General features: G+C 42.6%; 40 protein-coding genes and 1 pseudogene (1 of these 41 only partly in view). 22 read left to right on the forward strand and 19 right to left on the reverse strand.

Annotated features, from left to right (window positions below; translation table 11 throughout):
* The first annotated feature begins 71 nt into the window (after positions 1-71).
* The 13 genes and pseudogenes from ACFPVY_RS02180 to ACFPVY_RS02240 all read left to right on the forward strand — a co-directional run.
* Entirely contained in the window at positions 72-3836 is a 3765-nt protein-coding gene (locus tag ACFPVY_RS02180; RefSeq protein ID WP_465254357.1) for a DUF7507 domain-containing protein, read from the forward strand.
* Positions 3833-5686, forward strand: a complete 1854-nt coding sequence (locus ACFPVY_RS02185; RefSeq protein WP_379790063.1) for a DUF7507 domain-containing protein — start codon at positions 3833-3835, stop codon at positions 5684-5686. Before ACFPVY_RS02180 ends, ACFPVY_RS02185 begins: the two co-directional genes overlap by 4 nt.
* Before the next feature lie 48 nt (positions 5687-5734).
* Positions 5735-6646, forward strand: coding sequence for a PorP/SprF family type IX secretion system membrane protein (locus ACFPVY_RS02190; protein WP_379790065.1), 912 nt, complete (start codon positions 5735-5737; stop codon positions 6644-6646).
* A gap of 11 nt (positions 6647-6657) precedes the next feature.
* Complete coding sequence (locus ACFPVY_RS02195; RefSeq protein WP_379790066.1) at positions 6658-8589, forward strand: OmpA family protein; 1932 nt, start codon at positions 6658-6660, stop codon at positions 8587-8589.
* On the forward strand, positions 8589-8759 hold the full coding sequence (locus ACFPVY_RS02200; RefSeq protein WP_379790067.1) for a hypothetical protein: 171 nt from the start codon (positions 8589-8591) through the stop codon (positions 8757-8759). The genes ACFPVY_RS02195 and ACFPVY_RS02200 overlap by 1 nt, the downstream gene beginning before the upstream one ends.
* 121 nt (positions 8760-8880) lie before the next feature.
* Positions 8881-10764, forward strand: coding sequence for a sensor histidine kinase (locus tag ACFPVY_RS02205; RefSeq protein ID WP_379790068.1), 1884 nt, complete (start codon positions 8881-8883; stop codon positions 10762-10764).
* Between the two features lie 248 nt (positions 10765-11012).
* The gene (mobC, locus tag ACFPVY_RS02210; RefSeq protein ID WP_379790069.1) at positions 11013-13013 is read left to right on the forward strand and encodes a conjugal transfer protein MobC; all 2001 of its coding nucleotides are present in this window, start codon (positions 11013-11015) and stop codon (positions 13011-13013) included.
* Between the two features lie 314 nt (positions 13014-13327).
* Positions 13328-13906 carry a TetR/AcrR family transcriptional regulator gene (locus ACFPVY_RS02215; protein ID WP_379790070.1) on the forward strand — a complete coding sequence of 193 codons (579 nt, stop codon included), beginning with the start codon at positions 13328-13330 and terminating at the stop codon, positions 13904-13906.
* A gap of 35 nt (positions 13907-13941) precedes the next feature.
* Positions 13942-14556, forward strand: coding sequence for a hypothetical protein (locus ACFPVY_RS02220; RefSeq protein ID WP_379790071.1), 615 nt, complete (start codon positions 13942-13944; stop codon positions 14554-14556).
* 49 nt (positions 14557-14605) lie between these two features.
* On the forward strand, positions 14606-15388 hold the full coding sequence (locus tag ACFPVY_RS02225) for an SDR family oxidoreductase (protein ID WP_379790072.1): 783 nt from the start codon (positions 14606-14608) through the stop codon (positions 15386-15388).
* 330 nt (positions 15389-15718) lie between these two features.
* Complete coding sequence (locus ACFPVY_RS02230; protein ID WP_379790073.1) at positions 15719-16714, forward strand: SDR family NAD(P)-dependent oxidoreductase; 996 nt, start codon at positions 15719-15721, stop codon at positions 16712-16714.
* Between the two features lie 20 nt (positions 16715-16734).
* Positions 16735-17553: a helix-turn-helix domain-containing protein gene (locus ACFPVY_RS02235; RefSeq protein ID WP_379790267.1), complete on the forward strand. Its 819-nt coding sequence runs from the start codon at positions 16735-16737 to the stop codon at positions 17551-17553.
* A 68-nt stretch (positions 17554-17621) separates the two neighbouring features.
* Positions 17622-18054: pseudogene (locus tag ACFPVY_RS02240) on the forward strand (conjugal transfer protein TraG); the annotation flags it as partial.
* Between the two features lie 47 nt (positions 18055-18101).
* Here ACFPVY_RS02240 and ACFPVY_RS02245 read toward each other — a convergent pair.
* From ACFPVY_RS02245 to ACFPVY_RS02255, 3 genes are all read right to left on the reverse strand, one after another.
* Positions 18102-19313 (reverse strand): aspartyl protease family protein, encoded by a 1212-nt coding sequence (locus ACFPVY_RS02245; RefSeq protein ID WP_379790074.1) that lies wholly within the window; start codon positions 19311-19313, stop codon positions 18102-18104.
* 612 nt (positions 19314-19925) lie between these two features.
* Complete coding sequence (locus tag ACFPVY_RS02250) at positions 19926-20363, reverse strand: DUF1896 domain-containing protein (protein ID WP_379790075.1); 438 nt, start codon at positions 20361-20363, stop codon at positions 19926-19928.
* A gap of 242 nt (positions 20364-20605) precedes the next feature.
* Positions 20606-20758 carry a hypothetical protein gene (locus ACFPVY_RS02255; protein WP_379790077.1) on the reverse strand — a complete coding sequence of 51 codons (153 nt, stop codon included), beginning with the start codon at positions 20756-20758 and terminating at the stop codon, positions 20606-20608.
* A gap of 285 nt (positions 20759-21043) precedes the next feature.
* Here ACFPVY_RS02255 and ACFPVY_RS02260 point away from each other — a divergent pair, with 285 nt between their 5' ends.
* Both ACFPVY_RS02260 and ACFPVY_RS02265 read left to right on the forward strand, forming a co-directional pair.
* The gene (locus ACFPVY_RS02260) at positions 21044-21793 is read left to right on the forward strand and encodes a DUF6597 domain-containing transcriptional factor (RefSeq protein ID WP_379790078.1); all 750 of its coding nucleotides are present in this window, start codon (positions 21044-21046) and stop codon (positions 21791-21793) included.
* A gap of 21 nt (positions 21794-21814) precedes the next feature.
* Positions 21815-22987: an FAD-dependent oxidoreductase gene (locus ACFPVY_RS02265; protein ID WP_379790079.1), complete on the forward strand. Its 1173-nt coding sequence runs from the start codon at positions 21815-21817 to the stop codon at positions 22985-22987.
* A gap of 1193 nt (positions 22988-24180) precedes the next feature.
* Here ACFPVY_RS02265 and ACFPVY_RS02270 read toward each other — a convergent pair.
* On the reverse strand, positions 24181-24936 hold the full coding sequence (locus ACFPVY_RS02270) for a S1/P1 nuclease (protein WP_379790080.1): 756 nt from the start codon (positions 24934-24936) through the stop codon (positions 24181-24183).
* Positions 24937-25660: 724 nt separating this feature from the next.
* On the opposite strand from ACFPVY_RS02270, the gene ACFPVY_RS02275 reads away from it, so the two are divergent.
* The gene (locus ACFPVY_RS02275) at positions 25661-25957 is read left to right on the forward strand and encodes a hypothetical protein (protein ID WP_379790081.1); all 297 of its coding nucleotides are present in this window, start codon (positions 25661-25663) and stop codon (positions 25955-25957) included.
* Between the two features lie 292 nt (positions 25958-26249).
* Here ACFPVY_RS02275 and ACFPVY_RS02280 read toward each other — a convergent pair whose 3' ends face one another.
* From ACFPVY_RS02280 to ACFPVY_RS02295, 4 genes are all read right to left on the reverse strand, one after another.
* On the reverse strand, positions 26250-27254 hold the full coding sequence (locus tag ACFPVY_RS02280; protein ID WP_379790082.1) for a hypothetical protein: 1005 nt from the start codon (positions 27252-27254) through the stop codon (positions 26250-26252).
* A 597-nt stretch (positions 27255-27851) separates the two neighbouring features.
* Positions 27852-29933, reverse strand: coding sequence for a type IA DNA topoisomerase (locus tag ACFPVY_RS02285; protein ID WP_379790083.1), 2082 nt, complete (start codon positions 29931-29933; stop codon positions 27852-27854).
* A gap of 6 nt (positions 29934-29939) precedes the next feature.
* Complete coding sequence (locus ACFPVY_RS02290) at positions 29940-31409, reverse strand: DUF3945 domain-containing protein (protein WP_379790084.1); 1470 nt, start codon at positions 31407-31409, stop codon at positions 29940-29942.
* Positions 31410-31491: 82 nt separating this feature from the next.
* Positions 31492-31797 carry a helix-turn-helix domain-containing protein gene (locus ACFPVY_RS02295; protein ID WP_379790085.1) on the reverse strand — a complete coding sequence of 102 codons (306 nt, stop codon included), beginning with the start codon at positions 31795-31797 and terminating at the stop codon, positions 31492-31494.
* 656 nt (positions 31798-32453) lie between these two features.
* Between ACFPVY_RS02295 and ACFPVY_RS02300 the strand changes: the two genes are divergently transcribed.
* Positions 32454-33941 (forward strand): DoxX family protein, encoded by a 1488-nt coding sequence (locus ACFPVY_RS02300; RefSeq protein ID WP_379790086.1) that lies wholly within the window; start codon positions 32454-32456, stop codon positions 33939-33941.
* A gap of 383 nt (positions 33942-34324) precedes the next feature.
* Here the strand turns inward: ACFPVY_RS02300 and ACFPVY_RS02305 are convergent, their stop codons facing one another.
* Genes ACFPVY_RS02305 through ACFPVY_RS02315 form a run of 3 tightly spaced genes read right to left on the reverse strand, consistent with a single transcriptional unit; the run spans position 34325 to position 41333 of the window.
* The gene (locus ACFPVY_RS02305; RefSeq protein WP_379790087.1) at positions 34325-36904 is read right to left on the reverse strand and encodes an alpha/beta hydrolase family protein; all 2580 of its coding nucleotides are present in this window, start codon (positions 36902-36904) and stop codon (positions 34325-34327) included.
* A gap of 1 nt (position 36905) precedes the next feature.
* Positions 36906-38288, reverse strand: a complete 1383-nt coding sequence (locus ACFPVY_RS02310; RefSeq protein ID WP_379790088.1) for a RagB/SusD family nutrient uptake outer membrane protein — start codon at positions 38286-38288, stop codon at positions 36906-36908.
* An 18-nt stretch (positions 38289-38306) separates the two neighbouring features.
* On the reverse strand, positions 38307-41333 hold the full coding sequence (locus tag ACFPVY_RS02315) for a SusC/RagA family TonB-linked outer membrane protein (RefSeq protein ID WP_379790089.1): 3027 nt from the start codon (positions 41331-41333) through the stop codon (positions 38307-38309).
* A 541-nt stretch (positions 41334-41874) separates the two neighbouring features.
* Here ACFPVY_RS02315 and ACFPVY_RS02320 point away from each other — a divergent pair.
* The 3 genes from ACFPVY_RS02320 to ACFPVY_RS02330 all read left to right on the forward strand — a co-directional run bounded on the left by ACFPVY_RS02320 (position 41875) and on the right by ACFPVY_RS02330 (position 43399).
* Complete coding sequence (locus tag ACFPVY_RS02320; protein ID WP_379790090.1) at positions 41875-42141, forward strand: helix-turn-helix domain-containing protein; 267 nt, start codon at positions 41875-41877, stop codon at positions 42139-42141.
* A gap of 544 nt (positions 42142-42685) precedes the next feature.
* On the forward strand, positions 42686-43021 hold the full coding sequence (locus tag ACFPVY_RS02325; protein WP_379790091.1) for a DUF2188 domain-containing protein: 336 nt from the start codon (positions 42686-42688) through the stop codon (positions 43019-43021).
* A 3-nt stretch (positions 43022-43024) separates the two neighbouring features.
* On the forward strand, positions 43025-43399 hold the full coding sequence (locus tag ACFPVY_RS02330) for a hypothetical protein (RefSeq protein WP_379790092.1): 375 nt from the start codon (positions 43025-43027) through the stop codon (positions 43397-43399).
* A 7-nt stretch (positions 43400-43406) separates the two neighbouring features.
* Here ACFPVY_RS02330 and ACFPVY_RS02335 read toward each other — a convergent pair whose 3' ends face one another.
* From ACFPVY_RS02335 to ACFPVY_RS02370, 8 genes are all read right to left on the reverse strand, one after another.
* Positions 43407-44387: a hypothetical protein gene (locus ACFPVY_RS02335; protein WP_379790093.1), complete on the reverse strand. Its 981-nt coding sequence runs from the start codon at positions 44385-44387 to the stop codon at positions 43407-43409.
* Between the two features lie 812 nt (positions 44388-45199).
* Complete coding sequence (locus ACFPVY_RS02340; RefSeq protein WP_379790094.1) at positions 45200-47101, reverse strand: UvrD-helicase domain-containing protein; 1902 nt, start codon at positions 47099-47101, stop codon at positions 45200-45202.
* A 3-nt stretch (positions 47102-47104) separates the two neighbouring features.
* Positions 47105-49429 (reverse strand): ATP-dependent nuclease, encoded by a 2325-nt coding sequence (locus ACFPVY_RS02345; RefSeq protein WP_379790095.1) that lies wholly within the window; start codon positions 49427-49429, stop codon positions 47105-47107.
* A gap of 359 nt (positions 49430-49788) precedes the next feature.
* Positions 49789-50661, reverse strand: coding sequence for a GmrSD restriction endonuclease domain-containing protein (locus ACFPVY_RS02350; RefSeq protein WP_379790096.1), 873 nt, complete (start codon positions 50659-50661; stop codon positions 49789-49791).
* 186 nt (positions 50662-50847) lie between these two features.
* Entirely contained in the window at positions 50848-51849 is a 1002-nt protein-coding gene (locus ACFPVY_RS02355) for a DUF262 domain-containing protein (protein ID WP_379790098.1), read from the reverse strand.
* A 36-nt stretch (positions 51850-51885) separates the two neighbouring features.
* Positions 51886-53538 (reverse strand): N-6 DNA methylase, encoded by a 1653-nt coding sequence (locus tag ACFPVY_RS02360; RefSeq protein WP_379790100.1) that lies wholly within the window; start codon positions 53536-53538, stop codon positions 51886-51888.
* Between the two features lie 3 nt (positions 53539-53541).
* A complete protein-coding gene (locus ACFPVY_RS02365; protein WP_379790101.1) occupies positions 53542-56616 on the reverse strand; it encodes an Eco57I restriction-modification methylase domain-containing protein in 3075 nt (1024 codons plus the stop codon).
* 91 nt (positions 56617-56707) lie between these two features.
* Positions 56708-56899, reverse strand: coding sequence for a helix-turn-helix domain-containing protein (locus ACFPVY_RS02370; RefSeq protein WP_379790102.1), 192 nt, complete (start codon positions 56897-56899; stop codon positions 56708-56710).
* Between the two features lie 282 nt (positions 56900-57181).
* Between ACFPVY_RS02370 and ACFPVY_RS02375 the strand changes: the two genes are divergently transcribed.
* Both ACFPVY_RS02375 and ACFPVY_RS02380 read left to right on the forward strand, forming a co-directional pair.
* Positions 57182-57427, forward strand: a complete 246-nt coding sequence (locus tag ACFPVY_RS02375) for a DNA-binding protein (RefSeq protein WP_379790103.1) — start codon at positions 57182-57184, stop codon at positions 57425-57427.
* A 68-nt stretch (positions 57428-57495) separates the two neighbouring features.
* A protein-coding gene (locus ACFPVY_RS02380) for a hypothetical protein (RefSeq protein WP_379790104.1) crosses the window boundary here: on the forward strand, positions 57496-57671 show its 5' portion. Its footprint extends 67 nt past the window's final position; the window shows 176 of its 243 coding nt (coding positions 1-176); it begins with the start codon at positions 57496-57498; the stop codon falls past the right edge of the window.

Raw genomic sequence — 57671 nt, forward strand, 5'->3', positions numbered from 1 at the left:
CTCCTAATACTAATATTGGAGAGATCAGGGTACAGCTTTTTGGTGCCGAAGTCCATTTTCCTTTCATTGACATGGAGATTAATCCGGGAGGTATCATAATAGAGCAATTAGACGAAAATTATACCTTATATTCTCCAAATAGAGATTTGGTCTATTGGGATGATGCTAATGTTGCCGGTGGCAACGCAAATACAAAATCAAACCCGACCGCTTCTGGAAATTTAGGAATTTCAAGTAACAGCAACGGGCACAAATGGGGGCGAAATACTACAGGAAGTTCGGGTTCTGGAAATACAGGCGATGGAGGTTCAAGTTTTGGAAATGAAAAGTCGCTAGATACGTGGAGTTTTGTTCCGGGCGCAGTTATTATCAAAACTTTGAATATTGTAATCGCTTCTGCAGATCTAGAAGTAGAAAGCATCACGCCATCGACGACGACTGTGGGTGTTGGTCAAGCGATCAATTATGAGGTTGTTGTAAAAAACAATGGGCCAAGTGATGTAACTGGTGCTGGTTTTGCGTTTAACGTCCCAGCTGGATTCGCGATTACCAGTGTTACTTATGTAAATGACCAGGGAACGGTAGTCGTAGTTGATGGAACGATTGATCCAGTTACGGGCAATTATACTGCGGCTCTGGATATGACAAACGGTTCTGAAATTGTTTTCACAATCACGGGAACAGTTGGCGCATCATTAGCCGGGCAGCCGCTAATTGTGGAAGGCACCATTATTCGTCCGGCGGACGTAACGGATATTGATGCAACAAACCCCGGGGTAACGCCACCGACAGATCCTCACCTAGAATGCCGAAATGGAACAGCTGCCGAAAATTGTAATAATATTAAAGCTAATTCTTTAGCTGTTGATGCTGCGCCTCCCGTAGTAAATGTTGCGGATATTTCTGTTACTAAAATTGTAAATAATATGACTCCTTTTGGTTTTGATAATGTGACATTTACATTAACTGTCAAAAACAATGGGCCTGACGATGCTCAATCTCTTTTAGTTGCTGATCAACTGACAAGTGGCTACACTTACAAAGGAGATAATGGATCTGGAAGTTATAATGCTACAACGGGTATTTGGACAATTGGTACTTTAGCCAATCAAGCTTCTGTGACTTTAACAATTACTGCAGTAGTAAATACTACTGGTGATTATGAAAACACAGCCAGCGTTTCTTCCGATGCTACAACCGATCCAGTACTATTTAATAACACTTCAACAGTAACACTGACCCCGCAAATATTACCTCCTTTTGATTGTAGTGCCGGAACAGGTTTCATTTTAACGAACGCGGGTCCGAGCAGTAATTTTGTTACCAGTTTATATGGTTTTAATCTTGCAAGCGGAGATGAACAAATCATTAGGCAGCCTTTAATTGCATCTGGACCAAATCAATTTATTAATGGCGTAGGCTATAATCTAATAGACGATTATATCTATGGATTTCGTTATAATACGAACCAAATTGTTCGAATAGGAGCTAATGGAGACGTACAATTGCTTTCTATAAATGGCTTGACAGGTTCTTACCCTGCTGGAGATGTTAGTGATGACGGTGTTTTATATTTATATGGTAATAATAAATTTGTAACTATTAACTTGAATCCTCTAGCTTCTGATTATTTAGTTATGCATGATAAATTATCTTATACAAATTCAATAAACGATTTTGCTTTTAATCCAATTGATAAAAATATTTATGCAGTAACGAGTAATTCTCCGGTTAGTTTGCTAAAATATGATATCATATTGAATAGTGTTATAAACTTAGGTACGGTATCTGGTTTGACAAGTGCATCATACGGTACTTCATTTATGGACAGCGAAGGAAATTTATTTGTTGGTAACAATGGAACCGGCGTTATTTCCAGGATTGCAAAAACGCATGAAATAATTTCTGCTGGCACTATAAATACAACTGTATTTTCGTCTGCTTTAAGTGGCTTAAGTCCTGGTGATGGAGCCAGGTGTACAAGCGCTGCAGTTGCTCCGTTAGCAGTAGACGATGAGAGTTGTGCAATTGCGGGAGGAACTGAAATAAGCATTGATGTTTTAAATACTGATCAAGCGGGTACTTTAGCTATAGATATTACAAGTGTAAGACTTCTAAATGGTAGTGCACCGGTTACTGCTCTAACCGTTTCAGGTCAAGGTGAATTCATTGTGGATACAACTACTGGAGAAGTAAGATTTACGCCTGAGGCTACTTTCTCAGGAACCTCAGTAAATTATTTAATTTCAGATGTTAACGGAAATTTATCTGAAGAAGCTATAATTAGCGTTAATGTTTGTCCTCAGGTATCATTGATTATTGCCGAAGACGATGATAACAGTGCAACTCCATTAGTTGCAGGTGCGTCGATCCCTTCGGCAGTGACTTCTAATGATATTATCAATGGAACAGCTGTTGTTTTAGGATCATCTCCTGGACAAGTTTCAATAACAGGGGTTACAGGTGATACTAACAGTTTGAATCTTGATACCTCAAGCGGGACGGTTACTGTCAGTCCAAGTGCGCTATCAGGACTTTATAGTATAACTTATACTTTATGTGAAAATGGTGCTGTACCTCTAAATTGCGATACAGCCACTGTAACGGTACGTGTTCAAAATTCAATTTCTGGGGTTAGTAATTGTTTTGAAGAAACCGCAGGTGTTAGCTTTACAACTGCAGCGGATCCTAATCCGAGTATTTATTCTTATACTTTTAACGCGCCATCAGCAGATTACGGTTTTCAATTTGATATTTATACCTTAGATAATTCTTTTAACTTACAGGTAAACGGTGTAAATATTACTACTAAGGAAATACAGTTCCAAGCGGGAAATAGCACTTTGCCACAAAATGTCAGATTCGCAGATGGAAGTAATTATGGAACTGGGGGAATCTCCCAAATATATCAGATAACCGGCAGCGCTGCTACCAATCCAATAATTCGAGTAATTATCAATCCAAACGGTTCCATATCTCTATTAGGTTCCAAAACAAGCGGCGGTATCTTAGAACCTTTAGAATTGTTTAATGACAATAGTTTTAATCAAATTATCTGGGATCCTGTTAGTAACAATACGGTCAAAGCGACCCAATTTGTAATCGGACTTACGTATATGACTGGCTATGGATCGGGATTGAATGCTGTTACGTGTCCGATATTAGCAGTGGAAGATAACGATATTCCATATACGTCAGGTCAAACAACGCCATTGCCATTAGTAACTGATAATGATACATTAAATGGCAATCCGGCAATACCAGGATTGGGTGGCAATGTAGTTATTACAGATACCACGGTAGGTGGTAGTCCAATAACCATTAATCTTGACGGAACAATTACCGTGGCCGAGGATACCCCGCCAGGAGAATATCCGTTTTCTTATACTATTTGTGAAACAGCTGCTGTTGATAATTGCAGTTCCACGACAGGTTCAGTTATAATTGCAGGAGTACCTTCGATTGCCGTGACCAAAGACGGAACGTATGCAGATGTGAACGCCGACGGCATTGCCAATGTCGGGGACGTGGTCAACTATGCCTTCACGGTAGCCAATACGGGCAATACGACCCTGACCAATATAATCGTAACCGATGAGAACGCGGTTGTAACAGGCTCGCTGGCTTCATTGGCGGCAGGAGCGACTGACTCGACCAGCTTCACGGCGGTCCATGTCATCACTCAGGCGGATATCGATGCCGGCTATGTCTATAACCTGGCTCTGGCTTCNCGGATGAGTCTGAAGACCCGACGCCGTGCGCTACCTGTCCGGTTGATCCGGCATGTGCCACGTGCACGATCGTTGAGATTGTCCAGGCTCCTTCGATTGCCGTGACCAAAGACGGAACGTATGCAGATACGAACGCCGACGGCATCGCGAATGTAGGGGACGTGGTCAACTATACCTTCACGGTAACCAATACGGGCAATACGACACTGACAAATATCGCTGTAACGGATGATAATGCGGTTGTAACAGGCTCGCTGGCTTCATTGGCGGCAGGAGCGACTGACTCGACGAGCTTCACGGCGGTCCATGTCATCACTCAGGCGGATATCGATGCCGGCTATGTCTATAACCTGGCTCTGGCTTCAGGGAACGATCCAAAAGGAAATCCGATAGAGGATGAATCAAACGATCCGACGCCGTGCGCTACCTGTCCGGTTGATCCGGCGTGTGCCACTTGCACGATCGTTGAGATTGTCCAGGCTCCTTCGATTGCCGTGACCAAAGACGGAACGTATGCAGATACGAACGCCGACGGCATCGCGAATGTCGGGGACGTGGTCAACTATGCCTTCACGGTAGCCAATACGGGCAATACGACACTGACCAATATAATTGTAACCGATGAGAACGCGGTTGTAACAGGCTCGCTGGCTTCATTGGCGGCAGGAGCGACTGACTCGACCAGCTTCACGGCGGTCCATGTCATCACTCAGGCGGATATCGATGCCGGCTATGTCTATAACCTGGCTCTGGCTTCAGGGAATGACCCTCAGGGTGACCCTGTAACGCATGAGTCTGAAGATCCGACGCCGTGCGCTACCTGTCCGGTTGATCCGGCGTGTGCCACTTGCACGATCGTTGAGATTGTCCAGGCCCCTTCGATTGCCGTGACCAAAGACGGAACGTATGCAGATACGAATAGTGACGGCATCGTGAATGTCGGGGATGTGATCGAATATGAATTTACGGTAACGAACACCGGAAATGTTACCATCACGGATATTTCGCTAACCGATCCAATTGTTGCCGTTTCAGGTGGACCATTAGCTTCTTTAGCGCCACAAGCTTCTGATGCAGTTACATTCACGGCAACATATACGATAACTCAGGCAGATATTGAATTGGGAGCGGTTTACAATTTGGCTTTTGCCGAAGGAACTGATCCTAACGGAAATCCAGTAGACGACGAATCGCAAGATCCTTCGCCTCTTGATCCGACAGACCCATTGTATGAGCCGACTTGCCCGGATTGTACTGTTACCATCCTAGAGCAAAATCCAGGCATCGCCTTAATCAAGACAGCAACATTCAATGATGCAAACAGTAACGGAATCGCGGAAGCTGGAGAAACTATTACTTATAACTTTACCGTTACCAATACCGGAAACGTGAGCTTGAGTGATGTAACCATCAATGATCCGCTTCCAGGAGTGGTTGTAATTGGCGGGCCTATAAATCTAGCTGTCGGGCAAAACGACAGTACTACATTTACTGCAACGTACGCAATTACGCAAGCTGACATCAATGCAGGAAGTGTTTCTAACCAAGCGATCGTAACGGGTAGAAGCCCTCTTGGACAAGAAGTCTCTGATGAGTCTGATGATACGGATAATGCAGGTAACGAGCCGACGGTCGTAGCAATTGAAGGATGCACGATAAACGTTTTCAACGCTGTATCTCCAAACGATGACGGAAGCAATGAGATTTTCTACATAGGTGGTTTGGAATGCTATCCAGACAACCAAGTACAGATTTTCAACCGTTGGGGAGTTTTAGTCTACGAAGTAAATGGCTATAATAACAACGACAAGTCGTTCAGAGGTTATTCGGGAGGAAGGGTTACCGTAAACAAATCGGAAGGCTTGCCGGACGGTACCTATTTCTATTTCTTGAAATATAAAAGACCAGACGGTTCTGTCAGTGAGAAAAGCGGCTATTTATATTTAAGCAGGTAAAGTTAAATTTCCGGGAGTCGCAAGATTCCCGGAATAACAAAATTAATCATGAAAAAAATAATTATACTTTCGGTCTGGATCCTTGTGGCGGCGGATGCCTTCGCACAGCAGGATGCGCAGTACACGCAATATATGTACAATACCGTCAATGTAAATCCAGCCTATGCCGGAACCAGAGGGGTCTTGAGCGTCTTTGGGCTTCACAGGACGCAGTGGGTCGGCCTGGATGGGGCACCGGTAACCAATGCAGTATCTATAAGCACCCCGATCGAAGGCACCAATCTTGGAATCGGACTTTCATTTGTCAACGACAGGATAGGGCCGACCGATGAAAATGCAATCTCGACAGACATATCCTATACGGTAAGAACATCAGAAACCTTCAAGCTGTCCTTTGGAATCAAGGCCACCGCCAACCTATTCAATCTCGATGTCAGCAAGTTAAATCCTGCTGACCAGGGAGATCCCCGATTCCAGGACCTGAACAATAATTTTACCCCGAATATAGGGGCCGGCGTCTATCTCCATTCTGACAGAATGTATGTGGGGCTTTCTGTTCCCAGTTTCTTCGAGACGCACCGCTACGACGATAATTCAGTCTCGATAAATAAGGAACGGATGAATGCCTACCTGATCGGAGGCTATGTGTTTGACCTGACCCCGAGCGTAAAGTTCAAGCCGGCTTTTTTGGTAAAAGCCGTAGAGGGAGCGCCGCTCCAGGCAGATCTTTCAGGAAATTTTCTTTTCAACGAAAAGTTCACCCTTGGATTGGCATGGAGATGGGATGCTGCTGCTAGCGCTATGGCAGGATTTCAAATAACCGATGGCCTACTTATAGGATACGGATACGACATGGAAACGACAAAGCTCTCAAACTATAATTCAGGTTCGCATGAAGTCTTTCTTCGTTTCGAATTGTTCAGCAAATACAGCAGGGTAACGTCTCCAAGATTCTTTTAAAAGCAGCAATTATGAAAAAACAGTTATATACAGCCTGGGCCATCTTAAGCGTCCTGGCCGCCCAGGGCCAAGAAGCCAGACTTGCGTCGGCAGACAAGCAATATGAAAAATATGCGTATGTCGATGCCATAAAGACCTATGAAAGAGTTGCTGAAAAAGGATACCGGTCAATAGATTTATTTCAAAAAATAGGGAATGCCTATTATTTTAATGCCGAACTGGACAAAGCTAATAAATGGTATGCCGAGCTTTTCGCAATGAACCAGCCCGTTGATGCAGAATATTATTATCGCTATTCCCAGACACTGAAATCGGCAGGAGATTATGTGAAGGCAAATGAAATGCTGGCAGTTTTCAACAAGAAGAATGCCGATGACCTGAGAGCACAGCTTTATGCAAAACATAAAGATTATCTAGAAGACATCAAGGTAAATTCTGGCCGTTACAAAGTAGAGAACATCGCAATAAATTCTGAGTATTCGGATTACGGGACTGCTTTTTATGACAATAAGCTTGTCTTTGCCTCAGCAAGGGATACGGGCGGTATTTTCAACAGGAAGCACCAGTGGACCAACCAGTCGTTTACAAAAATTTACGCTTCTGAGATCACGCCCGACGGCGCTCTTCTCGAACCTGAGAAGTTCGATGCTTCGCTAAATTCAAAATTCAACGAAGCAACGCCGGTTTTCACAAGAGATGGAAAGACGGTGTACTTCACCAGAAACAATTATAACAATGGAAAAAGGGGAAAAAATAGTGACAGGACAACTCTTTTAAAGATCTATAGGGGCGTCCTTGAAAACGATAAATGGACAAATATCATCGAACTTCCATTTACCAGCAATGAGTTCAGCACTGCGCATCCGGCATTAAGCATTGATGAAAAAACATTATATTTTGCTTCTGACATGCCGGGAACCCTAGGTCAGTCTGATTTGTTCAAGGTAGCAATCCATTCTGACGGAACGTTCGGCACGCCTGAAAACTTGGGAAATAAAATCAATACCGAAGGCCGCGAAACGTTCCCGTACGTCACAGAAGAAGGTGAATTGTATTTCGCTTCCGATGGACAATTGGGACTGGGAGGACTGGATGTTTTCGTGACTCAAATCAGCAGTGACGGAAGTTATGGGGAAATCAGGAACGTTGGGGAACCGGTAAATGGTCCAAAAGATGATTTCGGCTTTATCATTGATGTGAAGACCCGTTTCGGATTTTTCTCTTCGAACAGAGACGGCGGGAAAGGCTATGACGATATTTACAAATTTCAAGAAACGAGAAAGCTGACCTGCGAGCAGCTGCTTTCGGGCTCAATTACAGACAAAGAATCTGGACTGCCCATTGCCAATGCGCGCGTGACCTTGTCTGATGCTTCTTTCAAGGTAATCAAGACAATTTATGCAGACCAAGAAGGGAAATATAGTTTTGAAGTAACGTGCGGCAATTCTTATTATGTAAAGGCAGAAAGCAAAGATTATACTCCAAACGAGCTGAAGGCAGCGATTCCAGAAAAATCGGGTGAGACAACGCTTTCACTGGAATTGGATAAGCCGGTAAAGCAAATTGCAGTGGGAACCGACCTGGCGAAGACTTTCGGAATCGAGATTATCTATTTCGACTTGGATAAGTCAGATATCCGTACAGATGCCGCGATCGACCTGGCTAAAATCGTTGACGTGATGAAAGAGTTTCCAAACATCAAGGTTGATGTCCGTTCGCATACGGACAGCCGCCAGAGCCAGACATACAATAAGCGGCTATCCGAGGCTAGGGCAAAATCGACCATTGCCTGGATGGTGCGCGAGGGAATAGATGCCTCGAGAATATCAGGAAAAGGATATGGGGAAACGCAACTGTTGAACAAATGTGCTGACGGAGTCCAATGTTCAGAAGAAGAACATCAGAAAAACCGAAGAAGCGAATTTATAATCAGCGGGATGTAATGAAAGAAGCAGCTGCTATTTGGCTTATGGGCGGAAGCCTGGTCCTGAACGTGGCCGCCGCCCGGCTGATCGTCAAGGCGTTGGTCGAGAAGAGGCGCAGGGGCTTCTGGCTTGGGTGGATCTTGTTTGCCATCTCGCTAGGTTTGATCCTGTTTGCAGTTTATCAATGACAAGGGGCAGTCCATCGGGCTGCCCCTTGTGTGTTTTAGCGGACTTACAGGCGCTTTAAAAAATGCTTGCCCTGACGCCTTCGATCTTTTTTCGCATATTTGCAACCCAAAACCTCTTATTATGAGAAACTTAAAATCCTGCAGCCGGACCGTCCTTGCGATCGTCCTCTTCATTGCTGCCACTGCGGCTGCACAGACCAGCGAAATCGTATCGCTCCAGAAGGGCCTTGCGCGCAGCAAGGACAGCGTGGCGTATGTCGACAGGCTTAACAGGATAGGGATGCTCATGCATCTCAAGAGTCCTGACAGCTGTGTATTCTATGGCATGCGTGCAAGAGCGGTTGCGGGACGGATCGGGTACCTAAAGGGAGGGACGGATTCAGACAACGTTATTGGGATCGCCTTGGCACTCAAGGGGCTGAATAATGAGGCGCTTCAGATGTTCGGAAGAGTCCTGCAGGACTACCGCAGGTACGGCGACAGCGCAAATGTAGCCCAGGTATATATGAATTTCGCGAGCACAAGCATGCAGCTGGGAAGGGAAAAAGACGCAATAGCTTACAGCCGGCACGCCTTAAGGGCAGGCGCGTCTATCCCAGGGGACAGCATAATGGGAAAGGTTTATACCAATTACTGCATTGCCAACCCGAGGCTGCAGGAAGACAGCGTTCGGTACTACATCGGAAGATCGAACCGGATTGCTGCGGCGCACGGCGACGAGGAGCTGCTGATCGGCAACAGCCAGGTTTTGGCGCTCTTCTACCTGTCCCGCGGCGAACGGGCGGCAGCCCTGCCGCTTTTGACCACGGCACTGGATCAGGCGCGCGCTGCCGGCCTCGAGCGCTTGCAGCTCATAGGGCTCAACCTGCTTGCCATTTACCACGAGCCGAAGAATCCGGCGCTGTCGTTGGAACTTACCGAGCGCCAGTACCGACTTGCCGAGGCGAAGGGTTACGACGAGCTCAAAGCCGAGGTGCTGTTCTCGATGAGGCGCTACGCGGCGCTCGCAGGCCAAAGCGCCAAGAGGCTCGAGATAAACGACGCGCTGGTCAGTGCCCTTTTGGAACGGCAGGCACGCCTTGGTAATTTCATAGGCGACTACGTCAGTTACGGACAGCTTCAGGAGGATTACGAGGGACTGGAGAAGTCAGAGAAGCTCACCAGAAGAACTGCCATAGTCCTAACGTGCCTGAGCGTGGCGGGGATTATCCTATCCCTCTTGCTGCTTAGGGCGCATCTCGCCACGAGACGGGAAGCCCGCCAGAAGGCAGCCATCAACAGCGTTGTCGAGCAGCAGAACAGGCAGCTCCGTACAGCGGACCAATTCAAGACCCGGCTGGTCTCCATCTTGGCCCACGATTTCAGGTCACCCCTCATATCGACACTCTACCTGATCCGCATACTCAAGGGCGGGGAAGCCCTCGAAGAAGAAATGAAGTTCGATTTTTTTGAGAAGCTCGACAGTGAAATTTCGGGGCTCTTGGGACAATTCGACACTACTTTACAATGGATCAGGCAACAGCTGCAAGGCGAGTCACTGCGGCTGGAGCAGCTTCCCTTGCGGGAGCTCTTCCAGGAAGCTATAAAATCGATGGAGGTGTTGCTTTCGGCGCGTGGGGTGTCTGTAGAAAACCTGATACCAGAGGACCTGCACGTCCACGCCGATCGTGAAATGCTGCAGTTTGTCAACCGTAACCTGCTGTCCAATGCCTTCAAGTTTTCGCCTGCGGGTGCTTTGATAACAGTAGGCGCCTTGCCAAAGGACGGATTTCTGGAGGTTTCAGTCTCGGACGGCGGACCGGGAATCGACGAGCACCTGGAGAGACGCCTTTTTCAAATCGGTACGGGAGATGGCTCCACTCACGCAGGGGCAGGCATCGCCCTTTCGCTCAGCCGCGAATTTATCGAGGCAATGGGAGGCACGATATACATCAAGGAGACTGGACCCCAGGGCAGCACATTCGCTTACTCGTTGCCTGTTTCTGGTTCGAGCATACACCAGTAATTTGCGCTTTGCTTTTGGCTGTGCTAGTGTAACCCGATTCGTATTGCCCTCGAGCCTGCGGATCGATTTGTGTCAGAATAGGTGATTTGTCTCGGTTGGCGCATGCGCGCTCCAAGACTCGATGCCTAAGGGCACGCGCGTCCTTTAGGTTTAGGCAGGCCCGAGCCATACCGTACCTCGAGTTGCCATATCTCTGGCTCGTGCTGCCTCGTGCCTAAATTCACGCCCGAACATTAGAGGATATTTGCATGCAGGGAGAAGACGACGTAAGGGGGCTTGCCAAAATTATGGCTTTTATTCGGGCAGTAAGCATCCTTTTGTTATTGATGCATCTGTATTGGTTCTGCTATGGCTTCTTTTTGGAGCGTGGCTGGACCTTGGAAGTCATCAATACAATTTTAGGAAATTTTGAACAGACTGCGGGCTTGTTCTCGCACGCATTGTATACCAAGATATTTGCCTTGGTCTTGCTCGCATTAAGCTGTTGGGGGACGAAAGGCGTGAAAAATGAAAAAATAAACTGGAGTAACATCCATATAGCATCGGCAATCGGGTTTATTTTCTTTTTTCTGAACTTTCCGTTGTTGAAACTGCCGTTATCAACTGCTGCATTTCTATATATTTTTAGCACTGTTTTTGGTTTTATTGCCTTTATGGTAGCAGGAGTTTGGATAAGCCGATTACTCCGCACCAATCTAATGGATGATGTTTTTAACAACGAAAACGAGAGCTTCCAGCAAGAAACCAAGCTTATGGAAAACGAATATTCTGTCAACCTTCCCACCAGGTTTTACTACAAGAAAAAATGGAATGATGGATGGATCAATATTGTCAATCCTTTTCGTGCGACGATTGTCTTGGGAACGCCAGGGTCGGGAAAATCGTACGCCATCGTCAATAGTTATATCAAACAGCAGATTGAAAAAGGTTTTTCGATGTACATCTACGATTTTAAGTTCGACGACCTTTCTACCATTGCCTACAACCATTTGTTAAAACATACGGATAAGTATAAAGTGCAGCCTAAATTCTATGTCATCAATTTTGATGATCCGCGCAAGAGCCACCGCTGCAATCCGCTGAATCCTGTTTTTATGACGGACATATCAGATGCCTATGAAGCTGCCTATACGATAATGCTGAACCTGAACAGGTCATGGATACAGAAACAGGGTGATTTCTTCGTGGAAAGCCCCATTATATTGCTGGCGGCCATCATCTGGTATCTGAAAATCTATGAGGACGGCAAGTATTGCACCTTTCCGCATGCGATTGAACTATTGAACAAAAAGTATTCGGATGTATTTACGATTCTGACGTCCTATCCGGATCTGGAAAATTACCTGTCGCCGTTTATGGATGCCTGGCAGGGCGGGGCGCAGGACCAGCTGCAGGGACAGATCGCATCGGCAAAAATTCCTTTGTCAAGAATGATTTCGCCACAGCTGTACTGGGTAATGACCGGCGATGATTTTTCGCTGGATATCAACAATCCGAAGGAACCCAAAATATTATGCGTCGGCAACAACCCCGACCGCCAGAACGTCTATTCAGCCGCGTTGGGTCTGTACAACTCGAGGATCGTAAAACTCATCAATAAAAAAGGGCAACTAAAAAGTTCGGTTATCATCGATGAGCTGCCGACAATTTACTTCAGGGGATTGGATAATTTGATTGCGACTGCCCGAAGCAATAAGGTAGCCGTCTGTCTGGGCTTTCAGGACTTCTCCCAATTGATACGAGATTATGGAGACAAAGAGGCCAAGGTTATCCAAAACACCGTGGGCAATATATTCAGTGGCCAGGTCGTGGGAGAGACGGCAAAAAGCCTTTCCGAGCGTTTCGGGAAAGTATTGCAAAAAAGGCAGAGCCTGAGCATCAATCGCAATGATACCTCTACTTCCATATCTACCCAATTGGACAGCTTGATACCGGCATCGAAAATTTCCAGCTTGACGCAAGGTTTTTTTGTCGGTTCCGTATCGGATAATTTTGAGGAACGCATCGGCCAGAAAATCTTTCATGCTGAAATCGTGGTGGACAATGAAAAAGTTGCCGCAGAAACTAAAGTATATCAAAAAATCCCTGATATTTTATCTTTTATAAATGAGTTGGGAGAGGAGACTATGAAGCAGCAAATTGAGGCCAATTACCGCCAGATAAAATTAGACATTGTTAAGATTGTCGAAAATGAAATGGAGCGTATCAAGAACGATCCTAATTTGCAACACCTGATACAAAAAGAATGAATGTAATTTAGGATCATTCGATAGCTGCCCTGCTTTTTTGCAGGGTCATTTCGGCTTACAATTTTCACTTGTCGCAAAACGCGACTTTAAACAGCTTGATTAAATAAACAAATTATGCAAGAGAAAATTTTCATTACGGGAGTCTCTCCAGGAGTGGGTAAGAAAACTGCTGGTTTATTTAATGCAAAGGGTTAACCTTTATTTTTTCTTTTTCTTCAGTTTAACATACAGAAATATTTAAATCAGCTGGCACAGCTAATTATTAAATTCTGAAATGGATGTTTCAGATATTTTTATATCTTTGCGTCTGAATTATGGCAAGAAATGTAGAATTTGACGAAAATCTGGCGGTTTCCAAGGCAATGGATGTCTTTTGGAGGAAAGGCTATAATGGCACCACAATGCGGGATCTGACGGAGGCTATGGGCATCAATAGCAGCAGCCTTTACAATACTATTGGCGACAAGCACGAACTTTTTATCCGCAGCATAAAGCATTATACCGAGACCAGAATGAATGAGGCTGTAAAGCAACTGGATCCCATCAAATCTCCCATAAAGGCGATCGAGAAATTTGTACAATCGTCGGTATATGTAATTACGAGCGAACCTAACAGTTGCTTGGCTATCAAAACGACTTTTGAGGTCGCTGTTACCGATGAGCAGGTACAAAAGATCATTAAGCGCGATAATGATTTTACGTATAATCTTTTGAACAGTTTGGTGCAAAAAGCGATCCAGAAAGGAGAAATAACGGTTACCGAAGATGCAGCGATGCTGACCGATTATATCATCAATCACTTTAGCGGGTGGCACGAATTTTTCATCATCCACAAGGACAAAAATCGCATCATGAATATGGCTGCTTTCTTGATCAGACAAATCAAACAATAATTTATTGCCAAAATCTGAAACAAACGTTTTAAATTATGAATATACTACAAGAGTACAAAGACTATTTCTCGGCAAATGAAAAGCCAGAAGTAGTGGAAATAAGCGAGGGAAACTATGTGTCTATCCTTGGGGAAGGAAGCCCAGGAACGGCTCTTTTCTATAAAAAGAAGGCTGCTATCAAAGAATTTGTTGCTGTACTGGAGCAACATTATGCTGCAATAGGTTTGGCATTTTCGAGCAGCGTGGTAGAAATATTCTACTGGTTTGATGAGGAAGAAGTGGGATATGTAGATATCGGTAATTTCTATACAACGGTAGATTTAGATTTACTGAAGTACCGTCTTGCGATCCGTATTCCAGAATTTGTGAAAGCTGCGGCCATCCAAGAGTTTGGGCTAACAAGTAATCTTCCTTTCGCAAAAGACTTTGAGCACTTTACGCACACAGCAGGGACTTGTGTACAGCTTTTGCACAAAGGGCCTTTTGCAGGAGAATTGCAAACACTGCCTTTACTCCAAAAATTTGCTACTGAGAATGGATTTAAGAAATCCGGAATGCACCACGAAATCCACTTGACCCACTTTGAACCAGGTCAGAGTCAGGAGCATCTGCAAACCATCCTGCGTGATACGGTAATTAAACAACATTAAATTTTTTTAAATAAATCTGAAACAAATGTTTCAATAACTGCAATCAATAATGGAAAAATCAAACAATGAATTATCAGGCAAGATAGCGCTGGTAACGGGCGGAACAAAAGGGATCGGAAAAGCCATAGCAGATAAGCTTGCATCCAATGGGGCAACAGTTGTGGTAACGGCACGAAAGCCATCCGAAGAAGAAGGCGGGCATCATTTTATAGCAGCCGATCTGACCGATAGTAGCAATATAACCGAGCTTACACGAAAAATCATCGAAAAATATGGAAAGCTGGATATCCTAATCAATAATGTGGGCGGTACTTCCTCTCCGGCAGGAGGTTTCCAGATGCTCGGCGACAGCGACTGGAACAGCGATATCGAACTCAATCTTTTGGCTTCCATCAGGCTGGATAGGGCACTGGTTCCAAAGATGATCGAAAATAGCTCGGGAGTAGTTATCCACATTTCCTCACTAAACGGCAAGATACCCTTGTACGAGTCCAATTTCTCCTACGGCGTAATAAAATCGGCTTTAAACGCGTACAGCAAGACACTGGCCAATGAAGTTGCCAAAAACGGTGTCCGGGTAAATACAGTATCCCCGGGCATGGTCAGAACGACAGCTATGGAAACTTTTCTGGAAAGCTATGCACAGACAATCGGCAAAACCGTAGCAGAAGCTTCAAAACAACTTATGGACAGCCTGGGCGGCGTGCCGTTGGACCGTTTGGCCGAGCCTGAAGAAATTGCCAATATGGTGGCTTTTCTGGTATCGGATGGTGCAAGTTACATCACAGGAGCTAATATGCTTGTTGACGGAGGTACATATCCGGCTGTTTAATTTCATATCAGTTTACAATAGCATGAAAAAACAACAAGATCTAGGAATCGGTCTTGACCGATCATTCAGGTTATAGAGATAAAAAGTTGGTCATCATTTTACGTGGAATTTAAAATTTCGGCGTATTGTCTCAAGGTAAAAGTTTGAGGGACGGGATTTTCCTATTGATAGGCGCAAGAAACGGAAACGAAATAAAAGACACCAAGGCTGTGCTGTAGAAAACAGCTTTCACCTTACGGACTTTTCAACAAAGTAACTTCGGACAGTTAAACAAAGTTCTCCATGCGATGAACTCTTAATTTTGTTTCATCAAACTATTAAAATTAAAAGATGGAACCGTACAATTATCAAGGTGCTTTGCAAAAGCCCGTCAATTCTGGATTTAATGCAAAGTCAACAACCAAGGAAGTCATCAAAGGAATTGATCTTTCGGGAAAAATCGCTATCGTTACAGGCGGCAACACCGGCATTGGTCTGGAAACCGTAAAAACGTTGTCAATGGCAGGGGCAACCGTGATCGTCCCGGCTCGCGACATCGAAAAAGCAAAAAAAAATCTTGCGGGAATTGCTCATGTGGAATTGGAAGAACTGGATTTAGCCAATCCTGGCTCCATCGATGCTTTCGCTGCAAAGTTTCTAGCTTCAGGACGTCCGCTCCATTTACTCATCAACAATGCAGGCATCATGTGGGTTCCGTTACGACGCGACCGTCGCGGTTTCGAATCGCAATTGGCAATCAATTATTTGGCGCATTTTCAACTGACGGCGAGAGTGTGGGCTGCCTTGAAAAAAGCAAACGGTGCAAGGGTGGTACATGTTTCTTCAGGCGGGCATCAGTTTTCTGATTTCGATTTCGAAGATCCAAATTTTATCCATCGCGAATATGAAACATTGCTCGGCTATGGACAATCTAAAACCGCTGTCAACCTTTTTTCGCTTGAGTTTGACAGCCGTGCAAGAACGTACGGTGTGAGAAGCTATGCCTTGTGTCCCGGAGCTGTCGGAGCAACGGAACTGTCAAGAGAGGCGCCCGCAGATTTGTTTCAAAAATTAGGCTACAGCGATTCGGAAGGAAACATTTTGCCAGAAGTTGCCGCTTCCTTAAAAACCATTCCCCAAGGCGCGGCAACCTCGGTCTGGTGCGCCACCAGTCCATTGCTGGATGGTGTAGGAGGTGTTTATTGCGAAAACGCTGAAATAGCAAACCTTAATTCGGATGTATCGGTTATTGGCGGGATCAAAGCTTATTCACTGGATGAAAAAAATGCCAAGCGCTTATGGAATTTGAGTGAAGAAATGACAGGCATTGCATTTGAACCAATTTGATAGTTGTACATTTGCAGGACATGGATTATCAAGTCAATTACATCAATCCGGAACTCAAACTTTCCTGTTACGAAGGAAAATTGTTCAAGACGGAAGCGGCATTTCAAGATCATCTGCTGGTCTGGCTGATTTCGGGTGAAACCAAAATCATTCAGGCTGATGAGCGTTTTGTCTTCGGTGCGGGCAGTACTTTTTTGATTCCGAGAAACCGATTGGCAACCATCATCAATTATCCCAAAGATGAATTGCCGCACAAAGCAGTCGCGATGCACCTTTCTGCAAAAAGGTTAAAAGATATTTTTGAAAATCAATCTGTCAAATCGCAAATTGAAACTGAAAAAATTATCCATTTTCAGCAGCATCCTTTGCTGGACAGCTGTCTAAATTCGCTGATTCCCTATTTCGAAATACAAAATGATTTCCCTGAAAAAATTGCCTCGTTAAAAATCAATGAGGCAATTGCTGTTTTGCGGACTATTGACCCGAAAATCGACGCCGTTTTGAACAATTTTGGAGAACCGGGAAAAATGGATCTGAAAACGTTTATGGAAAGAAACTTCATGTTCAATATGGCATTGGAAAAATTTGGCTACCTGACCGGTCGCAGCCTGACGACTTTCAAGCGTGATTTTCAAAAAACATTCCAAATGACACCACAGCGATGGCTTACCCAAAAGCGCTTGGAGCTGGCGCATTATGAATTGACTGAGAAAAATAAAAAGCCCGTTGATCTTTATTATGAAATCGGATTTGAAAACCTTTCGCATTTTTCATTTGCTTTCAAAAAACAATATGGATTGACACCGAGAGAGGTAATGGGACAGCAGCCAGAGGGCTAAAAAGAAACGCACAAGAGGCCGAAGCGGAAATCAGAGCACTACCGCCGCGAACCCAAAATAAATACCATCTTTCCGAGCGTTCCGGGAAAGTATTGCAGAAGCGCCAGAGCATAGCAATCAATAGCAACGACACCTCCACTTCAATATCTACCCAATTGGACAGCTTGATACCGGCATCGAAAATTTCCAGCTTGACACAAGGTTTTTTTGTCGGTTCCGTATCGGATAATTTTGAGGAACGCATCGGCCAGAAAATCTTCCATGCTGAAATCGTGGTGGATAATGAAAAAGTTGTTGCAGAAAATAAAATATATCAAAAGATCCCGGATATTTTATCTTTCGTAAATGAGCTGGGAGAGGAGACCATGAAGCAGGAAATTTGAGAGCAATTACTGTCAGATAAAATTAGACATTCTCACTATCGTTGAAAACGAAATGGAGCGTATCGAAAATGCTCCTGCCCTGCAACATTTGGCGAGGGGTAAAACGGAGAAGCAATAATGCTGCTTCCTTACTTTGTATAACAGTCGAGCCGTGTAAAAGCTTGTTTAGTTTTTCAGCAATTCGGATCGTTCGAGCTGCAAGGACATCTTAGAACCATCAGGCTTCAATATTTCCACGGTTGCTGAGTCGGCACCCCTTATCAGGCTTAGGAATTTGCACCACGTTTCCTGGGTCATTTCCCTTGCATCCAAACCGTTAACGCTTAAAATAACATCGTTTATTGACATCCCTTTACTTTGAGCCTCTGAGCCTTCCCAGATTTCAACCACTACTATTTTGCCATTTTCAATGAAAGGCGTAAAACCAAAGTCGTATTTTTTTTCTAGGGGCGCCGTTTGCCGTGGGACGTAAATCTTCGATTTGTCCCAAGATAGGAGGACCTTTCCAAATTGCTTCAGAAATTTGTTTCCTATTAATATTTGCGGGCTTGGGCTGACACGGAGCCGCTGTTTCAGCAGCAGTACGTCTCCAAAGTAAAGCGAGTCGGTCAGTACGGCGCGCTCCTCTTGGTTCTTGTTGCCGCTCAATGAAAAAGAGGCCCTTCCCTGGCTCTTGCGCGAAAGAGCCGTTTTAGGCAATCTCGACTGTCTGTATAGCGTGTCAGGAATGTCGATAAAGGTATTATTGCCGCTGTCAATCAATGCAGGGAACCTGATACCTCCCGCAATCAGGGTGACAACAGGACTGTCGGAAAAATTATGTTGGAACGCCACGGTATTGTAGTCAAATCCTGGCTTTATCCTTTCGGAAGAAAAATCGATCGAATGGCTGTTGTAGTCAATCTTCCAGTTGCCAAGCCTCATTATATTGGTGCCAAAAAGGCCGTCGATCTTGCGGCACAATGCCGTGGAAAAGGAATCGAAGGACATTGAGGCGCAACTCACTTTTGAAAAGGTGGTACCCGATACGGCCAGATGCTCGAGCATATAGATTTGCTGTTGCGTCTTTATTCCGGCAGCATCGATTACGTCGTTAGCGGTAACCGGCTTCAATCCTAATTCTGCGGCCAGTTCGGGGGATACGATGGTTACAGCACCGGTATCAAAAAGGAAATTATAAGTTTTCCCATTTATCGTAACAGGTATTATTATTTCATCGTGCACATAGTCAAACTTAACCGTTCCACTAAATTTTTTTGGACTGGCTTCGACTGCAAAGAGGAACTTGTCGCGCCTTTCCCTTGCTTCCTTGATATCCTGCTTGGTTTGCGAAAAAGCAATTGAAGTAAACAGTAATGCGATCAATAATTTTGTCATTTAATAAAGTTACTTAAAATTTTCTGGATAAAATGAAGTTGGAGATCAAAAGTGATTGCACGCGGACTAAAATAGCTTTCGTTAGGGGATTTCGTCAAAACCGCTTATGCGGATCGTACTCTCTGGATGAAGCGGCTTTAATATCTTGCCTGTCAGCAAGTCCTTTTCATAGGCAGTTGCGCTTTGCTTGTTTTCCTAAAAGGACTGTAGGAAAGAGCCGTCGCCTGCGGCCGGCTCGAGGAATTTGTCGATGCTCAGGCCACTGTCGCGCAAAGCTGATAAAAAAGGATTTATGAGCTGTGGGGGGCGTATAAAAAGCCGTCCGTACGGAACTTTTCACGCTGTCCATATACCTGTGGTATTGCTTCTCGTCTCCTGAATTTTCTTGGAGCAGCTGGTGCAGTTCGCGGGTAGACGGAAAAAGGTCCTTTTCTGTTCTTCTCCACTTGTGGACGTCTATTTCGTTCGCTATGGGGTTCAGCATGAATGTAAGACCGCCAAGCCGCTGTAGTGCATCATCAGCAGCCTTTCGCCTGCGGCGGCTTGACGCTGCTCTTTTTCCATTTGGAAAGCAATTCTCAGGGCATCAAATTCTGCTGGAGGTGCTGCCATTTACTGAAGCCCATTTTCCGCTATCCATAATGCGACGGTTCCTGTCAGTTCGGTAAAGAGCAAGTCAAACTCAGGACCATTGGCGAAATCATCGGTCAGCTGATAGCGGCTGAAGACAGGCTCGCAGACAGGGAACATCTGAAGTGCGAACGGCCTCAGTTCCTCATCTGCCATCAGGGTATCAAACTCATTGCATACCACCTGAAACACGGTGTCGAATTTGGAGAAATGCAGTCCCTCGAAAAGGATATATTCCGCAATGTAGTCGCATTGCTGGGGGCTGTTCCCGGAGCGGCACGCGCATTCGTAGGCTTCGGCCGCCCAGGAAGAGCGCTCTTGGATGAATTTTTGGTCGTGCGCTCTTTCTGGAAAGCTGGAGTATATTAATCCCTTCAGGCGCAAGTTGAAATACGATAGGTCTTTTTGCTGTGTATCCATGCTATAATTGTTTAAAGAGTAAAATTATAGCAGCAGATAGGTGCCTGCTTAAAAGTGGCAGGATTTGGGTTCGGAAAAGCACTATTTGGCTGAAATAGGATAGGTTATTCAACCTGTTAAAGATAGTTTTGATTAAATTACGATAAACAATACACAGTGGAAGATGGACAACACAAACTGCTAAAATAAAAGAATTTTTAAGGCATTTTTTTGAAGATAGCTATAGGTTTAAGCCTTCCGTTTTAACCATGCCAAGCTTCCAGCTTTTGTGCAGCATCGTGCATTTTGCTGGCACTAGAAATATGTTCAAGACAGTGCGACGGGTTGACAATTAGAGGTTCGTGCTCTTTACCATACAGCTTCCCAACTCCATTAAAAACTGGAGGACATAACATAAAAGTTTTACAGTAACTCTAGTACAATCGTTTTCATTTCAAAATATTCTAAATGTATCTGGAACCCATCTTTGTTCGTTTATTTTAGAAGTGTACTGAGATTTTTTGTAGTATTGTCGGACGAAGAAACGTCCTTATTAAACCTTCGTGCAGGGTGGGTTTGCGGATGTCAGTTTCTGATACTGGTCTGTTGCAGGGAATTTTTAGAAGAGTACACATGAAAGATGATCTAAAAAAGATAACAAAATTCATTCTGTACAGACGACAGTATTTATAAAGATACAAATGAAAAATACATTGCATTTTCAACTCATAGAACCGGACAGATCGCTTTCAGATTTTGTCCATTGCTTTACTTCCTTGCAAAATTTTCCCAATCAGCGAGAAGCGGTAATAGTTCCAAATGGGAAAATTGACCTGATATTTTCAAAGACTGGCGGCAATCACCTGGTCGCAGTGCTTTTGGGCTTGGAGACAAAACCGAAATACACGACTAAGGAAGCCGTCAATTTTTTTTCCGTCAGCTTTAATCCGCTTGCCATAGAATATGTTTTCAAGCAACCAGTCGCCGATATCCTAAATACGGGGAAGATATTGCCCACTGATTTTTGGGATTTCAGCGTGAGTGACATGAACGACTTTGAAGGGTTCTGTGAAAAAGCGACGCGAAAAATCAGCTCTCTCTTGCCGGAAAAAATAGATGAGCGCAAGCGCCAATTGTTCCAGGTGCTATTTTCCTCGAACGGTGAAATTTCAATCAGGGAGCTTTCCGAAAGAGTGCACTGGAGCGAACGCCAGATCAACCGGTATTTCAATCAGCAGTTCGGACTTTCAGCGAAAGCCTACTGCAAGATACTCCGTTTTCAATCTTCGCTTCCCCATATAAAGAACGGCGAGCTTTACCCGAAGCTGAATCTCACCGACCAGTCCCATTTTATCAAGGAAGTCAGGCAATTTTCGGGCGTCTCGCCCAAAGAGCTCCATAAAAATGAGAATGACCGTTTTTTACAATTTTTAGCCTATCCTGAAAAGTAATTTTGGAAAATAAAATTCAAAATGATGCTGATACAAAACAAGCAGGTAGCCATCGTCGGTGGCGGTCCAGGCGGACTGACACTAGCCAGGCTTTTACAATTGAAAAACGTGAATGCAAAAGTATATGAGAGAGATCTAGACAAAAATGCACGAGTGCAGGGAGCGCCTCTAGATTTGCACGAAAGTTCGGGGCTGGCAGCCCTGCAAAAAGCCAGCCTGCTTGAGGAGTTCAAAATGAATTACATGCCGGGAGCGGACAGGACTACCATCACTGACCATCAGGCAAAAGCAGTCTTCAGCGACCACGAGACCCAAAAAGAAGAGAATTTCGGCCACGAACATTTCCGTCCGGAAATAGACCGTGGCGTGCTTCGAAAACTATTGATAGATTCCCTGCATCCTGAAAGCATCGCTTGGGACAGCCACTTCTTATCCCTGGAAAAGCGGGGCGAAGGCTGGCTGCTGCATTTCAAAAATGGAAAAAGCGCTTATGCGGATATTGTCATTGCCGCAGACGGCGCAAATTCAAAGATCCGCCCCTACATCACAGATATCAAGCCTTTCTATTCAGGAATAACGATGCTCGAGGGAAACATCCATGAGGGAGAAAAGGCTGTGCCGCAGGTTGCCGCCATCCTTCGGGGAGGGAAAATAATGGCTTTCGGAAACGAAAAGAATATCCTGATGGGACAGAAGGCCAATGGAGAGATCGGATTTTACGCCAGTTTCAAAACAGCAAAAGATTGGGTTTCCGCAAGCGGATTGGATTTTGCGGATCCCTCGCAGGTGCTTGGGTGGTTTAGGAAAGAATATTCCGAGTGGAGTACGATCTGGGACGAACTGTTTGAAAATACGACAATGCCTTTTATCCCGCGTCCGATTTACTGCATGCCCCTAGACCAGGCCTGGAAAGCACAGTCCAACTTGACCATGCTTGGAGATGCGGCCCACGTCATGCCGCCATTCGCCGGCGAAGGCGTAAACATGGCGATGCTTGACGCTCTGGAATTGAGCGAGTGCCTGACTGCCAGGGAACACGATTCTATTGAAAAATCAATTTCATCCTATGAAACTGCCATGCGAAAACGGGCTTCACAGATTGCGCGGGAATCCCTTATAAATGGCGAACTGATGCATAGCGAAAATGCGCTGGCGGCAATGACCGAATTTTTTAGTGCCAATAAGCACGAATAAGTAACCAGCCTTTTACCGGTTGCTGCCTTCAAAAATTTTAAAAATCTGCTGCAATTGCCGGCCGGCCATAGGCTGTTCACATTAATTTTTTCAAAGCAGTGAAAAATAGAGGCAGTTGCTATGCGTCTTTTCGCCTCTGTGGATGCGTATTCAAGCTGCAATACCAGCTGCCGGGTCGCACCGACACAGGACACAGGAAATATTCATGGCGTTGCCATGGGCGGCAGGAACACGGGATAGCTGGCGCGTTCCGCCGTAATTAAAACTTGAGGTTCCGATCTGGGACCCCGAGCGCTGTGCCTCAAATTGATCTTGTCCCGAGTGCAGGCGGCAATCGTAGCGAAAACGGTACCATGCCTATTTGGGGCAGGGACCGTAAAATTTGGTGCTGTCGGATGAATTGCAGGCGGGTCGGTAGCGGCTACCGATTGCTCTGCGCTGCTGCCATGCATTCGACGCGCCGTCTCCAGTCCCGGATGCGCTTATTTTCGGTCACTCTGGCCTGCTTTTTTCAAATTCAAAAGAGGTCGGACCAGCCGTGATCCAATTTAAATTCTGTTTCTCAATATTTTTGGGAGAAATTCTTAAAATACCACTCCCTCAATTTTTCAATTTTTCGGAAGGGAACACTCTTAATATTTAAGTTCGCAGGAAAGTCAAGCCTAGCGACGCCGTCGGTTAGATTGATGGAGTGGGAGTGTTTGTGGACCATCAGGACGTAGTCATTTGAGCTTCCATCTGAGCCAGAGCTGTGCGACTTCAATACGTATCCGAGTTTCAAGAGATCTTCTTCTTTTATCATTTTAGCGCTGATTTGAGTATTTGAATGTTTCAAATATATATAAGGGCCTGTTGCGTTCTTTACGGAAAACCGTAATAATAGAAAATATTTTCTGTTACCATCGTCTAAGACGCGCTTTCCTTTTTTTGAGCAAGTGGTTCAAAAAGGGGACATGGGCAATTATCACAGAGAAAAGATAGCCATCATATTCGTGCTTAAAATAATCGAAAGACGGATCGATGTTTACGATGGCAAAAATTCCCAGCAAAACCAATGCTGAAAATAACAAAGAATAAAATTAGAAGTTCATCATAAGGGGGATTTTGAGAATTCAGCTTATGCGGCTTCGTGCCTATGTAGATTGGGGACGGCAAAAATATAAATATTCCCGACATTCCGGATAGTTTCCATGTTAAGTTTTGAAAAACATATTTAAAACACTTGCCAGCCTGATTCCGGCTTTCTGGAGTTGCTTCCCAACTATTTTCGAGCTGTTCGTTACATAGGTTTCGGAAACTTTTGGATTGCCATAATCGTAAACCGTATCGAGAAGCTCGCGGGATTCTTGGGCCCAGCCAACAACATTGAGCTTTTTGATTCCCTGCAGTTCTTCAGGCGAATATTTAACCGCGTTGATGCAGTCGCTCAACGAAATGTTCTGGTCATGGATAATAACTGTATCCCAAAAGGAGTGGAGGTTGGTTCCCCGCGTCTTGTAGTTCAATTGGACAGTATTTCCGCCTTTGTCATTCCCGTAACCGACGTGAAGCGGCTGGTGAAGATCTCCGACAAGATGAAAGAGGAAAAGGAGATTCGTCTTGATTTCGTCTCTCGTCAATTTGTCTTTTCCGGAAAGATCCAGGATAGCAGTATTTAAAATGCTTACAATGTTTCCTCCATCATGATCTGCTGCTTTCGTTCCTTTTGGAAAGTTGGCATAGTGGAACGGCTTCATGAAAGCAGTCTTCTTGTCGCTCTTGATATCGTCCATCCAGTTCGCAGCTTCTTCCAGAGTCATTCCGTCCAGGTAGGTGTTTATATTGTTTTTAGTTGCCTCGTCAAGGTAGCTGTAGGCAATCTGGGCAACCATCGTGTGGCCTTTGCGACCCCATGCGAAGGAGCTTGATGTTACAATTAATAACAGTAAACCGGTCAATATCTTTTTCATTATTTTTTTTCCCAAATATAGTCAAAAGAATGCTTTAGGAATCTAAAATGGCAGCAGACAATACTCCCGCTTCAGGCCCAAACCGTTTTTAACATTGCTTGGAAATTCAAAGAGCGCCACCTTATTGCGAATTTTAAAAATATTTTACACCATACGCAAGACCCACCCCGCAAGCAATCTGTTCTAAAATAGAGAAAATCAGTAATTTACGTCCGATAATTGGCACAGTGTTTGGAATTAGGCGGAAATGAAGATCAAACATCTAAACGGTTGCCCGATTTTAAGTTTAAATCTGGGATACCAAGAAAACTTTTTTTATATTGCCACTTGTTATCCTACTAACAGTAAACAGTCGCCCCAATGATCTGTAAAAGACTTTATGAATCCATCCTGCAAACTTGCACGGACATGGAACAAGCTATGTTTGATTATGGCCTTGATTGCGCAAAAAGAAAGAAAATAAATTTCCGGAAAGTATCGGATACATTTGACGTCTTGAAATTCGCAGCCGACGATAAAGATTACAATACGAAAATAATTATGAGGGGCTTCTGCAGAGGGCTAAACACTGCAAGTCTGACGCAAATTAAATTATGAATAAATTAGGATAAGCCTTTGGAAATATTTATAGCTTTACATCGAAATTTGATTATTTGTGATAACTTTTGCAAAATTTTTTAAATATCCTAAATGATAATTTCGTTTACGCTATAAATTAAACACAATGACACCATCAAAAACGCAACAAAAAGATGTGCTGATGCAATGGCAGCTTTTTGAAACTTCACTTTCCGAGCATTTCGGGGACAGTAGTTATAATCAGATGATTAGGGAAAAAGGATTGGAAGTAAAGCATATGTATTTCGAGAAAAACAAAATTTTGTTCAGCATCATCACGACGCATTTGATATTAATTCCCTATACGATACTCGGCGGCGGGTACAACAGCTGCATGAATTATATAAAGGAGGAGATAAGCTGCCATACGAGGCTATTGGAGCCACAGGGTGAAATAATTTAACTGGTTCAAATTCCGCTAGTTCCCATTATCAGATTAGAGTTTGCACAACCCGAAATATATAGAAAAATTTTAATAAATTTATTGGAGTATTATAAATTTATATGAAAATTCTGTAAAGTCCAAGCCGTGGAAATTTCACAACTTGCGGTCGCGAGTCGGGGGGCTTGTTTAGGATATGTTTATGTAGGAAGGGACGCATTAATTGGCGTCCCTTTCTTATTGGTATGGAATCGACGGGAACATGATTGGTCCTAAATCTAAAATTTAATCCTATCGCTTCGGTTTGCTGCGCTTATTTCAAAAACTTAAGGCATTCAGCATTTACTTTTCGTGCATTACTTTCTGGGTAGCGTCCTGGGATAGAGCTTGCTTGTCCAACCTGCAGTCCCTGATAGCCTACGCCGTCAAATATTCTCTCGAAGACCGCGTACTCGTAGGTTACATCGCTTCCGTTTTTAAATACGACCACAGCCATAAAGCTTTTTCTTAAGGGCACGCCATATTCGTTATGTACTACAGTATAGTCCTTATCGGTCAAGATTACCCTGTACGCATCCGTTCGCTTCTTAAACAATTTTAATGCTTCGGTTTGCAATTTAGGGTCAGACCATTGCTTTTTAGGAAAGCAGTCACTTTCGGTCACCTTAATCGTGTTAGGAATCACCATGTTGATCTCTCCGACGGCAAGAATTTTATTTGGCTTGCTGTTTTCAGAACAACGTTCACATACAGGAATCATCTCGACCTTCATTTTATGATTTCCAGGAGTCAGTAATTCGGGATGGCTTAGAAGCTGTGCATAGAGTTCTTCGCCGAATAAATCAGCGCTCGTACCGTCATTTATGCAACTGTTGATTTCGAGTGAGTGGAGCACATACTCATCATACAATTCCCCATCAACAGTTTTAGAAACTTCTTTTCCGTCCAGGTATAGTTTATAAACGATGTTGGCCGTAGTCATTTCACTGCCCCTGTCATTTATCACTTTCGCTTTTATTCCTTTTTCAACCATTTGCATCAAGATGCTATTGCCGATAGAATTTGCTAAAAAACTTCTGGTGTATAATTTATCCCCGAAGGTGTACGAAGTAATATATTTGGAATCCGGATCATTGTCCTTAATTTCAGAATTGGCAAATACAATTTTTCCCAGATAGTTACTGTTGGTGCTGCCTGATTTCTGCTCGTCGTAAAGTTGCAGTTTGGCTTTTTGCTTTGCAATTTCTTTCGCATCCTGAGCATTGCAGACTGAAAAAAACAGCCCAAAAGTTAAGAATAGTGCCTTTGTAAATTTCATAATTTTAAATAATTTTATAGGTTGTTATAAGCTTGGTTATTTGTTCATACGGCTTTGCGGCATTTCTGCCAATGTGTTGGCGCTTTGCGAGAATACGAACTTCGCAAACGCTTATTTCCTGCTAAGATAAAATTTCTTACAAAATGTAAAAGTAAATTTTCTAAAAAATTCGCAATATTGCCAAAACGCATGTTTGTAGCAGTACCCACATATAATATTTAGCAATTAGTGCCTCTAACGTCCACCAGACAAAAATTGAAATAGAAGTGAAAATGGCATGAAAGATTCTAGCCAAGTCGATTCTTTCGCTTCTTGATCTTCCAAACATTAAATCTATGAGTATCATTAAAACAAATATGTTACGATGATTTTTAACTTTTAAAATAGTATAACTCAGAGAGTTTGACAAATCGAATGTATCGTATTGAAAAATTTCTACATTGAAAAGGCGTATAATAGCAGAGAGAGAATGGATGGACACGCAAATAAGTAGTATATAAGAGCCGGCTCTGGATTGGATCCAAACCTCTCGCACTGAAACCTGCAGGGCTGGAACAAACGCTTTGGTAGTGAGCGTTTGTTTGTACACTGCCAGGCCTATTTTTTCTCGCCTTTGCCAGCAAACAGGAAGGAACTTCTGGCCTGGGCATCCAGCACGATGTACGCTTCGAATAGCTTTCCGGATTTGCTTTTCATTCCTTTTATGAGGGATGTTTTCCCTTTTTTGACAAGGCTTTCAATATCGCCTATGTCGATCTGTACGCCGCAGATGTTGCGGAATTGTACCCAGTTGCATAATTGATCGGGACATTTCACAAGTTTATCTCGGATAAGGAGCTGCTGGCTTTTACATTTTGGACAATCCAATTTAGGCAGGTTGTCTTGCTCAATAGAAGCTTCGAGCAATTCATTGGTAATAGAGGAGGCGTAAGCTTCCATTTCTTTTTGAAATGTCCCGGCATCCGCTTCGCTGTTTTCGATTTTCTGCAATGCCAGTTCCCATTCGGCAGTCATGGCAACGTCCGCTATTTTTCGGTCTTTTACCAGTTCGTAAACCTGCAGTCCTTTCTCAGTCGGTAGTAAAGATTTCTTTTCCCGCTGGATGTAATTGCGGGCAAGCAGCGTTTCGATGATGGAAGCCCTTGTTGCCGGAGTGCCAATACCTATGTTTTTCAAAATCTTGCGTTCGTCTTGGTTTTCAATCTCCTTGCCGGCACTTTCCATGGCAGACAAGAGTCCGGCTTCGGTATAAAGAACAGGCGGCCTGGTTTTTTTTTCGAGAAGGGAAGCCTCTTTTATCTTGAGTTCATCGTCCTTGTTCAATTCGGGCAGGTCCTGTAAAATTTCGGAATCATCATCCGAGAAATTCCCCTTGATGGTACGCCAGCCAGCTTCGATAACCTTGCACCCTTTTGCCATAAAATCATAATGCAGCACCTGTAAATTGACATCCGTTATTTCCTTGATGCAGGCCTGTGATAGCGCTTCGAGCAGCCGAAAGGCAATCATTTCATAAACGGCATTTTCTTTAGCCGATAATGCGGACGGGATTTTATCCGTAACGAGCAGTCCGTGATGGTCGGTCACGCGCAGGCCGTTCACGATACGCTTATTGAAGCGTCCCCATTTCATTTTTGATAGGGCCGACTTACAGTTTTCTTTGTCCTGCAAAGCCCTGACGAGATTCGGAATTTCCGCCCACATATCTTCCGGAATGTATCTGCGTCCGGTTCTGGGATACGTGATAAACTTTTTTTCATAAAGGCTCTGGGCAATGTGGAGCGTCTCTTCGGCAGAAAGGTTCAATTTTTTGTTGGCTTCCTTTTGCAATCCCGTCAGGTCATAAAGCAGCGGTGGCTGTTCTGATACGTTTTTGGTTGCAACGGATACAACTGTTGCTGTTCCGCTTCGCTGTATGACTTTCAGCGCAGCATCGGCAAGCTTTGGGTCTTCCCATTTTATTTGTGAAAGGCTCTTGAAATCAATGAAGGCCTTGCTGTGGGCCAACTGGAGCTGCCAGTAGCTCTTGACTTCAAATTTTTTGTTGTCCAGATAGCGTTTGCATAGTAAAGCCAGGGTCGGGGTCTGGACCCGTCCAAGGGAATAGCTGCCGTTTCCAGCGGCCAGGGTCAAGGCCTGCGAGGCATTGATGCCCACCAGCCAATCGGCACGACTTCGGGCCTGCGCGGCATGGAACAGCCCGTCGAAATCCGTGCCGGGTTTCAGGTTTTCAAAGCCCTGCCGTATGGCTTTTTCGGTCAGGGAGCTGATCCAGAGCCGCTCAAAGGGCTTGTCGCATTTAAGGTAGCCGTAGATGTAGCGGAAGATCAGCTCGCCCTCGCGTCCCGCGTCGGTGGCCGCAATGATGCTGTCGCTTTTATTAAAAAGCTGTTCGATAACCTTTAATTGCTTTACGGCTCCAGTATCGTCAGAGTAGCCTTTAACCGTTTTTACTTTTCGGACAGTGAGTAAAAAGGGGTCTGGCAAAATCGGCAATGCGGTTTTGTCAAATCCGCTAATGCCGTAATCTTCGGGCATTCCCAATCCGACCAGGTGGCCGAGTGCCCAGGTGACATGGTAGCCGTTGCCGGTCAGGTAGCCGTCCTTTTTTTCGGTGGCTCCCAGCAGGCGTGCGATCTCTCTTGCCACGCTTGGTTTTTCTGCAATGATCGTTTTCATACTTTTTTATCTTTTTAATCCTTTGGATTTTGCGGGAGCTGGTGCTTTTTCCTGCTGCTCTTGCTGTTTCATGTCTTTCGGAGACTGCTGGCCCGGCTTCAGGGGCTCTTTGATCTTTTTGGTCGATTCGTTGGTCTTGCCATCCGAATTGACCTCAGTCTGCGTTTTGTGCGCTTCAGCTGGTTTTACCCTTTCCTTGTATTGATTGGGAAATTCAAAATTTGTTTTGCCGTTTTCATTATTAAAAGTGATATAGCCTTGGTAGGGCTGTCCTTTTTTGTCTTTCAATCCGTCAATGTAGACGGTCTGGCCGTTTTTGAAATCCTTATGCTGCTCGTCGGTCAGTTCCTTGCCGCGGAACGTTTTGGGAGCTTCCTGTGTTTGGTCCTGTTGCTTGCCCTGCTCATTGGTCTGTCCGTTGCTTTGAGCTTGCTTGCTGGTGTTGCTCCTGTCAAACAGAAATTCAACATAATGCTTGTCTGCATTGAACTGGACCGTTGCCGAGAATTCCGTTCCTTTTTTGGAAATCATGCCCTCCAGGTAGAGGGGTTTTCCCTCCGCTAGCGCCTGTTTCTGGGTTTCGTCGAGCTTCACGCCCTTGATCTCGTCTGGAATCTTCATGAATTCGGTGCGCAGGGCGACCAGCTCGTTGGTCAGGCGGTCCACGCTGATGATCGAGGGGATCCTTTCCCCGGTCTTGGCATTTTCCAGCTCCACCACGCGGCCCATGTTGCCCGTCTGCAAAAGGCTGGCCTTGTCTTCCGCGGTAAACTCGTGCCCGAAGAAGGGGTAGCGCAGGTTGGGCTCCTTTCGGACGCCGTGTATCGCCACGGTGACCTTGCCGTCCTCGTTGGCTTGCAGGGACAGCCTGGCATCGGTGCGGCTGACGGCCGTGCCCAGGTTGATGGTAACCGGAACCAGCCCGTTGGTCTTGTAGCCCTTCAGCAGGGAGTCCATCAGGTTCATTTTTTCCAGCCTTTCCTGGCTGAGGCCCATGCTGTTCATGGTGGCCCAGTCGATATCCTCCGCCTTGTAGCGGTAGCCTCCGCTGTCGGGGGCCGTGTTCTCATTTTCCATAGTATTTAGGTTTTTGTGATTGCGTGTGTTGTGAGTCCCGTCGCGTTCTTTCAGGTGGGGCAGTCGTGCTCCCGCTTCCAGGGCGGGCCGGTCGGCCAGCCGCTGCAGCTGCGCCGCCTTTTGCGCGGCCCCGCTGGAATGTGCCAGGAAAAAGGCGAAGCGGGTCGGGTGCTTGAGCTGGCCCAGGAAGTTGGAAAAGAAGTTGGAGAAGGCATCCCCGTGCGGGTTGATCCGCAGGAACTGGGACTGGTTCTTGGCCTTCGGGCTGACCGTTTCCAGCCTGCCTTTCGGGCCGATGCCGGTAACCGCGCGGATCGTGTTTTTCTCCATGTCCCTTGCCAGGAGCATGTCCGGCTGGGTCTCACGGTTTATTTCTTTTTCCTTAGGTTCTTTTTCCATAGCGCATCAGTTATTCATCGGGTTCAAAGTAAACAAACTTCTTTTCGGCCAACCTGCCGGTGCCTTCCCGTGGCCGTCTTTGTCACCCGGCGTCCTTGCGGCGTCCCGCGCTGGTGAGGCTCTCACGGATGAACTGGTGCACGTCGGTCAGCTTGTAGTAGAGCTTGCCGCTGATGGTGTAGTAGGGAATCCTGCCCGTGGAGCGGTAGCGCTGCAGGGAGCGGGAGCTGACCTTCAGTAGCTGCATCACGTCCTGGTTGTCGAGCAGCTCTTCCCCGTCGATTTCGGATCTGGCCTGCTGCTGCTTTCTGAGGTGTTCGCCCAGGAGGTCGAAGCGCTGCAGGAGGCGCTCCATCCAGGCGACAAATTCGGTTCTGTCTATATTCATGGCTTTAGTTTTTGCTGGCGTTCCCTGATTTCGTGGCACAGGTGCCGGAAATAGTTTGGGATCGCAAGGCAAAGTTGCGAAGGTTAGGGAACAGCTAAAGCCAATGGATGCCAATTGATCATGACGTTTTTTTAAAATTTAACATTGTTGGTGGCAAGCCTGCCAATAATGCGACCCCTATAAGAAATCAATTCGGAAATGACCTCGTGCAGCGCCGGTAAGCGGCCCGATGTCAATTGGCAGGCATGGGCAAAGGCAATGATAATTTCAGCTGGGACTTTCACTTTGTCATTATTTGCTGGAACAGGCAGTGGGGCAGCGATAATTTTATAGGGAATCTATCTGTCGATTTTGATATCTGGCATCCGTTTGCAAAGTCTCGTTAGCTTGTCGCTTTTGCCTCCCGGAGGCCGCAACCATGGCATAAAGACAAATATATCTTATTGGTTAAAGTATTGGTAATTAAATGATTATAAAATAGCTCGTTTTACCTATATATTGGCCCGTTTTCGCTACGTCATATCAATTTTAGGAGTCTAACTTTGACATTAAAATAAATAACAATTTGATTATTAGTGTACTAGCAAAAGGAGCTTGTCTTTGTATTTTGCCTAGGATTTCAGAGTGATAGTCAAAATTGGCTTAAATAAAGCATCATGAAATTAGCAGTGTCAACAAGGGAAAGAATAATAATTGCAGTATGTCTGTCATACATGTTGCTGTTTGTCTATGCTGCTGTCAGCAAGCTGGCAGACTATCAGGTGTTTCTCCGCCAGCTGGGAATGTCGCCTGTGCTTACCAGCCACGCTTCGTGGCTGGCTTGGGTTGTACCTGCTGCCGAGATTTTGCTTTCCTTGCTGCTTGCGTTTCGCAGGACCAGAACTGCCGGACTGTTCGGGTGCCTCTGCCTCATGGCCTCTTTCACGATGTACATTTACCTCATTCTAAACCATGCGTCCCATGTGCCGTGCTCCTGCGGGGGCATACTTGAAAAGATGGGGTGGATCGAGCACTTCTACTTTAACCTTGCTTTCATGATATTGGCGCTTCTGGCCCTGATTCTTGATGCCCCGCAAGACAGCCAGTTCAATATCATGAAAGGCTTTCAACTGCTAATCTTACTGGGGGGTGTTATGCTAAGTTCAGGCCTTACGCTGTCACTTTTCATAATTTCCGAGCGAATCGTGCATTATGAAAATCGCTTCGAGAGGAGGTATCCGCATCCTGCAGTATCAGAAATTGCAAGGGAACCGCTGCCGCACAACAGCTATTACGTTGCCGGATTTTCCAAATCTCGTGTCTATCTGGGCAACGTGACTGCGCCGCTGCACGTGATTTCCTGCAGTTACAAGCTCAAAGATTTCGAATCTTACGAAATTAAGCTGGATACAGCCGGGATGAGTTTCAGCACAGCGCAGGTGCGCGTCCAGGATGATAAATTCTATCTGTACAATGGCACCGTTCCGTACGTTTTTGACGGAAGCGTCAGGGACTGGCTTGCCGTGAGAAGCGAAGGTAACCCCAAGCGTTTCACGCTGGCGGAAATTATGGGCAAGGAAATGGCAGTGCGTACATTTTCCGAAAGCGGGGAGCATATCTTAGGTGTCCAGCGGCTTTCTTCTGAAGCGGCGCCCCGCTATAATGAGGCAATGCTGCATAAGCAGGCCGATGGAATATTTGATACCGACGGCGTGCTGCTCTCCGGGGACGGGAAATTCGTGTACCTGTACTATTACCGCAATGAGTTTCTGGTTTCGGACGCTTCCCTAAAGATTGCGCTTAGGGGAAACACCATAGATACGACCAGTCGCGCGCAGGTTACCATTGCCGAAACATGGCAGGGCCTGAGACAGATGGGGCAGGCGCCGCTTCTTGTCAATCGGAGGGCTGCGCTTGAGGGCAGCTACCTTTTCGTGAATTCCCAGCTTCCCGGAAAGGGTGATTTTGGAAAGCTCTGGAAGCAGGCCAGCATAATAGACGTGTATGACATACGTGACGGCTCCTACCGCTTCAGTTTTCCGCTCTACGATATTGATGGACAGAAGCTGGAAAGCTTTAGGATTATCCGCAACCATATATTTCTCATCAATGAAAAATGGATCGTTCGCTATGACCTTGAGAAAGGGCTGGTGGACGGACCTTAAATATACCAAGGCCTGGTACAGGGATCTGATCGAAAACCTGAAATAGAGTAGATCGCAACCATTAAATTTTTTTATCATGAAAAGTTCCATTTTAAAATTGATCCTGCCGGTCGCAGCGTTTGCACTGGCATCGGCAGCCGCGGTAGGCACTTCAAAGGGAGATGATGCTGCCGCTCTGTTTCGCGGACACCGCTTGACGGGAAATCCGTCACAGCCCTGTGAATATGTCAAGATGTGTTCTGATGTCCCAGGGCAGATCTGTACGGTAAACGGTACGCCGACCGGACAGAGGCTATGGCGCCAGGCGGCTGAAGGAAGTCCCTGCAACATTACGGTTTACGAACCATAAGTTAATTAAGACGGCTCCCAAGGGGAGCCGTTTCTTATTTGATCCAGTCTGTCTCAGATCCTTTGAGATAATGGTCGAACCACTGCTGCATGCGCAGTGTCAGGTCCCTGCTGGAGTCCCCACCGAAAAAGGAATGGTCCTCATTGGGATAGACCAGCATCGTGCAGGGCTTGCCGAGCCTGCGCAGTGCCAGGTGCATGGCATAGGATTGTGCAGGTTGCACCTGCCGGTCTTCCGCTCCAGTCCAGATCAGAAGGGGCGTCTGAATCTTAGCTGCCGAGAGGACCGGGGAATTCTCAAGATAGTTATCGAGATCTTCGAAAAGGCTCTTGCCGATGCGGGACTGACCGTTTTCGTAGCGCCAGAAATTGGGCATAGCGTTGTTCGTATTTACGCTAAGATACCAGCTGACCGCGTCCGACATGCCGGCACCCATAACAGCGGCCTTAAAGCGGCTGGAGTAGCCGATAACGGCCGCGGTCTCATACCCGCCAAAGGAATGGCCCACTAGACCGAGCCTTGCCGGGTCGACAGGGTAATCTGAAATGACCCTGTCCAGTACGGCATTCAGGCTCTCGGCCGCATCCTTGCCCGGGTTCCCGATTCCGTGGCGGATGTCGGGCAGGAGCACAAAGTAGCCACTGGTGACAAGATTGGCGACATTGAACCCCGCGCCGTTATGAAGGCTTGGCAGGTGGGTCTTGTGTAGCTTATCACTCTGGATCTCGTAGATGTGGGCGACCAGCGGATGCTTCTGCTGATCGTCGGCACTGTCCGGGCAGTAGAGTATGCCGCGCATTTCCTGTCCCCTCACGTCATATTTCACGAGTCGCGCTTTTCCCCATGCATACGCTTTCTGGTGCGGGTTGCTGCTGAAGAGGGTTTCCCGCTTGTTATTTCGCAAGAGGTTTATGCTGGCCGGAACCGAAAAAGATTGCGTTACATAGGCGACACTGCGGTATTTGCTGTCGGTAACCAGATTGGAATGGCCCAGCGGACCGAACGCAATATCTTTTACCGTACGGTTTGGGAAGAGGACTGAATAGCCCGTGCTGCTGCCGTCAACGCTGCTGGTCTGCAGTATGATGGGCTGTGACAGATCAAAAGAAGGCAGGAAGAAGGTGGAATAATTTTTGCCGTCAGGGTTGATTTTTTGGGGCAGGTGGTAGGCCATTCCCTTTTCCCGCCCGAATGTCAGCCTCGTCTTTTTGCCGTCTGAAGTGCTTACTTTCCAGAGGTCGGTTCCGTCGGTGAGCACCAGGTACTTTCCAGTTGTATCGGAAAAAGGCGTCTGTTGTGCTTCCAGCCTTTCGTGTGGCTGCATAGGGGCGATTATGCCGCAGTCCAGCACAGCGCCGCTGTCCGGATTGAAAACCTTCCAGCCGTTTTCCTTATACAGGATCTTGTCGGTGGCGACCAGAGGATAGAAGGAGTCCGCGGCTATCTTGGAAAGCCACTTGCTTTTCTTTCCGGTTCTTGCATCCAACAGATACAGATCGGAAGGGCCTTCAAATTTGTAGTGGGGTTCGTAAGCCAGCCTATCCCATACGATAGCGAAATCTTTATTGCCGGTCAATGCTGCACTGGGCGTGTCGGTATCCGACAAGAGGAATGCCTTGCCGGTATTCAGATCCCAGCAGGCCAGCAGGTATTGCGGTACTGCGTCTCGCAGCCGCTGGAGCGGATATACGAGCTTGTCCGCGGAATTCCAGATTTCTACGATGCTGTCTTTTTGCTTATGGGCTGTTGCTGCACCCACGGTGAGAAAGAAAGCGGCTTTTCCGTCCTCGCGGACTGACAGCTCCGTCGCATCGATGGTGGCAATATGCCTTTTACCTGAAAGCAGACCGGTTGTACCCCCTTCAAATGCAGTGGTGCTGCCTGTCGCGGTATCGAGGAGGTAGAGCCTGTCTGCGCCGTCTGCCTTTCCGGATTTCGCAAATGCGGCAAACCTGCCTTTCGGATCCCACGCGGGGAGTTCCAGCGTACCGGCGGCTGTGGCAACCTTGGTCAGTTTCAGGTCGGAAAGCCGCAGGACGAGGCCTTCTGCATTTTCCCCGCTTTCTATAACGAGGGCCATCCGGCTTTTTTCGGGGTTGCTTTTCCAAGTCCTTACATTCTTGAGGGCAAGCTTCTCGGTGCCGGACAGGCTTATGAACGAAAGATCAGACAGTCCATCCTGTGCTTCAGAACGCAAGAGCAGGAGGTTGTGGTCGCCAAGGATTTCGTAGGACCGTACCGGGCCGACCTTTGCCTGTTTGCTGTCTTTAAGATCTATAAGCGTTACCATATGGTCGCGCGTAAGATAGGCGAAGCCGGACTCGCCGATAAAATTTTCTTTTGAGGTTCCTGCCAGCTTGAGGATCTTATGGCCTCCAGAGGCCTCGGCGACATACAGGGTATCTACTCCATCTTCATACCGCATCCGCCAGCTGACATGGGTACCTGCAACATTCATAGTTCCCATTTCGAGCGATCCCCAAAGGGCGTAATCTTTGGGTTCCAGTATTTTTTTTGGGTTATCCTGCCCCAAGACGGGGCAGGAACTACTACTAACCAACCCAAAAAGCAGGGAAAATAGTCCCGCTCTTATATTTTTATGCCAATTTTTCATCTTAATAGCCGGGATTTTGAGAACCTAGGTTCGGGTTGCGTACGAGTTCATTTTCAGGAATGGGAAGCAGGACATCGGTGCTTTGCCAGTTGGGCTTTACGGGACCCAATACCGCGTCTGCAGCTCCGTAGCGCTTGAGGTCAAAAAAGCGGTGTCCTGCTTCCGTGAATAATTCCACGCGCCTTTCCTGGAGGATGGCGTCAAGGAGTTCCGGTTGCGATGCTGCAGTCGTAACTGGAAGTCCGGCGCGAAGCCTGATGGCGTTCAGGTCGTCTTTTGCAGCGCTCAATTCTCCCTGGCGCGCACGCGCTTCCGCACGGATCAGGTAGAGTTCGGCGGTACGCAGGAGGATGGAGTTCTCGGTAGAGGAACTTCCGGGCCCCTGCTGCCGGTACTTATAGGCGTGGTACCACGTCTGGTTTTCGCCAGGCACTGCCTTGACCCATTCGGTACGCCTGGCATCTCCCGGCTCGAAGGCATCTGTCAGTCCTTGCGATAGCGCCACGTTTGGGGGCGGCGCGGTCACGAAAATAAAGGTCAGTGCCTCGAGGGAATTTCCGTTACCCGCTTCAGGCTGCAACTGCCAGATTGTTTCCGGACTCGTGTTCAGAAACACTTGGCCAAGATCCGGGTTAAGGGAGAACAGGGCCGCATTGTTGAGCAGCGCAGATGCGGCATTGGAGGCTGCCGCATAATCGCCTGCATAAAGGTAGGTCCGTGCCAGCAGGGCGTAAGCGGTCCATCTGTTGGGCTTGCTTCGGCTGAACGTGAGGTCTGTTTCCGGCAGCAAAAGCAATGCCTGCTCCAAGTCTTCAATGGCCTTGGCGTAAACAGTGGCTATAGGCTGGCGGGATACGGCGGAATTGACAGCATGGTCGGTGGTGGTGACATACGGGATGTCGCCATAAAGCCCGGCAAGATAGAAGTGGAGCCAGGCGCGCAGGAAAAGCGCTTCGCCCTGGAGGCGGTCTTTTTCCTGCTGCGGAATGGGAGAAAGGCTTCCCGTGCTTTCGATTACGGCATTGGTGGCGTAGATCTGGGCGTAGCTTTCATTCCAATAGGAATTTACCTGCAGGTCCGTTGGAAGCACCGTATTGGAAAAGAAGAATGCCGCGCTATTGCCGGCAAGGCCATAATAGTCCAGCTCGTCGGCATAGCCCCCCATCAGGCAGGCGATGCCTGTCGGGCTTCCGGAAAGCGGCCCGTTGTCTCGGACAGAGGCGTAGATGTGGGCCATGGCGGCATTTGCCGTGGCCGTAGTCTGGAATACGGCTTCCGAGGTAAGCTGTGATGCGGGCATGTCCACGTCCACAAAGCTATCGCACCCGGTGAGCAGCGGCAGCAGTCCTGCTGCCAGCAGCTTGAAATAAAGTAGCGGTTTCATATGATATTGATTAAATGATTATAAGGTCAGGTTGAGCCCTGCGGTTACGATGCGCAGGGGCGGGGTAAAGCCCAATGCGGTAAATTCGGGATCGGCCCCGCGGTAGGACGTAAATGTCAAGAGGTTCTGTGCCTGTATGGACAGCTTGATGGCCGCGCCGCCTGTCCAGCTTTTGGGAAGGTCCCAGGCGAGCGAAATATTTTTCAGGCGGATGAACGAGGCGTCGCTGATGGCCGCGTCGCTGGCAATGTACCTTGAAAAGGGCAGCAGGGCCGCAGGGTTTGCTCCTGAGGTGTAGGCCTGATAGGGTCCGGCATCGCCGGACTGCGTCCAGTGTTCCGCTACTTCGGAAGGCTGGTTGATCATCGTGCCCGGCTGGCCGAAAGCCGCAATGGAATTGTAGTTTTCCTGCTTCACGAACTGGAATAAGAAGTCCAGCTGGAACGAGCGGTAGCGCAACTGGTTGCGGAGGCCTCCGTAGTATTTAGGGTTCAGGTCTTTTACCGTCTGGCGGTCGTCAGGCGATGAAATGACGCCGTCGCCGTTGGTATCCTCAAAGGTATAGGTTCCGGTTTCCGGATCCAGTCCCGTGTAGTGAAATACCTTGACGATGTTCAGGGGCTGTCCGATGACGTAGCGGTTGGCATAGCTCGAGCCTTCAAGCCCCGGAAAAGAGAGCAGCCGGTTTCGGGAGGCCGAAAAGTTGATATCGGCAGTCCACGAAAAGCTTTCGGTCTGGACGATGGAAGATCGGAGCGTCAATTCTACTCCGGAATTTTCCACAGTCGCGTCCAGGTTCGCCTGCAGGGACGGAAATCCGGTGGTGGCCGGCAGCGGGATGCCTACGAGCTGGCTCGACGAGCGGTTGCGGTACCAAGCCCAGGTCAGGTAGATCCGGTCGCTTAGGAATCCGGTTTCCAGGGCAACTTCCAGCTTCTTATTTTCTTCCCATCCGAAATTGGGATTGAAGAGGCGCGTAGGCTGCAGGGAGGTAATTCCTCCGTAATTGGTTCCGGTTACGGAGTAGGTGTTCAGGTACTGGTAGTTGCCGATCTGGTCGTTGCCAGACGTTCCATAGCTGGCGCGCAGCTTTCCGAAACTGAAGATGCCGTTGTCCTGCATCCAGCGCTCGCCTGTAAAAATCCAGGCGGCGCCGACGGCTCCGAAATTGGCAAACTGCCTTCCCGGCCCGAACCGGCTCGAGCCGTCGCGCCTGCCCGTAAGGTTGAGCAGGAACCTGCCGTCCCAGTTCAGGTTGGCGCGGCCGAAGAATGCCTGGTATCTGTATTCGGATGCATCATCGAGCATTACTTTGGAGAACGATGCCGAAGCCATGCTGTAGATCAGGCTGTTGGAGGGAAAGCCGCTGCCGAGCTGTGCCAGCTGCGCGCCGTCCTGCTTCTGGAAGGTGCTTCCTGCCAGTAGTTCGAGGCGCGCTTTTCCAAGCTCCTTTTTCCACTGCAGCTGGGGTTCTACGATCCAAGACTGGCGGGAGGAACGGCTGGCATAGATCGAGGAAAATTCGGGACCGAAGCCATAGGAGGGATCGTAGATGGTATGGGGGGTCGTGCTGGACTCGCGGTGCTCCAGGCTGGTATAACCGAGGTTGGCTTTGGCCTCCAGTCCCATGGGAAGCCGGTAGGACAGGACCATATTGGAAACCAGGTCGTCGGTATGGGCCAGCGAGCGGCCGTTCAAGACGGCAATCGGATTGCTGAAGGTGCCGTTTTCCCAATTCAGCGCGCCTGTTTCGGTATAGAGGGAAGGGGCGTTGGGCGGGGTGCTCCAGGCGGCGGCGGTCAGGTCCTGCGAAGGCTGGCCGTTGTCCTGCAGGGTGTAGCCGGCCGTGAAGCTCATGGCAAACTTCTGGTCTTTGGACGCGTGGTTGATGCTGGCGCGCAGGCTGCGTTTCTTGTATTCGAAATCCCCGGGGAAGACGGTGGTCTCCCTGCTGAAGTTGCCGCTGATAAGGAACTGGGTCTGTTCGCTCCCTCCCGAAAGTGACAGGTTGCTGCTGGTAAAGGAGGCAGTTCCCCCCAGCAGTTCTTCCTGCCAGTCGGTGTAGCGGTTGGGATCCCACGTGCCGTTGATATCATAGGCGAAGGAAGGGTATTCGGTGATGCCGTCATTGGCGAAGGCCTCGGCGCGCATCGCCAGGTATTGCCGGGTGTCCATAAGCTTCATGAAGCGCGTCACGCCTCCCGCACCTTGGCTGATGCTGGCGCTGAAGCTCGTCTTGCCCAGTTTTCCTTTTTTGGTGGTAACTAGTACCACGCCGTTGGCGCCCCGCGACCCATAGATGGCCGTGGCGTCCGCGTCTTTTAGTACTTCCAGGCTTTCGATGTCGCCGGGATTGATGTTGTTCAGCGGGCTGGTTACCGTGGGATGGATGGTGTTGCTCGGGCCGGTGCCTATGGATTCGGACGAATAGGGTACCCCGTCGATGATGTAAAGGGGCGCATTTCCGTCGCTCCTCAGGCTGTTGGTGCCCCGGATCTGGACAGTGAAGCCGCCTCCGGCAGTACCGGTGGTCTGCGTGATGCTGACCCCGGCCATCCTGCCCTGCATGGCGGCAAGGGCATTGGCCGTAGGCTGGGTGGCGATGTCTTTGGCACTGATGCTGGCGATGCTCCCGGTGCGCTCCTTGTCTTTTACGGTATAGTAGCCTGCATTAATGGTGATCTCCTGGAGCTGGCGGCTGTCTGCTTGCAGGACAGCATCGATGGTGCTTTGGTTTGCAATTGGGATTTCTTGAATTGCATAGCCAAGGTAGGAAAACACGAGGGTATCGGTTTCGTTGGCTTCTATCTGATAGGTGCCGTCCGAGCCGGTCATCGTGGCAGTGGCTTTTCCTTTTACGGAAACGGTGACGCCGGGAAGCGTGCCCGAAACGTCGGAGACGGTGCCGGTAATGGTTTTGGACTGCTGGATATAGGAGGCGTGTGCCTTGGTTCCGGCATGTGCTGGCGGGTGAAGCAGCGGTGCGATTAGAAAAATAAGGCACCAAAAAGCGTTCCTGCCCTTGAGAAATGAAATAGTTTTCATAATTTTGGGTGGTTTAGTGAGACAAATGTTTTGCTGGTCTGGTCCTCTAGCTGTTTTCGACGACGGGTTAGAGGGCTTTTTTTTGTTTTGTATAATTTTAGGGCATAGGCAAATTGTTTTTATTTAAGGAAAGCGCGCTACCATTGCCTGTTGCACACAGGTGCAGGGAGTGCATTTTCGAACTAACTCATTTCCGAAATCGTTTGCGAACTATACTAAAAAAAAGAAGAAGGCCTTGAAATAGCTGGGAGTGCCTTGGTTAATGGCCATAAAAAAGGCGCGGAACTCAGCTTACTGCATCAGAGGTACTGGTATACCGTGCAACAATAAGTGAGCCCACGCCTAGGTCGTGAGCATCTTACTTATCCTCTCGTTGCTTAAAAATTACCAGTTTTCTGATACGAGAATCAAAGCGAAAGCCTCAAATATTTTATATGAAGAATCGCAAATTTAAGAAAATAATGACAAATATAAATAAAATATTTTACAAAGCCATATATATGTTGCCTTTTTTCATTGCATAAATCTCGACTTTTATCAAATGGATAAGCCAATCTTTTTAGCAGAGCGAAAACTATTAGGAAAAAGAATTACGCAATTACGAAATAATTGTTTTGATGAAAAAACTGGTAAGAAAATTTCTCAAGAAGAATTAGCCTTAAGACTTGGGTTGGCGAAAAATCATATTGGACTAATAGAGCGTGGACAAACAAACACAACAGTGGATGTTTTGTATGGAATTGCCAGAGAATTTAGTGTAGAAATTATAGAATTGTTTAATTTTAGTAAATTAAAAAAAGATGCTTAGGCGTCTTTTTTTAATTTACTAAAATTTTTTAAGGATAGTGAAGTAAAGACATTTAATAATATTAAGGACGATTTCCACTAAGCAAAACAGAAGCAGTTGCTATTTTTTTAAATATTAAGAAAGTAACATATCCGTCAGATTCGTTGAGCTCTGAAGAAAGCATTTTATCTACAGGATGATTGAAAGCCGTTCACAGCGATCATCTGGTTTGAAATTCGCCACAAGGGATTATAACGTTTGAACTTAAAATTTGCTCGAGTGCATCAAATAGCGCCGAAAACTTTAGGGCTTGCTTGTAATTCACTTATTTCCTTCTTCTCCAACACCAAACAGATCGAAAAATTCATTCGTAACGGATTTTTAGGTGTTGCTGGTAAATCATCTTTTAGTAAAGATTTCGCTAAAGGCTTGATTCAAAAGAGTATTCTGTTAATTTTATAGAGTAACATTATACCTGAGGAATTTCTAATTGCTACATATAGACGAGATAAAATCCATTAACTTTATTAATATAAATTCAGTACATTTGATTAAATAGAAATTTATGAGTAAACTTAAAAATTATCATGTTTTAAAAAGTTCTGATGGATGGATTGCAAAGGCATCAGCTAACATCGAAGTTCGAGGAACTACAAGAGCCGAAGTTGTTAAAAAAACTACCGATTTAGCTAAAAAAGAACCTGCTGCTACTGTCCACATACATACTTCGGAAGGTACTGTCCAATACGCCAGAACATACGTTCAGGGCGCTGGACAAATATCAAAGACAACTGCAAATTTCAGAGCTGCTATAAAAAATAGAAACAACAATTTACATTCTAAACATTCAAAAAGGCGTAGAAAAGACGACACAGATGACAATGGACCACTAAAATATTAGAAAATGAAAATTGAAGATTATAAAAAAGCTAAAGATAATTTAACGAAACTTACAAGTGATCTCGCGAGACAATTAGCTTTCGCCGGAATTGCTGTCATATGGTTGTTTAAGTTGGAGAATAACAAGGGGCATATTTTTCCAGAAGAACTAGTGCGCCCTCTCGAATTTTTAGTACTTGGACTTATTTTTGATTTATTACAGTACTTATTCTTAGCGGGAGCACATATTATACGTTATAGAAAAAATGAAAAAAGTGTTATTATGCTAGAAAATCCTAAATGGATTCCAGATGTTGGTTATGTATTTTGGATTGTGAAAATAGTATTTTTCATGATCGCTTATATTCAGATATTTAGTTTTTTAAGTTCTAAAATTTAAATTACATTTAAGATTTTTCATTAGTTTTTCTGTTGACGATCTCTATTCGTTTTATATTTTTTATACCCATTATTTTTTCAAATGCAATTGATAACATTATACCAATCGTAAAATTATCTATTACGAAACGATGAAAAAATACAATGATATTTGTTAGCGTAGATGCTGGAATTAGATTACCAGAAGTTGTAATATTTAAACAGTGAGGTATAAGATATTCATATTTCCATATCTTATTATTTAAAATCGCAAGTAGCTTCTTATTATATATTTCAATTTTTTGATTTTTTTGAATTTTTAGCGACCGAAAAAATTGCTTAAGATTTAAATCCATAAATTCAATATCTAGAGAATTAAAGGTTACAAATCTTGCAGATCTATCAGATCCTTTCGAAAAATTAATAGTATAGTTAAAATCTTCCCGTTCCTTACGGGGCCTAGGAAGAACACTAGCATGTAGCTTAATATTAGGAGTCGATGATCTCTGCATAAAAACAGTGTAGCCATTCATATAATATAACTTACCAAAAGATAAACTATCTAAGCTGATCTTGCTCAAATTCTCACTTGATAAAGAATCTATAAACAAAATTTGACGCTTTTGCTCCAATGGATGAAATTCATTTTTTATATCTTCTATATATTTTTTTTTGGTTCTTTCTTTAAGCTCTTTATTAATAATAAAATCGTCCGGATTATTATTTAAGATTGTAAAGTACACAAATGGCATAAATATAATTTGAAGAAAAGAGAACCAAAGAACAGCTATGGTTAATTTACCACTTTTAGTTATATATACTACTACTGCACCTACAATTAGCGACAAGATAAGCAAACCCTGAAAAATTACTACAGATTCTTTATCAGAGAGCATCAAACATATTAGATACAAAGAACCGATTGGAAGAAATGCGTACTTTATTAAGCCTGTGTTTAAAAATAACAAAACTTCCGCGCGAGTTCTGGAAAATGAGAATTTTATTTTCATGCGTGAATTTTTTCAGCAATAATATGAATTTATCTGCTTAAAAAACGCTTTCTCCAAAAAAAATCTCACGCTTAAATCTCCATCTCCATCAGAATTTAGTAAATAATAAGTTCTTAGTTTGGAATCATTTGTTTCTACTCGATACCATTTTTTTAAGAAACTCAGATAACGCTAGAATAAATAAACATACAGTTGTTACCCTTTGAACTATTATGAAAATTGAAATCGTAAGTTGCTGCGAGAGGAATAGATTTGTCAATCAATTTTTGTAAATTCCTGTTTTCGCACACTATTCTGTTTTTTGATGAAAAGCATCAGAAAGATAATTTTCGCAAAAGGGGACATATCCAAAAGAATGAGTGTTGCTGTATTTTCGGATTGCAGAAAGCTCTAGTTTTTTATGATATACTCCATACGTTGAGAATAAGTAATTTTCGTACGACGAATAAGTTTCTTCTACGGCCTCAAGAAAAATAACTTCCGGATTTAGTTTCTTGATAATTTTACGTAACCCATCAGCGTTACTTTTTCAAATCTCCTGATGTATTGTACTAATAAAAATAATGTTGTGCATAAGTTTCTGCTTATTTCATGTAAGTCAGTCACGTCATTTTCAACTTTGCACAACTTATATATACTTTATAGAGCATGTCTACCTCATGATAGAGGTATATACACTACGTAATTAAGCACAATGTTTTACAAATGAAAGACCAAGGATTTGAAAAAGTTAAGGATGAATTTTCTCTTAACTTTATTCTTTATTTGGGTAGCATTTCTAATTCGAAATCATTGTTTAAATAGAATCATAATCAAGAAATATCTAATTCTGTTTTAATAGATGCTCTTTCGAAAATTCCCGTTTTTATAACTGCTTTTTTAGCAGCTTCAGCATTATTAGTAAATAAGATTACAGCCAAATCTGTCAAGGCTCGAGAGCAGCAAACATAGAATAGCCTGCGTGTTCTATCCAATGACGTTTCTCTCCCGCCAGCAGCATTTTCAGTATCATTATCAGAAGGTGATCTAATACCTAAAAGCTTTTCATAAGAGTAAGAAGTAGATCGTCTCCCTTCTTCATCATCTAAAATAACTGCTACTCGATTAAATTCAGCTCCCTTAATACTGTGTTGAGTCGAAAATGGAGATTCTTCGTTTATGTATTTATCATATCCCCAAATTTGTATAACAGGACAATTAAAAAACCTACCTATTACCTGATCTGTTATCCTTGTCTCTTGATCCTCTAGAGCATCTGTTGAAGTTTTAGTTAATCTTGATTTAAGTCGCTCATCAAGAAAGATTAAGTTCTTAGAAGTCAAATAGGTAAGAAGGTCTAATACTTTAGCTGTGCTTCCAGCTTTCAGAAAATTTTCAATTGCTTGTACGTGAACTTTCAATTCAGATAATACTTTACTTGGCTCTATGCCTGTTGCTGTGAGATAATTTTTTTGTAAGAGTGGACAATATTGACGAAGCAAATCCACTACCTTAAAATTATCAGCATTTCTATAAGCTTTAATTAAAGGTAGAATATATTTTAGAAAAGGCATAAGTGTCCATGATGTTCCTTCGCTAAAACTCATATTCAAACTGTCTGTAGAGTTATCTTTGAAAGCGGAATACAATTCAGAAAAATTTAATCGACTAGCCGCCATTCTGTGTTCGATAACAAGTACCTTCACATCTGCTTCCTTATGATCTGATATCCAATGCTGATCGTTAAGATGTTGGGCAAGATATTGGCGTACGAGATTGATTTTTTCAGATCTTTGATCATTTGCTTGCAAAATAAATATTTGTGCACTTCCGATCACTGGTTGCATTCCTTTACCAATTAATATTTTCCTTCCCCCCGTTTGTCTTAATCCATCACCCAAGGCGCGAACTTTATTTAGAACTTCTAAAACATTTTTTGAACATCTAAAATTCTCAGGTTTCCTGATTTCTTCCCATCCACTTTCAAGAGTAATAGCTCCTGAACCAGTATGATAAATTTTTTGCATTGGATCACCAAAAAAACCTAAACAAAAGTTGCTTACATTTTGTTGCACAATTTTGATTGCATTAACAAAATCAGGTATTGTATCCTGGCTTTCATCAATGAAGAAATATGGATATTTATTAGATAGTATGATTTGTAAAAGAGGATTAGCAATGATCATGGTTGGGGCCATCGAAATTACATCGCTATGACCTAGGATACCTTCCAAATATTTGCTTCCTGTCTCATAGCTAAACTCATGGACGGTGTGGATATTTTCTGCTATATGCTGATACCGGGCTGTGTCCAGGGTATTATTTGCTCTAGTTGTTTGTCGTGTTCTAGTGGTAAAAGCTAATCTTGTTTCTTGTAGTTCTTGCAGTTTAGATTGTATTTTTGCGATCACCCATTTTTTAATATCCATTTGAAAGGGTCTTATCAGTTGCCACAGGAAGCTATGAATAGTTGATACATGAAAAAAACTGTCATGACCGACATCGTCTAATATTTCTTTTTCTGCTGCAGTGGTATAGGTTATACACGCAATTTTTTTACCTTCTTGACGCAGAATGCCTCCTTCTTTTTCTTCAATAAATTTCAACGCTTTGATAAGGGATGTTGTCTTACCCGAGCCAGCTCCGGCAATCATTATAAAGCTTGTTTTTTTCATTAAACAAGACCGCAATTCAATATCAGCGGCTGTATCTGGTTTATTTATTCTTCCACTCATATTTTAGGCTTCTTTTTGCTCATTATTTACGAATGCATCTTCAGGTTTTTCGTCAACTGCCATTAATTTGGATATTACAGGAGTCTCGGACAACTGCTTTTGCAACCATTTTAAGCCAGAATCAATATACGAAGGAACATTCCATTCTTCAGGATTTTTCATCATTAACCCAAGAGCAAAATCCGTTTTAGGAAAATTGCTTACGTTCACACGTTTATACAATCTATCTTTAATTTCATCAAGTGAACGTTGATTAGTAAGGGTTATGACTCGTAATTTTAGGTCTTTCTGCGCAATTTTCTGTGTCCAATTAAGATTCTCCAATGCAAAAGTTTCTTCAATCGTTCTTCCAGATATTGTTTTAGTTTCACCTTTCCAAGTAACGTTCTGAAGAGATTGGTATGCTACATAAACTAGAGATTTAGAAGTCGCACTTGGAAGTTGGGTTTTTGTGTTTTCGTTTGCTTGAAACAATTCCGAAATTTTTGATAATTTCGGTAGCCATTTTATCAGGGTTTGGTTTGACGTTACTGCGTTAAGAGTATCAGTTGGACATTTTCCGCTTTTTTTATTGTTTTCTACACCATCGTCATCGTCATCATCATCATCATCCATCTCAATATCTTCTTCATCTTCATCTTCATCTTCATTTACAGGAGCGGTATTTAGTTCAATCGAAGTTTCATTAGTTGTAATTACAACGGCAGGATCTAATGCAGTAGGTTCCTCGGTTCCTTGCATACTATCTATATCTGTGATTATCAAACATTTTAGTCCTAAGAAATTTATTAGACTTTTAAACAGATGTGCAAATGCACCTCCAACTTCAATAATGCTAATATAAGATGCATTGAGCTCTGGGGCACTTTTACTAATCATTAATGGTAAAAGCAATCTTTCAACATTTCCTTCAACTAGAATGGCTCCATCAGCAAAGAAAAGATCACAGTGGGTTAACTTCATATATTGCTGAAGAAATTTTCTAGTCTTTTCTTTTGAATTATCATAAAATATAGAAAGGTTTAGAACGTTGGACTTTTGGTGCCCCTCAGCATCTATCTCTCTTTGAAAATATCGTATAGGCTGAAATCCACTTTCGTAAATTATATGTGGGGAGTGAGTAGAAATCACAAGTTGGCTAACAAAGAATTTTGTGGTTTCAACTTTTAAAATTACTTTACGTATTTCACGTATAAAGACCTGTTGAAGTTGCGCATGTAGATGAACTTCGGGCTCTTCAATAATTATTAGATGTAGTGGCGCACGATTTTCTTCATCATCCATCCATCTCGCATGAAAGTCTAAAATTTCAATTACCATGTAAATCAAATTCTTGAAGCCTAAACCGTTGTATTGATCAGGTAAAGCCATTAACTCAGGATCATCATTTAGAGAATAATGTAATTTAGTTTGACTTGCAATACTATCGCTATTTAGAGCAGCTTTTATAAGGAGTTTCGGGTCATTAAACCCTCTGTATCCTAGGTTATTAAGACTCTCTAAAGTTGGAGCAAAAACTTCAGATAAATGTGCGGTCAATTCCTTTTCAGAGTTATCCAAAGCACGCATTGCTTCATAATCATTTTCTTTTTTCTTAAGATTACGCTCATAGAATCGATTCATTCTCTTAGATAGATCTTCGGACCTAGCAGAATTATTATCCGTAAGATGTCTTTGAGCATTTAGAATATCAACTCTAATGATTGATTTTATTATTTTACTGCCTGGTCTGTCTGTATCATTTCCCAACGTCAGAGGTTCGTAACCTTCAATAGAATTAAAGTTACTATCAAACTGGCTAAAATCGAGGACGTAGAATTTAAATCCAAATTCTTGATTAATATTTTTTAGAAGATAATCCGAAAGTGTTTTTGGCCATGGATGATAATGCTCCTTTTTATTTGCGACTGCTTTATTTTTTGCTTCTTTATAATTTTCAAGAAGTGTGGCTACATCTTTCACGCTAAATTCAATTCTAGTACCTACAGGTGTCCCTTGCCAGTCCAAACTAGGCAAAAGATCCAGAACTCTATGTAAATCTGAACTTTGGATTTCAAACCATAAATCAAGAGAAATAGAAGGAAAGTCAGAAATTTTAATTGCAGATGTCGAATCGCCTAAACCATCAAAAATTTTCCAACAATGACTACTAAAGTCATGAAGAGAAAATTTTGCTTTTTGATCTTCTAAAAAGCGATATAAGAGATAAGTGGCTGAAGTTTTACCACTATTATTTGCTCCAACAAAAATTGATGTATCTTTGTCTAAATCAATATGAGTTTGCTTTAGTCGTCTGAAATTTTTTGCGGTAATTGATTTTAGATGCATAGAAGATAGTTAAGAATATAAAATTACTGCAAAACATCAAAGAATATACTTTATAGTATTATAATTTTTTAACAATAAATTCATTAGATATATATTACGGAATAGGGAGGCATTACGCTAGCAAGCATTTGCATGCGGTAATTAAGAATCTATTTGATTTGAGTCTTTAGTGAAAATAGAAGGCCTGAAAGAAGAAATTCTTGGTGGTAGACTGTAAACACAAATCTTTTAGCGATGCATATTATGACTTTGAATATTTATTAAAAATAGTTTTAGAGAGAATTAATTCAATGAAAAGTTAGGCTCTCTAAAACTGTAAAACAAAAATTAGCTTTTGATTTTTTTGTAGATTCAAAAAATTATTGCTCTTGATAGTCCAATGCCTGCTGAATAAAATCCATTATTTTATTTATGTCATCTATAGAACTAATACCAATTTCCACATCTCCATTGCCCCATCTTCCCAAATCAGTAACATCTTTGCAGAGCTGATCAGGATCAATTAGTTCAGAAAAGGGCATATTTAATGATAAACGTAATCTTGATTTTTGAGGAACGATATCTACAAAATTAGTAGATGTTTTATAAGCTATATATAATTTTTTATACTCTTCTTTCACTGATCCATCGAGTTCTAAAATCCTTTTTTTTATTTCCTCAAATATCGTCAGCATTTCTCCATTTAAATAGTCATAATGATCAATAGTATATTGATTAGCTTCCTGTTTTTCTACATCTTTATATAATTTGAGTTTTTCCTCAGGTACATTAGGATATTGCCATATAAGAGATGCTTTCTCCGATAACTCTGTGGCTCTGTTTTGAATGTGTGATTCATTCCATTGATCATAAGTCCTTAAATAGACATTTAAATTTAATGGAGAACTGTTAAATCCTCCTTCATGCATCTTTTTATAAGAAAATGATTTGTCGCTTAATTCGGAGTTATATCCTGTTAAGGTAAGATTACCTAGTGTATGTAGGTAAGTACTTTGCAATTCTTTCCAGTTTTCACCTAGCATTTCTTGCCACTCGGAGTTTAAATTCTGATTTTGGGGCATTATATGTTCTACTGTATATTCAGATATTGAAACCCATTCTTTACGTTTATGGTTTTCCATTTTACTTAAAAAATAACTTTTGGAACGAAAGTTATAAAGGTCTTTAACTTTTATTTCCCTCATAAATTCATTGTCAGGTGGGAAACTTTTATACCCCCCAAATAGTTGCATAGTAGAGGCAAGACTTTCTATGTATTGTTTTTTATTTATTGATTTATAAAGTATTAAAAAAGTTTTATTAAGACTATTAGTTGGTACCCCACATATAGCACGTCGGAAAACATAATTTTCGATTAGTTTTAGTACTTCAAGAAATATATCTTTCGTTATAACCTGTTTTGAAAAGTCATTATATACTTATAATAAAAAGGGATATGCAACATCAACTCTTAAAACAGATAGATTTTTAAAAGCATGCAGTAAGTTATTATCCTTTTCCTTGTGTAAAACCATATTTGCATAGTAGGAAGAATATTCGGTAATATTAGCAACAATATCTTCAATCAATAGTCCATTTGCAAAAGATTTGAAAGCATTATAAACATTATTAATATTAGGAATAGTACTAGTTTTTGCAGAAAGAAAATCTCTCATAAATCGATCGAAATGCGACACATAATCATTTCCAAAATTTTGCTCCATTGGGAACCAGTATTTTTCATAAAGTAAATTTTGTACTTTAATTTCCTGTCCCATCAGAATATAGTTTCGTATCAAATCTGCCTGAGATAAATCTAATCCTGTGGAGTTCATACTTTCAAAGATTAGCTGTGGATTATCTTTTTCCTTTTCAAGTGTTACATCCACAACAAACAAATTCATGATTCCATTATATACAGAAGTAACATTTTCACTATTTATAGTATCTACAAAGTATTGATAATTTTCAGTAATGCGTTGTGAATGTTTTTCAGGTTGTGGATGGTCATTTAATAAATTTACATATGTTTCTTTATCTTTTCGAGTTAATAGTAATTTATATCTCAAATCTCCATCTTCATCAGAATTTAGTAAATAATAATTTCTTAGTTTGGAAGCATTTGTTTCTAATTCGATATCATTTTTTTTAAGAAACTCAGATAATGCTAGAATAATTAAACATACAGTTGTTACCCTTTGTTGCCCATCAATTATTAGTAATTGAGGAACATCTGTAGTGTTATAAATACTTTCTTGAAAATAAACAACTGATCCTACAAAATGCCCGGAGGATGACTTACTAGTTCCAATTTTTAAAATATCAGAAAACAATTGTCTGCATTGAGCTAGTTGCCAGCTATAGGTCCTTTGATAAATTGGTATTACAAATTGTTTAGGGCCTTTTATCACAGATAATAAATTTGCTGAAGTTGCTTTCATATGTGCTTTTAAAAATTTTAAGTTGAAAAATTAAATTTATTTTCTGTTTTGCCTTCTATTAGACATCTTAAGCCAAATGCTCCTAAACATCTTAACCTGAGTTGGGGAAAATTTTAATTGTTTTATTAATAATTCCGCATCTATAATATCCAGGACTTCCTCAATTCTTCTTTCTCTCATAAGTTTATCAATTATGTCAAAATCTATAGCAGAATTTTCATTTAATAATGGTAAAGGGATTTCTCCTATTTCGGTAGGTTCAAAAGTTAATACGCCTCCTCCATAACTTCTACCTGTAATTTCTGAAAAAGCAAAAGTTAAGGAGTTTAGAAATGAAACTGCAATTATGTTTGGACTTATATCAGTTTTAAAACGTACACGATGAATCGTGTCTGTTGATGATGCCTCTGTTTTATTAATTATAATTTTAGGATAATCTCCAACTTGTCTCAAAGCAAATCCGTCGGGAGTATATATAGACGGAGTTATATACCATCGTTTTCTTATTCTACATTTATATCCTTTGTGAAATCCCTTAGATTCCCCAAATCTTATGTAATTTTTGCATTCTTCTGGAAGCTCGTTAAAGTCAACATCCGGCGGGAAAAATAAATATCCTTCAATATTAGCTTCTGCGTTATCTATAAAATCAGAGTTATTGAAAAATATTCCTTTAAAATGATTAGATCTGCTAACAACTTTCTTTGTGTACTTTTTAATATTCCATTCTGTAGCAGTTTTTTCATTGATCATGAAAAATTCATTAATCCCGGTTACTAATCCAACATTAGTAATCATGAAATCCCCCGCCAATCTAATTCTAGGGTCAGCTTTAACTTTTCTTAAATATTGAATTTCTTTTTCCTCTAAAAAATATTTAGTCCATTTTTCCGAATTGTGCTCTAGGACCTTGACTTGTTCTTTCTGAATAGCATTTATATCTAGATTTTTAAGTTCGTCTAAAGTATTAACCTCGACAACTCTAATCCCTTTATTATCAGTAATGTTTTTTTCGCAAAGGAGCAAAACAACTTCCTGTTGTATTTCTTTAAAAACTAACTTTTTGAATGTTACAATTGTTATTCGAGGAAAAAATTTAGATAAAAATATTCTTGTTTCAGATGCGTATTTCACTTGAAATAATTCAGCAGGAATTACCATCCCAAGTTTTCCATTTTCGTTTAGTAAATTTGATGAAAGAACAAGAAAAGGTACCCAAATATTTGTCAATTTATTTGGTTTTAGGCCTATTTCATTCATCATCTCAAACGCCTTAAGTCTATGTTCTTCAGGAAAATTTTGGTAACGGATAAAAGGAGGATTTCCTACTACAACATCAAATTTTTTGTTATTGTTTAGTTCATTTAAAAAGGTAAAAAAATCGGAGTTAATTATAGTATTTGAATTTAATCCAAAAGCTCCTGCTCTTTTTTTTGCTTTTTCTGCTTCTTGAGGCATCAATTCTACTCCTTGGATCAGACCAAGTAATTTATTTTTAGGGACATCTAATTCTAAAAATCTTTCAATAGCAGCTTCAATAAAATTTCCGTCGCCACAGCTTGGTTCTAATATATTCTGTGTAGGTTTATCGATAGCCCATCTGCAAATAAATTCAGTAATTTCTTGTGGTGTATAATATCCACCTCTAAGTTTTTTAGAATCTAATTTTTCTAAAGTTAATGTTTCCATGTATTAAATCTCCTTTAAATCTGTGGTAAAAATTTCATCTGTTAGTACTGTTTTAATATCATTTTCATCAATATCATACATTTTGTTAACAGCATGATGTAATTTTCCTTGTAACACTGAAAGCTTTCTCTGCAAAATATTTTTATTAGAATTAATGTGGGTATTATTATATAAATGTTTAGTTGTAATAATTGATTTTACAGCTGTGACAATATTATCATGTTCTTTTTTATGTAATGGATCTGAAAAATTAATTTTTTTAATCGGTATATTTTCAATGAATTGTTTCCCATGTGAATAATATGCTCCTCTGAATTCACTTGCTCCTGATTTAACCATCGCTTCAAATAAGGGGTGCGAAAGTATGGCTAAAAAATATAATGGGCTATAATCTTCGCTAGAAATTAATGAATAATATGGACCATTTCCTCCTCCGGTAAATTGTAAATTACTATTGTCAAAAATATAACTTGAACGAGTGGATAGGACTGGCCAAATCAATTTCTCATTATTATGAAATTTCGTTAAACTTTGAGACCTTCCAAATTGGTACCATCTGGGATCAGATCCATTTATACTCCTTTTTAATAAAATATCTTTAAAAATATTTAGGTATCTCCATGCTAATGGGTATTTTTTTTGAAAATAAATTTCCTCCAAAACTTGTGCTTTTTCTGAAGTCAGGATATAGGGGAAAATCATTTGTGAATTAGGTTGGACAGTATCGAACTCATCAAAAGAAAGATCAAGAAGACAAGGTTTACAAATATCTTTTTCTACTTCATATTCAATACCATTTTTAATGAATTTAAAAGTAGTCTCTGTTTGAGATGAAACTGTAAAAATATAAATCTCGTCCTTACTTGTTTGTAATCCAACAGTTATATTTGCTATTTTATTTAGCTTAATGGTATTGCTATTGTTAATTCTGTCAAAAATTGTTCTGGTATTTTTTGATAAAAATATCCATGGATTTTCAGAAAAAAAGGTTTTAGAATACTCAATATAATTTAAGTTTCCGGCTCTTAATTCGTTTTGGATATTTTTTATTCTAATAAATTTGATATTTTCCCTAGTGACTTTATCAATAATAATAATCGCGGTATATGTACTTCTGTTAGGAAAAACTTGAGTAACACCAAAGTGAATAATTTTATCAACACTTGCATTTGTTGCTAAAAGTAATCTTAGTGCTTTTCCTCCTCTAGCAATAAAAAATTTATTAGGAATTATGTAACCAACAATACCAGTTGGCTTGATTAGGCTAATTGCTCGTTCAATAAATAGGTAATATTTATCAAAACTATCAGCCTTTGCAACACTATAGCCGAATCGCTTATCTTTGTAATAACCTATTCCCTCGGCCATATATTTGACCATGTTTTGAATACGAACATATGGAGGGTTTCCAATTATAGCATCAAAACCCATATTTTTAGAAAGAAAAGGAAATTCATTGGTCCAATTAAATGGTCTTATTTTGAATAACAGTTCATTATTGTCAAGTGCCATCGGATTAAAATCAAAATATTTTTCATCAATTAATGAATTTCCATTTTTTATATTATCATCTAAAACGGGTAAAACCTTTTGATTATATTTTAAAAGAAAATTGTTTAATGAAGCCTCATTTTCATTTTCTAATAATTTTAAAAACAAACTAAATTTAGTTACTTCTACAGCATAAGGGTTTACATCAACACCATAAATATTTTGTAACAGAAATTCTTGTTTTGTTTTAAGGGTAAGATGAAATGTACCGTCAAACGTTCTATACATAATTTCATCATCATTTATTCCTTCAGCAATAAATGCCAACACAATTTTTTCAATTAGAAAATCGTATAATGATATTAAAAAAGTACCAGACCCACAGCAAATATCCGAAATTTTTAAGAGCTTAATATCGTTAGAAGTTTTATTGGTTAGGAGATTTTCAAGTGTTTCACGGATTATATTTTGAACTATAGTTTTTGGTGTTGGAACCACACCGCTTGAAACTGCTATTTCAGGTTCTTCAACTATTAAAATTTCTGTCGAGCCATTAATTATAATTTTACTACCTAAGTAACGCTCGTAAATTTGGCTTAAAATTGCAGGGTCAATAATGGCAAAATTATATGGACTTTCTGGGTAATATAGCTCATTAAAAATTCCTATTAAAATTTCTGATTTAAGATTTATGTTTAGAGAAAAATGGTCTTCAATAAAATCAAATAATCCAGAATTATATTTTTTATCTGAAACAATGAAAATTTCTTTTAGTTCATTGTAATCTTTAACGGCTTTTAAGGTTTCAAATTTTTCAATTTCTCTGTCTTCGCAAATTCTAAGAAAAATAATTCTGTTTAATAATCTCTGTATTAAAAAATTCAATTCTTCTTCAGAAAAACCAGAATTATTCTGAACAATATCTGTTGCCAGTTGGAAACGCCATTTTTCAATCTGTGACAGAAAATAATCATCAAATGTGCTTAAATTATTTTGAGTCAAAGAAAAATATTCTTCAATATAACCAGAAGAAATAGATTGAATTGAAAGTAAATCATACAGTTTGTCAAATTCCTTTAAAAAATCGGTGTAGTTAAAAACTTGATATTTTGCAATGCTAGGATCATCACTAGCATTTGGTTTATACCTACAGTCGTAAATTATAAGCTTATCAAAATTAGTTAAAATTGATATTCCTAAATTAGCATTCCAGCCATATCTTCTTACCTGAAAAGCTGATTGTCCTGACTTTTCTATATCAATAGAAACTTTTTTTGCTTCAATAAAAAGTTTTCTACTTCCTTCTAATCTTAAGGTATAATCTGGATTTTTTTTCTTTATTGATTCATTTTCTTCAACTTCAATTGATTCCTCCTGTAATACCTCTCGAAGAAATTGGGAACGATTATTCTCATTATCAACATCCCATCCAAAAGTTTTGAGTAATGGATTAATAAAATCAATACGTAACTGAGCTTCACTATATTTTGAAGTTTTATATATAGCATATTCCTTTGAAAATGCATTAACTAAAGCTTCTAGTTGTTGTTTACTCTCTTCTTTTTCTAGTATAATTTTATAAGCCATTACGTTTTTTTATTTTTGTGAAATGTATTTAATTCCCTCTCTGCTAAGTGTATTGCGTTTATAGCAAAAGCTTCATTAATTACGACTTCAATTACCTCGTCTGTGAACCAAAGAGTAGTATTTTACTAAATACTAAAACTTGTTCTTTTCTCGCTTTACGCTCTCCTCTTTCAATTTTGCTTAACATTGGAGTATCTATATCCATCTTACTTGCAACATGTCTTTGCAATAATTCAGAATTTTCTCTTAGCTGCCTAATTTTTTCCCCAAACTGGTTTGCCATTGTACATTTTTTGACTTGTCAAATATCCGCAATTACATTTCATTATTGATTAAATAACAACTGTTTTTTTTTCACAATTAGAATGTTATCATTTGTTGATAAATGTAATTACGTGCCTTATTTATATAATCTTTTTTTTCTTGAACTAGTATAGAGTATTGTTTCTAAGTAAGTTTTAATTACTATTTACAACACTTTAGTTATTTCGTTCATTTCCCAATCGTGAATTACAACCCGTCAAACTATATAATTTTGCACTATAACAATCTAAAAATTATTATTATGGTAATAGATCTTATTACCCCTGAAGATTTAAACGAATTCAGAAATCTTCTTTTGAATGATTTAAAACAACTGATTAAGCCTCAAACGCAACAGGGAAAGCAGTGGCTAAAATCTTATGAATTCCGAAAAGCGCTGAATATTTCTGCCGGCACTTTGCAAAATTTACGGATCAATGGCACACTCGCTTTTACTAAAATTGGCGGTCTTATATATTACAAATATTCGACATTGAAAAAGTCATGAATGGAAATAGTAACTAATTAAAAAACGACTTTGGAGATTTTTACTGCTTCCTGCAATGGCAAGCGGTTTTGAGCTACGGAAAGGATTTCGAGCAACTCAAAACACAACGTGCCGTTGTCCCGAGACAACTTTTAGGAATGGATTTACCATTAAGTAAAAATAAAGAAATCCCGTATGGAACAGGATTTGACAGGAAAGGCAACATGGCCATTGACCGTGTGCTGACAAATCCTGTTTATGGAGG

Source organism: Flavobacterium qiangtangense (genome assembly GCF_042658345.1).
Taxonomy (GTDB): Bacteria; Bacteroidota; Bacteroidia; order Flavobacteriales; family Flavobacteriaceae; genus Flavobacterium; species Flavobacterium qiangtangense.

Bases quoted from the DNA above. Each gene is read 5' to 3' on its own strand.
- ACFPVY_RS02190 (WP_379790065.1), top strand. From the start codon at position 5,735: ATGAAAAAAATAATTATACTTTCGGTCTGGATCCTTGTGGCGGCGGAT.
- ACFPVY_RS02195 (WP_379790066.1), top strand. From the start codon at position 6,658: ATGAAAAAACAGTTATATACAGCCTGGGCCATCTTAAGCGTCCTGGCC.
- ACFPVY_RS02200 (WP_379790067.1), top strand. From the start codon at position 8,589: ATGAAAGAAGCAGCTGCTATTTGGCTTATGGGCGGAAGCCTGGTCCTG.
- ACFPVY_RS02205 (WP_379790068.1), top strand. From the start codon at position 8,881: ATGAGAAACTTAAAATCCTGCAGCCGGACCGTCCTTGCGATCGTCCTC.
- mobC (WP_379790069.1), top strand. From the start codon at position 11,013: ATGCAGGGAGAAGACGACGTAAGGGGGCTTGCCAAAATTATGGCTTTT.
- ACFPVY_RS02215 (WP_379790070.1), top strand. From the start codon at position 13,328: ATGGCAAGAAATGTAGAATTTGACGAAAATCTGGCGGTTTCCAAGGCA.
- ACFPVY_RS02220 (WP_379790071.1), top strand. From the start codon at position 13,942: ATGAATATACTACAAGAGTACAAAGACTATTTCTCGGCAAATGAAAAG.
- ACFPVY_RS02225 (WP_379790072.1), top strand. From the start codon at position 14,606: ATGGAAAAATCAAACAATGAATTATCAGGCAAGATAGCGCTGGTAACG.
- ACFPVY_RS02230 (WP_379790073.1), top strand. From the start codon at position 15,719: ATGGAACCGTACAATTATCAAGGTGCTTTGCAAAAGCCCGTCAATTCT.
- ACFPVY_RS02235 (WP_379790267.1), top strand. From the start codon at position 16,735: ATGGATTATCAAGTCAATTACATCAATCCGGAACTCAAACTTTCCTGT.
- ACFPVY_RS02245 (WP_379790074.1), bottom strand. From the start codon at position 19,313: ATGACAAAATTATTGATCGCATTACTGTTTACTTCAATTGCTTTTTCG.
- ACFPVY_RS02250 (WP_379790075.1), bottom strand. From the start codon at position 20,363: ATGGATACACAGCAAAAAGACCTATCGTATTTCAACTTGCGCCTGAAG.
- ACFPVY_RS02255 (WP_379790077.1), bottom strand. From the start codon at position 20,758: ATGTTATGTCCTCCAGTTTTTAATGGAGTTGGGAAGCTGTATGGTAAA.
- ACFPVY_RS02260 (WP_379790078.1), top strand. From the start codon at position 21,044: ATGAAAAATACATTGCATTTTCAACTCATAGAACCGGACAGATCGCTT.
- ACFPVY_RS02265 (WP_379790079.1), top strand. From the start codon at position 21,815: ATGATGCTGATACAAAACAAGCAGGTAGCCATCGTCGGTGGCGGTCCA.
- ACFPVY_RS02270 (WP_379790080.1), bottom strand. From the start codon at position 24,936: ATGAAAAAGATATTGACCGGTTTACTGTTATTAATTGTAACATCAAGC.
- ACFPVY_RS02275 (WP_379790081.1), top strand. From the start codon at position 25,661: ATGACACCATCAAAAACGCAACAAAAAGATGTGCTGATGCAATGGCAG.
- ACFPVY_RS02280 (WP_379790082.1), bottom strand. From the start codon at position 27,254: ATGAAATTTACAAAGGCACTATTCTTAACTTTTGGGCTGTTTTTTTCA.
- ACFPVY_RS02285 (WP_379790083.1), bottom strand. From the start codon at position 29,933: ATGAAAACGATCATTGCAGAAAAACCAAGCGTGGCAAGAGAGATCGCA.
- ACFPVY_RS02290 (WP_379790084.1), bottom strand. From the start codon at position 31,409: ATGGAAAAAGAACCTAAGGAAAAAGAAATAAACCGTGAGACCCAGCCG.
- ACFPVY_RS02295 (WP_379790085.1), bottom strand. From the start codon at position 31,797: ATGAATATAGACAGAACCGAATTTGTCGCCTGGATGGAGCGCCTCCTG.
- ACFPVY_RS02300 (WP_379790086.1), top strand. From the start codon at position 32,454: ATGAAATTAGCAGTGTCAACAAGGGAAAGAATAATAATTGCAGTATGT.
- ACFPVY_RS02305 (WP_379790087.1), bottom strand. From the start codon at position 36,904: ATGAAAAATTGGCATAAAAATATAAGAGCGGGACTATTTTCCCTGCTT.
- ACFPVY_RS02310 (WP_379790088.1), bottom strand. From the start codon at position 38,288: ATGAAACCGCTACTTTATTTCAAGCTGCTGGCAGCAGGACTGCTGCCG.
- ACFPVY_RS02315 (WP_379790089.1), bottom strand. From the start codon at position 41,333: ATGAAAACTATTTCATTTCTCAAGGGCAGGAACGCTTTTTGGTGCCTT.
- ACFPVY_RS02320 (WP_379790090.1), top strand. From the start codon at position 41,875: ATGGATAAGCCAATCTTTTTAGCAGAGCGAAAACTATTAGGAAAAAGA.
- ACFPVY_RS02325 (WP_379790091.1), top strand. From the start codon at position 42,686: ATGAGTAAACTTAAAAATTATCATGTTTTAAAAAGTTCTGATGGATGG.
- ACFPVY_RS02330 (WP_379790092.1), top strand. From the start codon at position 43,025: ATGAAAATTGAAGATTATAAAAAAGCTAAAGATAATTTAACGAAACTT.
- ACFPVY_RS02335 (WP_379790093.1), bottom strand. From the start codon at position 44,387: ATGAAAATAAAATTCTCATTTTCCAGAACTCGCGCGGAAGTTTTGTTA.
- ACFPVY_RS02340 (WP_379790094.1), bottom strand. From the start codon at position 47,101: ATGAGTGGAAGAATAAATAAACCAGATACAGCCGCTGATATTGAATTG.
- ACFPVY_RS02345 (WP_379790095.1), bottom strand. From the start codon at position 49,429: ATGCATCTAAAATCAATTACCGCAAAAAATTTCAGACGACTAAAGCAA.
- ACFPVY_RS02350 (WP_379790096.1), bottom strand. From the start codon at position 50,661: ATGCAACTATTTGGGGGGTATAAAAGTTTCCCACCTGACAATGAATTT.
- ACFPVY_RS02355 (WP_379790098.1), bottom strand. From the start codon at position 51,849: ATGAAAGCAACTTCAGCAAATTTATTATCTGTGATAAAAGGCCCTAAA.
- ACFPVY_RS02360 (WP_379790100.1), bottom strand. From the start codon at position 53,538: ATGGAAACATTAACTTTAGAAAAATTAGATTCTAAAAAACTTAGAGGT.
- ACFPVY_RS02365 (WP_379790101.1), bottom strand. From the start codon at position 56,616: ATGGCTTATAAAATTATACTAGAAAAAGAAGAGAGTAAACAACAACTA.
- ACFPVY_RS02370 (WP_379790102.1), bottom strand. From the start codon at position 56,899: ATGGCAAACCAGTTTGGGGAAAAAATTAGGCAGCTAAGAGAAAATTCT.
- ACFPVY_RS02375 (WP_379790103.1), top strand. From the start codon at position 57,182: ATGGTAATAGATCTTATTACCCCTGAAGATTTAAACGAATTCAGAAAT.